Here is a 57086-nt window from a genome sequence, read left to right on the forward strand (position 1 = left end):
GAGTCATAGCAAAAACAGCAGAGAAACACCGACCTTCCTTTCATTCCAAAATCATTCCGCTTAAAACTGTCTCTAAAAAGTTGGATTTAGTAATTCATATATCCAACTTTTCACATAAGTATGCCGGTATCCATGGACTCATACGGTTAGGAAAACTTCAAAATATCATTCACATCTGGAACGTAAATTTTACTGTCTCTTGGATCATTATGATATTTCTGGCAATCTATCATGCGTTAGTTTATTTTATCAATCGTTCCGAACGGAATGCACTTCGAATGGCTTTTGTATACTTAGGAATTCTGATTTTATCTTCTACTCTCATCGAAACAAGAATTCTATTTAATCTATTTTCGGATGAATATTGTATCATGTTGTTTCGATTTTCTCGGATCGGATTTGTTTTGGTTATGTATTTTGGGGCTTATATTCTACTCAATATGACTCAAATACGTTTTTTTAAACGTATGTTGATTTTTTTAAAACTATATGCACTCACATTTTTACTTGTCGCAATGTTCACACCTATTTCTTACCTCGCAGATATATCTTTTTGTTTTGAGATTCTTTCTGGTGCTTTTGTATTTTTGGGACTACTTTCTGTTTCATTGGCATTGTACTTTCAAAGAAAGGAAAGTCGGTTGTATTTTTTCAGTTTGTTATTGGCAATCATCGGTGGGTTCATTGACATTTTTTTGATCGCCAATCCAAGTTTTGGATATAGACCCTTGGGTCTTGTTTCTTTATACTTATTTATTTTCCCACAGACTTTAGGTGTTACCTTGGGCCTTGTTCGTGTTTACAAACGCTCTGAATCTTTATCAAAAGAATTGTATAAAAGAAAAGAAGCATTAGAAAAAAAAGTCAAAGCCCGTACATTGGAATTAGAAAATGCAAACCGTTGGAAGGCGAACTTTGTGTCTCTCATTTCGCATGACTTACGTTCGCCGCTAAACAGTGTGAATCAAATTCTAGATGTAATCGATTTTAGTTTTAGCGAAACAACCGAGGAAGAAAAAAAGAAATTTTTAGAAATTTGTAAAACAGGAGTCACACAATCTCTGCGAATGTTAGAGCAGTTACTCGATGTAAGCCGATTTGATGCCTTTGGAACAAAACTCATTCAAACTCGTTTTTGTGTAAACGAACTGCTGAATGAAATCATAGAATCAGTAGAACCACTTGCGACACTCAAAGGAATTCGAATCCAAAAAGATACTCCCATTCAAGCAGATATCATTGCCGACCGAACTTTGATCGGAGAAGTGTTTAAAAATATTTTAACTAACTCCATCAAATATTCTTATCTCAATTCTGAAGTATGGATTGGTGTTTCTTACAAAGGAAAATGGCTTTCAGTGGAAATTCGCGATCGCGGTTTAGGGATGAGCGAAGAACAAATCCATAAACTAACCGGGGAAGAAAATATCAAAAGTATGCCGGGAACGGCTGGAGAAAGAGGAACGGGGCTTGGTTTACAACTCTGTACAAATATTCTCGAAGCTCATTTTGGAAAACTGCGAATCAAATCTGTGCTTGGGGTTGGCTCTTCCTTTGAAATTTCTCTATCGAAGAGTATTAAGTCAGTACTCCTTGTCGATGATTCCGGTAACTTTAGATCTGACCTTGCGGAAGTTATGCGAAGAAATCAGTGGATTGTGATCGAAGCCGGAAACGGGGAGGAAGCTCTCTCTCATTTATCTAGAATTACTCCATCGCTAATTATTACTGATTTACAAATGCCAGGAATGAATGGGATTTCTTTGATCCACGAGTGGGAAGGGCGTCGTCACCAAGACCAAAAAATTCCAATCATCCTGATTAGTTCGGATGCCCCTCTTTCTGGTGGTGATAAATTTTTGGAAGAAGAAGGACTAGAAACTATCGTTTCTGCTTATTTTTCGAAAATGTATAAGGCAGAGGATCTCTGCCAACAGATAGAATCTATTTTACATTAATATTCGTTCCATGTGATTTTTGATATGTAGGCTGTGAGCAACTTCGTATTCTTCTTTGGTGAGATCACCATAAGCAAAATGAGGTCTTAAAGAAGACTCTTTTGTTTTGGAAAAATCATCGATGGCTTGAATCAGTCTTTTAATTCCCACTTTTAGTTCCGTAACATTGGCTATGTCTTCAGCACCAGGAATGGGTTCTTCCAGTCCGTGATTCATTTTGTTTTTGAATGCAAAAATGGAAAAGGCAACTTTGCCAACAGAGCCTCGAAAGAGGGAAGACTTCATTTCTGGATACCCTTTCAATGAGTACTCGATGCTTTGCGCACAGTGGGCAAACACCTTGCCTGGACTCCAGTTACCAGCCAGTTGAATTCCTTTCGGATCGGATTGTAACCCGACAAGTAAAACACGGAAGTCGGAAAGATCATCTGCTTCTAACCAAGGAGATTCTTTAGCGGCTGTTTGTGGAATAGTTTCTTCTTCTGATTTGGATTCACTTTGTAAAGGAAGTTGAAGAATCGTATACAACAAAGCAGATCGTTTGATAAATTCTTTTCGTTTCATTAGAATTCTCCTTTAATGTTTTTTTTCAGGTTGGGAACGAAGTTTCATATTTAAGAACTCTACCATCACCGAAAAACACATTGCGAAGTAAATGTACCCTTTCGGAATGTGTAATTCCAATCCTTCTCCAAGAAGTGCCACACCAATCAAAATTAAGAAACTAAGCGCTAAAATTTTTATGGTTGGGTGCCTATCTACAAAATCGGAAATACTCCCACTCGATAATAACATAAACCCTACGGACAAAACAACGGCCGTAATCATCACACCTAATTGGTCTGTCATACCTACTGCTGTAATGACCGAATCTAATGAAAACACAATATCCAAAATCATAATTTGAATGATGGTTTTGGTAAAAGAAACTCGTTTTGCCGATTCTTCGCCTAACTCGGATTCTCCTTCCAGTTTGTGGTGGATTTCTGTGGTTGACTTTGCAATGAGAAAAAGTCCTCCCAAAATCAGAATGATGTCACGGCCACTGATGGAATGGTTTAGGATCGTAAAAACGGGAGCCGTGAGTTTCATAATTAGAGAAAGGGAAAATAATAAAAGGATACGAGTAAACATGGCTAACATCAGACCAATTTGGCGCGCAGACTTTTGTTTGGTTTTGGGTAACCGAGAAGATAAAATGGAGATAAAGATGATGTTGTCAATGCCCAGGACAATTTCCAAAGCAGTTAAAGTAAAAAGGGCAAGCCATACCGAGGGGTCGGAAAGAATTTCTATCATACGATCCTAAAGTCTTAAAAATAAAAAAGGAATCAATCCAAATCCTAAACTTTGGTGCACAAAGCTTGAAACTAGCGCCGGTAAAAATACCAACCTTCACATTCGCCCGCCAACCGAACTCCTTTCCAGAGATTTAGATTTTCTTTGGATTCTGTGATTCCCCAAGAAAATTCTCCAAAAGGTTTTTCTCCTAGTCCTTTGTCCCAAGTTCTGTTGGAGATCCAGGGATAATAGACGGCTTCTTTTGTGAAAGGAACCAAAGTCCAATCTCTATCGGAAAAAACATAAATGTATTTGATCGGCCAATAGGTCGCAGCACCCGGAACTTTTTCGTCAAACTCGGAAAGACATTCTAATTTATGAGCCCGTTTGGTTTCGCCTTCCTTGATTGCATTTGCCAAAAGGGGATATCTTTCATTATAGAGGAAAACAATCCCAATAAACAAAGCTAAGGTGGCGAACGATCGAATGAGAGGAATCATTGCCACTAACCGGAAGACAAGATAAAAAAAACAAAAAGGCAGAAAGTATAAATAACGAAAGTTAAGCTCTATTTGAAAAATAAAAAGAGCTACCACGGATAGAATGGGAGATAAAAGAAAGACAGAGTCTAGAAATCCTTTTTTCCATTCGGAACGAAAAATCAAAATCAGAATGTAAATTCCGAATAGGACAAAATACCAATAAAACCAATCGACGAATATCGGGTGTTTGGTGACAGATTCCACAAGTGCAGAAATCCAAGCATTCGGATCTTTAAAAAACCAAACTACGGCTGAATGGATTCGTTCCATTGTGGGCAGGTCTTTGGAGGTTATGATTCCAATCCCTAAATGACGTAAACCCCATTGCCAAACTTTTCCCAAACCAAAACCTAAAAGAACCAATCCAATGGGATAGATGGACCTCCTACCTAAACGGACCACTGCATATACCAACAGGAAGGGCGCAATGTTTACAAAGAACCAATACTCGGAAATCCAAACGAGAGAAATCACAAAGAAAAACCTTAGACTCTGGTTTCGATTTTGCGCATCCCAGCGATGGATTTCATACAGTGTGTAGGCTGCGAAGAAAAAGATCATTGCATGGAAGGCAGGTAAAAAAAACTGCCCAAGGTCGTTTGGCCAAATTCCAGAGAGAGCCAAAAACCCCAAAGAAAACAAATACGATTTTGTGTTTTTGATCCCTAAGGCCTTGGCCAAATAATAAGGCATCACAAAGGATAAAAATCCAAAGGCCCAATGAAAGGAATACACTGATTTCAAAACAGGGTAAAATAGGATCGCAAGTCCAATTTCTGGAAACAGATAGGAACAAGGGGGAAGGTTCCAACCGCGTACCCCCGCCCATCCACTCATCCAAATATCTTTGGCAAAAAGATAAGGGTACAAAACATCACTATCCGTTCCCACACCCAAATGGTTTTCATAAATGGCATCATAAAATAAATGAAAGGTGCCAAAGAGAATGAGAAGGATTAATAACTTGGACATTTCCTTTCAAACGTTTTGAATCTTTCTGGAAATTCCAACTCCACTAAGATCCGTTTGTCGGGTATGAAGGGATGCGGGAATTCTAATCGTTTGGCAAAAAGAAGGAGGCCATATTGGGTATAATCTTTTGCGGAGCGAGAGTACAAACTGTCCCCCACAACAGGGCAACCCAACTTTGCCATATGAACACGGATTTGGTGGGTACGGCCTGTTTCTAACCCAAGTTTCATCAGACTAAATTTACGACCCGTTTGTGTTTGGACAATTTTTTCTGTTTTATAATGAGTGATGGCCATTCGTCCATCTTCTCTGACACACATCTTCACTCGTTCCACGGGATGTCGTCCAATCGGTAAGTTCACTGTACCTTCCGCTTCCACAGGAGCTTGGAGCACCCAAGCGTAATAGGTTTTATCAACCAACCTTTCTTGGAAAAGTTTAGAAAGTGCTGCATGGGCCCGATCGGTTTTTGCAATGATAAGGACACCTTCTGTCGGTTTGTCTAACCGGTGCACAATTCCTGGACGACGTTCACCGCCTGTGGCTGATAGGTTTTTGAACTGGTGTAATAGTCCATTCACAAGCGAAGGTTGGTCGTCCCCCGGTCCACTGTGGCAAGCAATCCCAGCTTTCTTATGGATAACCATAAATTCGTCTTCGTCATAGAGGACAGGTATGTCCATAGCAATCGGTTCGAGTCGGGAAGGGGGTCTTGCGATCACATCCACGACGTACTCTTCACCAAGAGTCACCTTATATCCGTTTTTATGGGCGAGTTGTTCTTTGGTTTTGTTTGTCACAAATCCAGAATCAATCCACTTTTGAACGGTAGAACGGCTGAGATCGTCTCCAGCATTGTCTTTTAGAAAGACATCCAGGCGACTTTGGTCATAATCTTCGGAAACGGTTAGAAATATTTGCATTTTCGGTTGTTATCTAATGAAAAGAACTAAACTATGGAAACATTAAGGTAGGTCAACTGATGAAAAAAGGATTTTTTTTAAGCCTCATCCTCCTCGCAGGTCTTTCGCTTTCATTAACGAATTGTTCGTCTTCTGAAGAAAAAGAGACACCAAAAGAAACAACTTCCACAACAGGAACAACATCCAATGTTTCTTCCAGAGATCTCAATGCAGCTCTTTTGGACGAAATCAATGTAGCACTCAAAGACTACCGTTATCCAGACGGCGTTCGTCGCAGAGGTTTTAGCTACAAACAAGCGGACATCCAAGCAGAAGATTTCAAAACTTGGGCAAAAGACAATGTTTCTTACATCAAAGATGCTCTTGCAAAACTTCCTGAAGGTTACGCACTTGAAGTGACTGGTCATGCAGACGCTTCTGGTCCAGAAGAAGCAGAAGGTGCTAAAAAAGGAAACGGATACTACTCACAAATTCGTTCTGATGCTGTGAAAGACGCTCTTGTAAAACAAGGAATCCCTGCTGACAAATTGGTGACGAAAGCTGCTGGTTCTTCTAAACCAATTTCTGGTTTTGATGAAAAAGACGCGATCAACCGCCGAGTGACTTTTCAAGTTGTTTCTAAATAAGAAAGTTCACTTTTTAAACTAGAGATTTTTCTCTAAATGAAAACCCACCCCTTTGGTGGGTTTTTTTATACCCGATGAGGTTTTGTAAGCAATATAGATTGGTTGATTTAAAAGTTTGGGCGCCTCGGATTGGTTATGCGAATCAAAGTTTTTTTCTATACCGACCGCGCTATCCGCTACAATCTTTCCTGCGGAAAAGATTTCCGCTTCTATCGCTGGCGCGGGGATGGGAACCTGAAATCTATGATTCAACAAATCAGATCTGAGTTAGATTTTTCTACTGTATCCCTTCGGAAATCTGATAAACTCACACACCATGCCAAACACCATCGGAGAATCCTTCCAAGAAGTAAATGTAAGAATAGACGAAAAAAAGAATAACGATCCAAGATGTTAACTCAGCTATGTTATATCTTATAATAAAATATTTAGTCACGGCGGCCCTCATTGTCATCATATCGGAAATCGCAAGGAGGAATGATCGTATGGGGAGTCTCATCGCATCGCTTCCATTGGTCACCATTCTTACTTTGTTCTGGTTGAAATTTGAAAACACTAGTGCCGAAAAAATCTCCAACCATGCTTATTATACTTTTTGGTTTGTAATACCCACACTCCCTATGTTTTTACTATTTCCAAAACTGAATGCCAATTACGGTTTCTGGATTGCTATCTTAAGTAGCATTGTTTTTACGATTGTTTTGTTTTATCTGTATCAGTTGGTTTTGAATCGATTGGGAATTCGATTGTTTTAGAAACTAAATATATTTTTCCCCTGTTGCTAAAAACAAAGAAGCATCTTCATGCATAAAAATATTTTTACCATGGTGGATGGTTCTTATCTCAATATTTTTGAACCCAACTTCAGCAAATAAGGATCTAATTTCGGTATTTGTAAATCCATTGTGGACTTTGGGGTGGTTTATCTTTTCATTTTTATCAAAATCAACCACTATCAGCTTTCCGTTAGGGTTTAAGATTTCATAAAAATATTTTAGAATTCTTTTTGTATCAGGGATATGCAAAAGGACAAGAGAAACAAGTAAGAGATCAGCTTTTTTTGTTTTAGTATTTTGGAGAAAGTTGGAATGGATCACTTCTGCATTGGTAATATTTGTTTTTTTGATTTTCTCTCTGACTAGGTCCAACATAGGTTCAGAAGAATCGATAAAGACGATCCGACCGACTAAGGATACCAAACTAAGACCTACAAGTCCAGTGCCACAACCGTAATCAAATAAGGTTTTGGATTGGCTGTCCCTACATTCGTTTTGGACTGCATTGGTTATGACTTGGGCTAAGTCTTTCCGTTCGGTTGTATCATACTTATTGGCAATTTGGTCGAAAACATTTGGTTCCATATTGGCTAGGTATTAGACGGCGATGGGTCGCATTTAGACTTTCAAGAGGTTTTGTAAATACTTTCCCTTTAAGTTTTTATAAATCGAAAAATCTGAATCAATACTTAAAATCTTTTCGATTCCTAGTTTTTCCGAAATACACATTAAAGAAGCATCTGCTAAATCCATTGGTAAATCTGAATATTTTCTCATTCGATTTTTGATATATTTAAGATCTTCAATGCTTAAATCAAAAATTTGGATACTTCCTCTTTCAATCCATTCAAGAAAATCTGATTGAGCTTCCATGGAAAAAGATAGCAGGTAAACAACTTCGGTAACGACAGGCCAGGAAGATATTAATTCACCTGTATATGATTTAAGATATTTTAAAGTTGGTTTGTGAAATTTATCTTTTGAATTAAATAGGGCAATGATCGGACCAGAATCAATGAGAGCTACGTTTTTCATTTTTCTTTCCAAAGACTTCATGTAGGTATGTTTTTCTATTCTGAGCTAAATCGGTAATTTCGGAATTATGTTTTCCGAATAAATCCAACCCAAGTTCAAATGGAGTTTTACTTGTACCTCGATTTTTAATGTATTCTAGAATAGAATCTTTTACTATTTCTGTACGAGTTTTTCCTTCAGATTTTGCAAATGAATCTAATTTTCTTTCTAGTTCTGGCGGTAGACGTAAACTGATCATATTTCGAAATGTATCACATATTTGTATTACAGTCAAGTAGTGTTTATAACTTTTTCTGTTTATCGGGTTAAATTTCGCAACCTCGCGGATGCAAGCTAGTTACAGGAGGACAATTTGGTGCAGGCCGAGCGAGGGGAAGAAACTGTTAGGCGGAGATTTTCTGTTGCTGGCAAATAATTTAGTGTAATTTTGTCGATTCTTCATCATTTGAAGAAGAGCCTCCATTCGTTTTTCTTTGATAAGCAGATCTGCTCGTTCTTGACTAATTGCTTTGTGATCTACGTGGAGTAAATTTCTGAATCCACGATGTTCCATCGTATTTTTTTTCAGACTATCGATCCAGCCGAAGCAAATACCATTAGGATTGTTGCAAAAATACTTATGCAACAAAATTTATCGACGGTCAAGCGAGGGCAAAGTTTGGAAGAGAAGGGGACGGCGGAGTTATGCTACGTCCCAAAAACTATTTAGTGATGAAGATAATATCTGATAGAGATTTAAAAGAATTTGGTTTGCCAGGATAGTTATATTCCACTAATAAATTCGATAGATTAACATTTTTAAATTTATTTAGAAAGGAATGTATGGCAGGAGTAAGTAAATCTAGGTTTCGCTTTAATTTCCATGAACCTGAAAAATCATCATTATCTATCAAAACCAGGAAAATCCGATTTTCTGATCCAAATCGCATCTCACCCTGATTTTCGTATAACCATTTGATTAAATCTCGAGAGTTAGAAATAGTGTTAGTGATTATTTTCTTATTTTCTAATCTGATCCCCTCTAATACTTCAGATGCTTCTTTAGTTCCTTTGTCCTTCATTTTCTCAGCGATTTCATAATATATATCTGAATCTTTAGCATTTTTATCATAAGGAATGCTGAGTTCCTTTGCTTTTGCTTTTAGAAAGGTAAGTTCGACAGGAAGACCAGATTCTTTTCTTTTCTTCTTTAGATACTCAGAAGGGAAATATGTTACTTTTAAGTCAAAAGGGATGTTGTTTATAAAGAAGTCGACACCCTTTATCTGACCGACTGTAGGTAAAACTGTGCTATGTGATTTGAAAATATGTTCAATCAAGATGCTAGACCAGTGATTATACCAACTATTGAGAACATAACCCTGGACGACTGAATTTATTTCCGTCTCAAATTTGGATATTAGAACATCAAAATTTGTGATTTTTTTCACGTAATGACTTATAAGATATTTATCTAAAGAATTTTGGTAATCGCCTCCCCATTGAAAAACTTTCAATTTGTAGAGCTCGGAGACTAGTTTCTGTTGATCTAAACTACTTAGAATATTTTTATTCGACTCCTTTATAAAACTATCAAGAAGTCGATGCGATTTTTCCGGATTTGTTTTAAGAATGTCAAATAATTCTACAAATGATTTTGTTAAGGTGTTTTGAGAAAGTTTAATTGAATTTTTACTTAGGAAATCACTTAGAATATCTTTTCGTATTATCGATTTTACTTTAAGCCATAATTGGGCTTCAGAGTTTGTGTTAAATTCTTGCAAGTTCTCTGAATTATGAAGCTTGAGCCATTTAATGAATTCTTTAGACATCTTTTTACTCTTGTTTAACTTTCAATTTTCGGTAAGTATGAAATCCAACCAGGTAGCTTTTCAAGCTCATGATTTTCCATTATGATTGACTTATTTTTAACCATCACTAATACAAAATCAGTTTTCATTCCACCTTTTCGATTATCTTGAACTACGGAGTTCGCAGAATATTCCATCGGAAAGGCACCTATATAATTCAGATTGCTTGTGCTAGACAATAATTCCATAAATTTCCAACTTTGTTTATCACGAGCATTATAATATAACAAAAATAGACCATCATCCTTTAATACTCTGCTCGACTCAGAGATAAATAATGTCATATCATTGATATAGCTTGGCTTTTTCTTATTTCGTTCTTTTGCATTAGAAACTATTATTTCATCTTCAAAAATTACTTTCTTATTGAGAATTGAATTCCATAGTTCACTTAATTCTAGATATGGAATTCTGTCGCTATGGGGAGGATCAGTACAGATTAGTTTAATTGATTTATCTGGTATTTCTTTTAAACTTAGAAGACAATTGGCGTGTATAATAGCTGCTCCATTATTAACTTTTAGAAGTGAGTCTATTGAATCGTGCACAGTATATTTTTTGATTAAAGTGTCTTGTAAAGATTTATATAATTTTGTTGCTCTACTTTCAAAACAATTCCACACGTTGATTTCGAAATGTAGGTTAGGTTTCCAAAAGCCAATAACCCAGCTTCCGACTTCAATTTTTTCAGAAACTAGATTTTTTGTTTTTCCCCGGCCAGTTATTGCAAAAACCATAGATGACATTTGACCAGAGGATGATGTTAAAGTTAAATACAATGCTCTTTTAATTGGATCTGGGTATTTTTCTACTTCATCTATTATTAAATCTATGTTATATAGTGCTCTTCTCGTAAATAAATCAGTTATTGCCATTTCTGCTTTTGAATTAATTCGCGAATTTGTAAAGAATGTTGATTTCCTTATATTTCTCGGTTCATAGTCTGAATACTTGTTGATTTGATTCTGATCTATATCGCTTGGATCAGCCTCCAGTCTATTCCGACCAGTTTCAGGTCGCCGCCAGACGCTAACCAGTGAACCTTCTTTCCAAAGAAAATGGGATGCAATTTTTCCATTTTCAGTTTTGTACGTTGAATTAATTTTTTCTTTTATTGATTTTTCAATTTCATTGAATGCTTGAATATACTCGCTTGGGTTTGGTAAATCCAGAATAAACTTGGTATGCTCAATAGAAAACGGATTGATATCAACACCAATGAACCTTCTGTTTCTAAGTAAACATTCGCGACTTATCAGACCGGAACCTAAGAAAGGATCTAAGACAATATCGGTTTCATCTGTGTAATTCTGTATAAAATAAGCCAAGCTTTCCGTTGGCTTTTTTCCCCAATATTTATGAAAAGAGAATATTCCCTTGTAAGTCTCGGGGTTACTGATATCATCAACGGTTTTTTCATTTAGGTCAAAGAGTGTCTGTTGCATATTGCCTTGTGCAAGATTAAAAAAAATAGTTCTTATAGTCTAGCACACTAAACTCTATAATTTCACAGAATATTTGAAATTTAGTTGCGTTTATGGGACGGCTTAAAACCTGAATTTTTTTGCTCTGTTTTGCTACAAATGTGTTACGCATCCCGAGGTCTACATTTCAGGATGGCACCTAAGTCCATACGTCCGCCCCTCTCGCTCTATTTCAATCACAACCAAACTCAGGTTTGTAGAGGCTTTGGCTGGCTAAGGTCACTGGAATTTTATCTGCATTTTTTGTATCGATTTCTTCACATATCACTTGTTATTGTGGATTTGTCAAGTAAGGAAACAAAATCCCATTGACTTTAGAAAGTATCGAAAACCTAACCTTAATCCTTTAACGATCCCTCAAAAACTCACCACCATCCCTATATAAATCCCGCGTAAGCTATCAAAGTTTTCGGATTTTTTAGGTAGGTTCATTTCCCAGGCGCCAGTGACAGAAGGGTTGGTGGAACCCAAATTCTCTGTGCTTCGACTCAACTGAATTTCATTATAATGTAAATAAGAGAATTTGGAGACGATCATATTGTAACCCACAAAGAATTTCATGTTAGGATGAAATGAATAGGAAAGAGAACCATCAAATTCGTATCCCCGAAAGATTCCACCAGTTCCTGAAGTGGATAAAGAATACTGAAACCGATCTTCCATAAGATTAGGTTGTTTGAAAAACCGAGTGCCTTGTGTATAAAACACATCCATGGTTAGGTGGAATGCAAAGTCTCCGGTGAGCTGGTAAATACTTTGCACAGAGACTTGTGGGCCATAGGTAAAAAAGTATTCTTTGAAAGTTCCTTGTCCTAGATAATTTCCATACAGGTAGCGATTGATGTTTCGAATCCCACCCCCTAAATAAAGCTTCCAATCGCTTGTGGGAGTGAAGGTTTTATATGCGTTGAATTCAAACTCCGAACGAGCCATAGGGGAAAGGTAAAACCGAGAAATATTGGGTCCTTGTGCCGGATGTTGATATAGGAGAGTGTTTGCGTTAACAATTTCAATTTCATAGTATGAGAGGTCTAATTTAAAACCCTTCGCCAAATTTTCATAACTGAATACAAAGGGAATAAGAACCTTTCCATTTTCCTTCAAAGCCGAACTAGAACGAGTAGGTGTTATAGTTTCATTTTTATCAGTAAGAGATGTGTATTCATAAGGCAAATACTGGTAGGTCTGTCTTTTTAAAAGTAAGCTAAATTTTGAGTTTTTATTTTTTTCTTCTGACCCTTGTGCGACTGCCACCGACTCCTCTGCAAATAGCATAGAAGAGAAAAAAATAAGTAAAATGGAAATGAGGCTCTGTTTCATTTTTCCTTTGTTATAGACCGATTTTTAAAAAAGAGAAACGATTTTTCCCTTCTACTTTCTCCTATTGTTTGGGGTGTTTCCAGAACCCCCGGTAAAAATTCATTTACTGGAAAGAGAATTCCCCAAACATAGAAGGATAGTTTAGAGGTTTCCATGCCAGAATTCTTTTATTCCGATCCCTTTCCACTTGGGGAAGATACAACTCCTTACAAATTGTTAACCAAAGATTTTGTAAGCACTGTCCCATTCGGGGATAAAGAAATTTTAAAAATCGAACCAGAAGGTTTGACCTTCCTTGCGGAAAAAGCCATGGAAGACATTGCCTTCTACCTCCGGCCAGGCCACCTGGAAAAAGTTCGTAAGATTTTAGATGATCCCGAAGCCACTAAAAATGATCGTTTTGTGGCAATGGCCCTTCTCAAAAATGCAGTCATTGCCGCAGACAAACAACTGCCTTCTTGCCAAGACACAGGAACGGGAATTGTAATGGGAAAAAAAGGAGAGTATGTGATCACCGGTGGAGACGATGCCGAAGCCCTCTCCAAAGGAATTTATAATACATACGTACAGCGTAACTTGCGTTATTCGCAAGTGGTTCCTCTTTCTATGTATGAAGAAACCAATTCCGGTTCCAACTTACCGGCTCAGGTGGATATTTACGCAACGCCTGGTCAAAAATATAGTTTTTTATTTATGGCAAAGGGGGGTGGGTCAGCCAACAAAACCTATCTTTATCAAGAAACCAAAGCTCTACTCAATCCAACATCTCTTGAAAAATTCATTTCGGAAAAAGTAGCAAATCTTGGAACTTCTGCTTGTCCTCCTTACCACATAGCGGTAGTTATCGGGGGAACTTCTGCGGAAGCCAATTTGAAAACCGTCAAACTGGCGTCAGCGGGTTACTTGGATCATTTACCCACTAAAGGAACCAAAGAAGGAACTGCTTTTCGGGATATCGAACTTGAAGAGAAGATGTTATTGGCTGCGCAAAAATCTGGAATTGGAGCTCAGTTTGGTGGAAAGTATTTAGCTCATGATTTTCGAATCATTCGTTTGCCAAGACATGGTGCTTCTTGCCCTGTGGGACTTGGGGTCAGTTGCAGTGCCGATCGCAATATCAAAGCCAAAATCACAAAAGACGGAATTTACTTAGAACAACTTGAATATGATCCGGCTCGTTTTTTACCTACAGTCGACGAATCAGATGCGGGAAACGAAACCGTTCATATCAATTTAAACCAACCGATGAATGAGATTCTCGGAATCCTAAACAAATATCCTGTCAAAACGCGTGTTATGTTGTCAGGAAGGCTGGTTGTGGCTCGTGATATTGCCCACGCCAAACTCAAAGAAAAACTAGATAAAGGCGAACCTCTTCCTGATTATTTCAAAAACCATCCTGTTTACTATGCGGGGCCTGCGAAAACTCCAGAAGGAATGCCGTCTGGTTCCTTTGGCCCTACAACGGCAGGACGAATGGATAGTTATGTTCCTCTTTTCCAAGAAAAAGGTTATTCCATGATCTCTCTTGCGAAAGGGAATCGTTCCAAAGTAGTGACCGACAGTTGTAAAAAGAATGGCGGATTCTATCTCGGATCCATCGGTGGACCTGCGGCTTTACTTGCCAAAGAAAATATTAAAAAGGTGGAAGTCCTCGATTTTCCCGAATTAGGAATGGAAGCCATCTGGTCGATTGAAGTGGAAAACTTTCCTGCCTTCATCGTTGTGGACGACAAAGGAAACGATTTTTTCCAGATGTTGAATTGAAATTAAGTAGGGAAAACTTTTTCATTTATTTGTCTAATAACCTATGAATGAAAAAGAAAAAAAGTTCCATTGGGACTCAAAAATCCCAGATGGTCCATTGGAAGAAAAATGGAACTTCTTTAAAAGAAATTCCAAATTAATTTCACCTAACAATAGAAAGAAATTTAAAATCATTGTTGTGGGTACTGGGCTTTCAGGGTGTGCAGCGGCAGCTACACTCGCTGAACAAGGTTATCAAGTATCTTCTTTTTGTTTTCATGAATCTGCTAGGCGTGCCCATTCCATTGCTGCTCAAGGCGGAGTGAATGCAGCAAAAAATTATAAAAATGATGGCGACAGTGTCACCCGCATGTTTAGAGATACATTGAAGGGTGGTGACTTTCGTTCGAGAGAGGCAAATGTATATCGATTATCAGAGTGTTCCATTCCTTTTATCGATCTTGCAGTTTCTCAAGGAGTTCCTTTTAATCGAGAGTATGGTGGTTATTTAGAGAATCGTTCGTTTGGTGGAGTGCAAGTTAGTCGAACATTTTATTCTAAAGGTCAAACCGGTCAACAATTGTTACTTGGTGCTTACCAGGCACTTATGCGTCAAATTCACCTTGGTAATGTTAAATTGTATACGAATTCTGAACTCTTGGATTATATCATCATCGATGGACAGGCCAAGGGTATTATCGTTCGAAATTTGTTAAATGGACAATTGGAAAAATACTCTGCTCACGCAATAGTTGTTGCTTCCGGTGGATTTGGCAAAATTTACTATCTATCCACTTTGGCATTAGGATGTAATGCAACGGCAGTTTGGCGAGCACACAAAAAAGGTGCCTTGTTTGCAAATCCCAGTTGGACTCAAATCCATCCTACTTCACTTCCACAATCAAACGGTTACCAATCAAAACTAACCTTAATGTCTGAATCATTGAGAAATGATGGAAGAATTTGGGTTCCCAAGTCAAAAGAAGAACATAGATCCCCTGGTGATATTCCTGAGGAAGATAGGGATTATTATTTAGAAAGAAAATACCCTTCTTATGGTAATTTAGCGCCCAGGGACATTTCTTCTCGAGCGGCCAAAGAGAGGATTGATTTGGATTTTGGTGTTGGCCCCCTAAAAAATGCAGTGTATTTGGATTTTAAAGACGCAAAGAAAACATTGGGAGAAGAAGTATTACGTGCTCGGTATGGAAATCTCTTTGATATGTATAAAAAAATTACAGATGTTAATCCTTTAAGCGAGCCAATGTTAATCTCTCCATCTGCACATTTTTCTATGGGCGGATTGTGGGTGGATTATGAACTGATGACGAGTGTTCCTGGACTTTATGCAATAGGTGAAGCAAATTTTGCGGATCATGGTGCCAATCGATTGGGAGCAAATTCATTATTGCAAGCTTCGGTAGATGGTTACTTCATCCTTCCTGTTACACTTCCGAATTATCTTCATGATAAAGTAAACTTAGGCCTCGTTTCAACAGATCATCCTAGTTTTTTGGAATCTGAAGAAAAGATTAAAAACGAAATTCACTTTTTTACCAAAGCAAATGGACAAAAACTTGTAGATGATTACCACAAAGAATTAGGTAAAATTTTATATGATGCTTGTGGTTTAAAACGTTCAGAATCTGGCTTAAAATCTGCAATCGAGACGATTCAAAACCTAAGAGAAAATTTTTTATCAGGAAACATAAAAGTTCCTACAGACGCATTTTCTAAAAATGCAGAATTAGAAAAAGCAGGTAGAATGAAAGACTATCTTGAGTTAGCTGAGCTTATGTGTTTGGACGCACTTTTGCGAGAGGAATCTTGTGGGGCGCATTTTCGAATGGAACACCAAACAGCAGATGGAGAAGCTAAAAGAGATGACAAAAACTTTCAGTTTGTCTCATGTTTTGAATGGTCAGGAGATGTTTCTAAACCCATTTTGCACAAGGAAACATTGGAATTCGAATATTTTTTTCCAAAAGATCGGGACTATAAGTAACAAAAAAAGAATCAATTTACTTCAAAAAGACGGAGTGAACACACTATTGTAAGAGTTGAAAACATTTGTCATTCCGGCACCTGATCCAAAAGGAATGATGGCGCCTTCTACATTGGAAGATGAATAAACCGATGTAAAGACTTTTCCACAGACTAGGCATCCAGAAGTCATAATATTGCCTGGTCTTTGTTGGGATGCCATCTTTGCAAAGTTAGTTGAGTTCAACTTCACTAATTCTGCTGTCGAGCTAGCTCCATCTCCTTTTCCATTAAACGCAATTAATTCGTTTTCATTTTTTTTGGCTAGGTCATAAGTTTTTCCAACGTCTCCTTGTCCGAAAGTAAAACTCGAATAATTAAGAGCGCCACTCGAACTTACAGAATAGAATAAACTAGCATAATTTGTTGGAGTAGATTCTGGGTGGGGGAGTCCGAGAGTTGTGACACCAACATTGTAATTTTTGTTAAAGACTAGTGATGAATCGGAAAATGTTACCATTGGGTAGAAGGGTGTCTCCTCTGGATTTCCCGCGGCGGAACCAAAATATCGATGCCACTCATAATTTAAATTAGAAGTTAGTTTAACGATCAGAGAGTTTGTGCTAGATCCTGTATAGGAGTTTAAACCATTCGGATACAAACTGAAAGTGGCGGTAACAAAGGCTTGCAAAAAGTAACCTCCGTTATTTGGAATCGATACAAATCTTTTAGGTATAAAATTAGTCAAAGGAGTCGGGACTTCATAATATCTTGTTTGAATTGCCTCGCCTGAATAAGACATTTTCAAAAGGAACCAGTCATTATTGGTTGGGGCAGCTGAGAGTATGGTGCCAGGGGAAACAAGTGCTGAATCAGCACTTCCAAAAAGTAGAATACCCGATTGGTCTTCTGTTTCCATAAAATCAACGACATACAAGTTAGAGGTTGCTGTGCTTCCATTATTGATGTATGTAAACCATTCAAGGTTCCCATCCGCTGTTATTTTCCCAACAATTGTATTTTGATCTGTGTCTGGAGTTCCAACAAAAGATTGTTTTGCGTTTGGCAATGAAGTGTAAATATTTGCAAAAAAATATATTCCACCGTTTTTAGCGTGAAGGATACTGAGTGGTAGATTTACTTTGCGTCCCAGGTATTTAATCCACTCTTTTCCCCCTTGGCTATTCTTTTTGGAAATAATCAAATTTTGGGAATTCCCAAGAGATCCTTGAAAAGCCGTAATTCCATCAGCCCCTGAGAACGCTTGGTTGGTCTGGCCGATGACATAGGAGTTAGCATCTGAATCCAGTACTGCTTTGAAACTAACCATTATACCAGAATTGATCGATTCCAGAAAAGATACATAGTTAGAAACTCTCGCACATGGCTCACAGAATCCTTTACCTAAAGCACATAGTAAGAGAGCCTGAGATAAATAAGCGTCGGAAAAAGGATCACCTGGGTTGTTTAAATCTGCTGGTTTGCAAGAGAGAAACAAAACAAGTATGGAAATCAATAATTTCATGACAGGAAGAGTTTAACAGACTATTTGAGGTTGCCAATAATTTAATTTTCAGAAAATACCAGAAAACCGTATTGAAAGGGACGAATAGAATTAGGAAACTTATACAAGGCAATGTTAGATGTGCAAAACAATTCAGCAGAAAGTTAAATTCAAAGCTCCACCAGTAACGATCTACCAATTCATAGCAGATTCTAAGAAAGTGACTGCACTGACTGGTGAAACTGCAGTGATCAGCAAACAGATTGGTGGTTCTTTTTCTACCATGTCGGGAAAGGTTTCTGGAATCATCGTAGACCTTAAACCTTCAGCGCGAATTGTACAAGCCTGGAGAAGATACGATTTCCCCGAAGGTATTTTTTCGATGGCTTCCTTCACTTTCAAGGAAACCTCTGAAGGTGGAACTGAAGTTGTGTTAACACATCGTGGCGTGCCAAAAGAACTTATCCCTGGTATAGAAGAAGATTGGCGCCAAAACTATTGGGATAAGATTCGGAATGTTGTGAAAACTTTGTCTGTCTAATCTGTTGTTAATACATTTCTCCACTTTTTCTTTCAACATCACTCTTCCTTTTTAGGTGAGACCATCTCCTCTGGTTTCACCCATTCATCAAACTGCTCGGCTGTAAGTAGTCCTAACTTAATTCCTGCTTCTTTCAAAGTGGATTTTTCTTTGTGGGCTGTTTTTGCAATTTTTGCTGCGTTGTCATACCCAATGTAGGGGTTGAGTGCTGTCACAAGCATGAGCGAGTTTTTTAGGTTGTGTTCTATCGTCTCAATGTTTGGTTCAATTCCCCGAGCACAATGTTCTTCAAAAGAGAGGGTGGCATCCGCTAACAATCGTATGGAGTTTAATACATTAAAGATGATCAGTGGTTTGAATACATTCAATTCAAAATTTCCCGAGGCTCCTCCGACATTTACTGCCACATCATTCCCAATCACTTGAGCTGCCACCATAGTCATAGCTTCTGATTGTGTTGGGTTGACTTTTCCTGGCATGATCGAAGAGCCTGGTTCGTTTTCAGGAATAGAAATTTCTCCAATCCCGCAGCGTGGCCCAGAAGCCAACCAACGAATATCGTTTGCGATTTTCATCATAGAACAAGCGATGGTTTTAAGAACTCCACTTACTTCCACAAGAGAATCATGTGCAGCAAGTGCCTCAAATTTGTTTTCCGCCGTGACAAAGGGGAGTCCTGTTTCTTTGGCAATTGCAGTCGCAGCTTTGACTGCAAATTCGGGATGGGTGTTGAGACCCGTTCCCACAGCCGTTCCTCCCAGTGCCAATCGGTATACAGAAGGTAACACCCGTTCAATTCTCTCGATCGAATATTTGAGTTGTTGCACATACCCGGAAAATTCCTGACCCAGTGTGAGTGGGGTGGCATCTTGTAAATGAGTGCGGCCAATTTTAATAATGTTTTCAAACTCTTTTGATTTATTGCTAAAAGTGTCGTGCAGCTTTTGTAAGGCGGGAACCAGTTTCAGTACCAAACTTTCTGCACAGGCAATGTGCATGGCAGTGGGAAAAGTATCGTTGGAACTTTGGGCTTTGTTTACATCGTCATTCGGATGGATGGGTTTTTTCGAACCCAAAATACCGTCGGCCATTTCGATGGCTCTGTTAGAAATGACTTCATTTACATTCATATTGGTTTGGGTTCCCGATCCCGTTTGCCAAACCGCAAGGGGGAAGTGGTCATCTAAAGTTCCAACAATGACTTCTTCCGCTGCCTTCACAATCAGATTGGTTTTTTCTGTTGATAGGATCCCTAATTCTTCGTTGGTAAGGGCTGCTGATTTTTTTAAGATCCCTAGGGCACGAATCATTTCCCTTGGGAAACGGTCTGTGCCGATGTGGAAGTGGTGGAGAGAACGTTCGGTTTGGGCCCCCCAATAACGAGTGGCGTCCACTTCGATTTCACCCATAGAGTCGGTTTCGATTCGTGTTTTCATATTCCCTCGAGAAATTCCTGATCTTAGTCCTTACTGTAGACTGGGATGGGTTTCTGGAAAAGAAAAAGAAATGTGGATTAAGAATTCAAACTGCCCCCTCTTAACGAAGAGGGCAGACAATACTGATGAAAATTAGAAAGGTTGGTAGAAAGCGAGATACGCCGCAAACAAACCCAAAAGTGGAAATACAAACCAAAGGATCTTCGCAAATTTCTCTTTTTTGGAAGCTAGGGCCAAAAGTCCACCAAACGCAAGCCAGATGACGATTTTCAAAATGACCCATACTGGCATTGCCGAATGAGAGATTCCTCGAAATTTCATAAGGCCAAATCCCGCAACTAAGAGGAGAATTAGTGCCACACCGTGAGTGATCGCAGCCACAGTTTTAAATTTGTTTTCCGATTTTTTTCCACCATTGATGGTGTAGAGGGTAACTCCTCCCAGAGATAAAAATAACAAATACATTCCGAAAATATGGATGAGTTTATAAGCTTCGTATGACACAAAAGTCTCCTTGATTCTGCTCTATTCTTTCAAATAGAACCATTCCTTGCGAGATTTTTCTCTTTCCAGGTAAGGAAAAAGAATTAGGGTTTGGAGAATGGAATCTAAGAATTTGCAATCAGGGGAAACCAGTCCAAACTCTATTATTGCAAAAAAAACACTCCTTGCCTTAAGAGGAATTCCCGGATCGGGAAAAACTACCTTAGCAAAAACTCTATCTTTATCCAATGGCGCCCCCATTTTCTCCATTGATTCCTATTTTGAAAATGAACTGGGCGAATACACCTTCGAGTTTCAAAAAAATCATATAGCCTACAAAGAATGTGAATCAAAAACCAAAGAAGCACTGGAAGAAGGAATCCCTTTTGTCATAGTAGATAATACCTTTACTTTGGATTGGGAACTTAAACCTTACGAACGTTTAGCGAATGAATTTGGATATTTGTTTTTTGTGGTAACTGTGGAAAATAGGCATGGCGGAAAAAATATACATCAGATCCCGGAAGAACAGATAGAAAAGATGAAAGCGAAGTATCGTGTGATTTTGTAAGTCTGTAAGAAAAGGATTTTGGAACGGAATGATTTAAGGTAAGTAAAATACCCCGGCGAGGATCGCCGAGGTGTGGGGAGAGATTATCTCCAGTTGTTAGTTTTAGGTTTTGCGATGTTTACTTTCATCTCACGGTTAAGAATGTTTTTTCCGTTAAGATCTTTGATCGCGTTATCAGCTTCTTTTCCATCTTTCATTTCGATGAATCCGAAACCTTTAGAACGGCCAGAATACTGGTCAGTGATGATTTTTGCAGAAGTTACTGCTCCGTGTGCTCCGAAAAGCTCAGTGAGTTTACCTTCAGTCATATCGTAAGAGAGGTTGCCAACATAAATGTTTACTGACATAGTTTTTGTCCTGTTTGTTAAAGTTGACTCGGGAATTCTAGATTTACAATCGTCGGAACCCTTTACGGGATTTTGGGTAAGAACTCCAGAAAAATGCAGGGAAAAACTTGGGAAAGCTACCAGCGTGCAAGCTTGAAAGGACTACTTCGGCGGTGAAAATCAACAATACTCTGAATCTTCTGTCAGTCTAATTACCCTTTCTAAAAAAAGCAATCTGAAAGAAGATTCAGAGGAAAAATATCGAAAAAAGAAAACTCTTAGTGGTGGTGGTGTCCGCCTGGACCGTGCACGTGGCCATGTTGTAATTCTTCTTCTGTGGCTTCTCGAATGGACTTAATCGTTACCGCAAAGTGAAGGGTTTCTCCAGCTAACGGGTGATTGCCGTTCAGAATGACTTCGGCATCCCGAACTTCTTGAAGATATAGAACCATTCTACCTTCTGGGGTATCCGTTTGGAATTCCATTCCCACTTCTAACTCGGCTTCTGGTGGAAGTTCTGTTTTTGGAACTTGAAAAATAAGCGCTTCGTTATATGTCCCATAACCATCTTCAGGTGGTACAGTTACATTTTTCGAATCGCCGTTCACTAATCCTTCTAGTTCTTTTTCCAAACCGGGAATGATATTTTGCCAGCCGTGGAGGTATAATAACGGTTCGTCTGATTGGTCCAGAGTTTCTCCCTGGGCGTTCTTTAGGTGATAGGAAAATCCTACAACCATTCCTTTGCTGATGGTTTTTGACATATTGGTTACAAAGTACCAACGGAAAAAAATACTGCAACCGAATAAAAGGTTGGTACCAAATTGTAATCAAAGAAATTAAACCTTGGAAATATCACATCTATGAATTGGTCACTACTCATTCAAGTTTTAGGTGGACTCGGGATTTTCATCTACGGGATGAAATTACTAAGTGAGTCCTTACAACGTGTAGCGGGAGATCGGCTTCGTTCCTTTCTTTCTTCTATGACGCGAAATAGAGTTTCCGCTGTGTTCAGCGGGCTGTTTATTACATCTACAATACAATCTAGTTCGGCCACCACCGTTCTTGTGGTTGGATTTGTAAATGCTGGTTTAATTTCACTCGCCCAAGCCATCGGTGTCATCATGGGGGCCAACATTGGAACCACCATCACCGCATGGATTGTATCTTTTTTAGGTTTTAAGTTCAACATTGCATCATTCGCCTTACTGGCCGTTGCGGCAGGGGTGATCTTAAATTTTTCAAGGAAAGAAAGCAGATCCGGTTGGGGAAGTTTCCTTATCGGTTTTGGATTTTTGTTTTTAGGATTGGATTATTTAAAATCATCCGTTCCTGATAGCGCAAAGGATCCGGATAGTTTTCTATTTTTGCAACAATACACAAATATGGGATTCAACACCATATTGTTGTTTGTTCTCATTGGAGCCTTGTTAACCATTGTCATCCAATCTTCTTCTGCTTCCACAACCATTACCATTACACTCGCATTCTCCGGATATATACCGATTGATGCGGCTTATGGTATGATTCTCGGTGAAAACATAGGAACTACGATTACAGCAAACCTTGCGGCCATTCCGGGAAACCGAAATGCCAAAAAGGCTGCCCTTGCACATACGTTATTTAATGTGTTCGGGGTGATATGGGCCTTACTTTTCTTTAAGCTGTTTACCGGAATTGTAGATGATTTGATTCCTGGGGATCCACTCACAGATAAAGAATCTACTAGGTTCCATATCTCTCTTTTCCATACAATGTTTAACATCACAAACACACTCATCCTCATTTGGTTTGTGAATACAATCACCAAAGTAGTGAGTGCCATTGTGGATGGACTTGCTTCCAAAACAGGAAAAGATAAAGATTCCATTCGTCTTTTGCAAGCTGGGGCAGTCAAAACCACAGAACTTGCTATGGTGGAACTTGTTGAGTTCACTAAAAAAATCATTCGCGATACGTATGACTTCCTTCGTTTGACAGAACAAATTTTATTACAACCTTACGATGCTGCTCGTGTCCTACAGGTATTAAAAAAAGAAGAAGAGTTAGACCAAGTTCGAACCGAAGTCCTTACCTATCTAAACCAAATCCAAGAGACCGGTATTACTGGTAACTATGCGAAAGATGTTTTAGGTATTATGGAAAGGGTGAAGGCTGTGGAAGAGATGGGAGATAATTTCGCATCGATTGCAAGAAAGATGAGAAAATCACATCGCCAAAAGGTATCACTGGACAAAACGTTCGGTAATTCCGTAAAAGAACAAATGGATTTACTCAAACACCATTACGACATTTTGCTAGTGAACTTGGAACAAAGTGAGACTTTTGATATCCTTGGCAACCCACAGATTCGTAACCAAAGTCGTGAATATCGTTTTCAAATGATTCGTTCTGTCAAAAAGAACGATTCTAAAGTGAAGAAGAAAAAGTATCAGAAAAAAGACAATTTGATGCCAGCGCTCCTTTACTGCGATATTTCTCGTAACTTGGACAATATTTCCAGACTATTGAATGCAGCAATTTATGCGGATGTTTAGTCCGCATTTTCTGTTACGTAATTTCAAATAGAATAAAAGTTATATCATCGTCTGCGGGACCTTCATTGTTCCGTAGGCGAATGTGTTCATCAATCCCACCATACAGAGATTCCACCGATTCTGCTTTCCTAACTAGTAACCAGTTCAGTAACTCTTCTTCCCCAGAGTCTCCATTTTCCCACAAATCCCAAATTCCATCTGTAAATAGTAAAATTTTATCACCAGGAGATAGTTTGTGAACTTCTTCTGGGTAATGTACTTCTTTGGAGTAGCCGATGAGTTTCCCTTTGGGCCGGATGACTTCGATGGAAGTGGAATTTTCATTGAACTTGTATAAGGCGGGGTGACCTGCGTTTGCCACTTTCAGTTGTTTGAGTTCCAAATCAATAAAGATAGCACTAGCTGTCAAAAATTGATTTTTATAATTTCCGGCAAGGGACACGTTGATACTTTCTAACACCTTACCTGGTTTGTTGGCAAAAGCTAACGTCTGCATGTAAGCAATCTTTAACATGGCAGCTTCAATGGCAGCAGGTACTCCGTGTCCAGTCACATCAGCAATCAAACAACAAATCTGGTGTTTCCCAAAAACGGTAATATCGTAAAAATCACCGCCGACCAAAGAGGCAGGGAAATATCCTGTTTTGATGATGAGTCCAGGAAATTTGGGAAGGACTTGGGGAAGAGTGGATTCCTGGAGTTTTTGAGCTAATTTTAGTTCTTTGCCATAAGCAATTAACTTCTGTTTGTTGATTTCTGCTTTGAATTGAATTTTTTCTTTTTCTTTGCGGACCACAGAGATCCGATCTCCCAAACCAAATGCCATGAGTAACACTTCGATTGCCATTCCTACTTGGAATGAATTTTCAGTGAAAGCATTCACTGGAAAAAAACCCATATATCTGAGAACGGTGGCAAGTCCTCCAACAATCACCATCAAGTATCCGGAAAAATAGAATCGTGCTGGCGGAAATTTTTTTACGAATGCGATGTAATAGGAAACAAACAGAGCAAAGAAAGCGAGTAAAAATGAAAAAATATCTCCCGCTTGGTTCATGAGTCGGTAAGGTAAAAAAGGAAGAAGGCAAATACTAATGATAGGAATGGTTGCAAGAGCCAAAAACCATTTGTAGATGAGTGGCGCGTTTTCCTTAAGGTTCATAAAGGTGATGCTCATCGGAAAACAAGTGAATAAAAATAGAAAGTAGAGAAGGTTATGTACATCGTACACAAATTCGGGAGAGTTCGGAAGAAATAATACGGGTAACAAACCTTGGAGAGAAAACTGGAATAAAATTGCTGAGATAAGCAAATACAATACATAAAAAATATATGCTTTGTCTCGAACCATAAAGTAGACAAAAAGATTGTAAATACTCATTACACCCACAATCCCAAAAAAAATACCTTGGAGGAGAGTGTCGAAAGATACAAATGTATAAAAATTCTTTTCTTCTGCCACCATGAGGGGGACCGACATGGAACTATCTGTTTTAACTCCTACAAAATAGGTTACTGATTCGCTTGGCAATATATCCGTTGCAAAACTAAACCCACGATAATCTATATCTCTGTTTTTAAAAGGATAACGTCTTCCTTGTTGGTTCTCTAAAATGTCACCTGATTCTCGTATGGCGATAAACTTAACATCGTCCAAAAGTGGATATTTGATGTAAGTGATAATTTGTTTATTGAGATTTTCATCATTATGAATGACAAAACAAAACCAATATTGTTTGTCGGTGTTTCCGAAATTGGGAATGACTCCATTTGATTTTAGTAGAGCAGCCGTTTGGAATTGTTTCGAAACTTCGGCCATTGAATGGAGGGAGGGACTTGCCGTGAAGTAAACTAGATGGTCGGAAAGGTCATAAGTATTTCCATTCGTGACGGAAAGCGGAACTGGATTTGTATTTGGGCAGTCTTTTGGGTTAGCAAATAGGTTGGTATGAAAGAGACATAACAGAATGAAGGTGAAGGTCTGTTTCATACAGGAAGGTCACAAGTATAAGACGAAGACCTTCCGTTGTAAATCTGTTTGTAGCGGAAAAAAAGGAATTAAGCGGTGACTGCAGGGATTCCTGCAAGGATACGAAGAGAGTCGTAAGCCTTTTCTTTTTGTTCCACTTTCGTTTTGTTCACAGCCTTGCGTATGATAACGTCCCATTGTTTTTCTGGGTGTTCCATTTTCATGTTTTCCAGAATTTCCAGAATGTTTTCATCATCGGAGGCATTAAAAATCTCATCCGAATCATAACGAAACATTCCAAAAAGGGCATCGATATAATCACCCACGCTCATGGCTTCTTTTTCACCAGGTTGGATCTTTTTCTTTTCTGCTTTTCGCAGTTCTCGTTCCCTGCGTTCTAGTTCCGTGCGTTTCATCTGATGGCCTCTAGCTCGTTTGCATTGGTTCCAAGACCATGTTTTCAAAGGGCAGGAGGGGCGACACCAAATTTGTCCAAAAATTGGCTCGATTTTTGGGTTGGGTGGGCTAGCATGGGGTAGATGTTCTGCAAACGGTGGATTGCCGGTAGTTTGGCCTTATTCCTTTGCACCCAATTCCTATTTTTAGGGAGTGGGTTACTTGGGTATTGCCTCGAGTCCAACTCCAAAATCTGTCACTGTAACCACGGATCCAAAAAAGAAAAACATGCGAATGCAGAAGATGAACTCTTTTCCGAAGGGAACGGGACCTCTGTTACTTCAGCCGACTCGAATGACCACCAAACTACAAAAGAACTCGCTCTCAAACCGAGTTGTCATGATGCTAAAGATGGCGAGGTTCACCTTTGTTCTTGTAAAAAGAAAAAAAAGATGCCCTTTCTTTGAGATCCCACCACCAAACTATGGATAGACCCAATTTAGCATTTGGTTTTGCTGCTCCTTCTGTAATTTTTTATACAATCAATGAGTCTCCCTCCACTCTTGAGGATGGAAGAATCCTCACTTTACTTAGACCACCACGTATCTAAATTTTTTAATTACAATCAAGTATATTGGTAGATGATTCTTTTATCTGCTGATTTAAACAACAATCGTATTTTAGAATATTAGGTATTTATGAATTTATTTAAAACAATTATTATCTCCATTTCGATCATTGGATTAGTTTCCTGTACTCCGAAATCCCAATCCGATGACACAGAAACATTAACACTTTTGGCTTTGGCATGGCCCCAACCTGTCAATTTAGAATTTGAAGCATTGGCTAATGGGCAAAAGTTAGTTACTGGTACGAATATTGATGCCGATGGTCGAACAGTCCGGTTTCGTGATTTTCGTCTGTATATTTCAGATGTAAGGTTGATACGGGCGGATGGTTCTGCTGCTGATGTATCTTTAGCTGCTGACAACGTTTGGCAATCCAATGGTGTGGCTCTTGTAGATTTGGAAACAACTCAAACATCAGAAACAAATACAAAAGTTACTGGTGGTGTAGCACCTGGGACATATACTGGAGTTCAATTTTCTGTAGGTGTTCCGGAAGCTTTGAATCACATGGATAGCACAACTCAAAAATCTCCTTTGAATATAGGTTCTATGTATTGGTCTTGGACTGGTGGGTACAAACATGCTAATATTGAATTTAGCGCTAACTCGGGTACTAATTTTACAAAATTACACCTAGGGTCGACAGGTTGTACTGGTGCTCCTAACTACGGTAATTGTACTGCTAAGTATAGAGCTTCCATTCAACTAACGGGACAATACAATCCAGTTGGTCAAAAGATTTCCTTTAACGTGGACAAATTGATTCAAGGTCATAACCCTGGGGCGGATGCAAATTGTATGCCTGTTCCTATGATGGGTGGGCCAGTGCCATGTGATACGTTAGTGCAAGCATTTGGTTTGTCGAATGGTGGAGCAGTAGATAGTTCCATCACACAACGAGTGTTTAGTCTCAAATAATTTTATATCACTAGGTTGGTAATTTTTTTTGCCAACCTAACTTTTAATAGGATACATTTATGAAGTTTATTCATTTCTCTATGTTAGTTTTATTCAGTTTTCTTTCGGGCTGTATCATCCTCCCGTTCCAGAAGAAGGAAAAAAACGATGATATGCTGTTATTAGCACTGGGAATTTTAGCCAATGCTTCGGACTGGGTTTGGGATTTACCGCCAGGTTTTCCTGTGCCAAATGTTCCCGCAGACAACCCCATGTCAAAAGCTAAGGTCGAACTCGGCAGACATTTGTTTTACGAAAAAAAATTGTCAGGGAATGGGACGATGGCTTGTAGCGGTTGCCATTTTCAATCACTGGCATTTGCCGATGGAAAAGATTTTCCCGCTGGGATCACAAACCAACCCCATCCTAGAAATGCCCAACATCTATCCAATGTTGCCTATATGCCTAGACTCACTTGGAGTAATCCTAAAATGACGAGTTTGGAAATTCAGGCTCGTGCCCCTATGTTTGGTGAATCTCCGGTAGAACTAGGATTACAGAATAATAATTTTTTAGGTGCATTGGCCTCTAATTCGATCTATCAGCCTATGTTTGAACGTGCATTTGGTGGCTCTGGAATTACAGAACAAAATGTGCGTTATGCTCTCGCGAGTTTTCAGAGAACTATGATTTCGGGGAATTCCAGATATGACCAATACACATTTAGAAATAACAAATCAGCATTAAATGCTTCCGAAATTAGCGGACTTAATTTATTTAATGGAGAAAAAGCCGAATGCTTTCACTGTCATGGAGGATTTAACTTTACTGACACTTCCTTTCATGGAGGGGCAAAAGAGGAATTTTTTTACCATAGCAATGGGATTCATGATGATACCTATTATGCAGTTTTACCGAGCAACAAACAAGGATTATTTGACCTAACAGGTGTCGACTCTGATAAGGGAAAATTTCGAGCCCCATCTTTACGTAATATTGGTGTTACCTATCCTTATATGCATGATGGATCTTTTATGTGTGATGATGCAAACAATCCTGATAAACCAGCAGGAGCTGGAAAAACAAAAGTGGATTGTGCACGGGATGCATTGACAAAAGTCATTCAACATTATGAGTCAGGTGGTCAGAACCATAGCGGAAAAGATTCAAGTCTTATTCGTATTTTCACACTTACACCTGCAGAAAGAGCAAATATGGTAAACTTCCTTCTCGCACTTACCGATGAAGAGTTTTTAAAAAATCCGAAGTTTGCGAGTCCTTTTTGATGAAGCACTTGGTTAGTCGACTTATCTTTATTTCCAGTTTTTTAGTTTTCTTGGCACACTGTACTTTTGGTTCGGTGGGTGATAGTAATAAAGACAAACTTGCGATCTTGCAGAATTTGATCTTTTTTAACAACAACCAAACGGTCGCCGTGGGAACAAACCTTCGATCTTATGATGACCAAGCGGATGATAATCTAAATCAGTTTAGTTTGACGAGTCCTGCACCTACAACTTATAATGTCACCATCCAAAGTAGTACTTATATCAATTGGGAAACGGGAACCTACCGAATCAACCCACCCAATCAGACGTTAGGTGTATCGGCCACTAGTTCTGAAAAAAGTTCCACAGCCAAGACCCATACCCCATATACGGTCCCTTTGGATTTGCCAGCAGATGATTTGTATGGTAAATCGTATTCGTTTTTATCAGCGGGAACTGTGTCCAATATCACACAATACAATAGCACTGTGGAAACAGGAGCTAGTTTCCTTTATCCCAATACTAGACTTTCGAACATGCCACTGGGGGTGGTGGCGGTGGCAAATGTGAGTTGGGAAGAGATTTATATTCGGATGGATGTTACTGGTGGAACCACAAAATCAGTGACCATTCTACTGCCTCAAGGAAATAAACTGATTACACCTAAGTGTAAAATTCCGATAAAAAATGGTCGTAGCGGCAATATAGAAATATTATTTTCTTTATCCTCTTTATACCAAGATCGGAGTGTTTCGGGAACGCCCATTAGATTTTTAAAAGACTTATTTGACCTTCCAGACACAACCGTTGTTATATCCAAAGTCTCCAATATTCCCTTATACAATATTCTTCAACAAAATCTCCAAGCGGAAGATATTGTTTTTAGTTTCCCTGGATGTTTTCCTGGAGTAGAAAGATGAAACAGATTTGTATTGTCTTAATTTTTTTACTCTTAAGCATTCAATCTCTATATTCGCATCACACGGGTTCGTCGGATAGTCCCAATGCAACGGCCAGGTTTGTGGATCCCTTTACTGGAAAACGAGAGAAACCAACTAACTATTTGGTAATGACCCAAGATTATTACCAATCGACTCGGGAGAATAGTCACCTCTTCACAACCACTGCCTTTGCTGAGATGAATTTTTTTGATGGACGGTTTGCTCTCAATGCTTCGGTTCCTTGGAATTATTACCAACAGAGAGGGAGAGAGGATGCGGCAAGGATTGGAAAAACCTACCTTGGTTTTAAATACCAACCCTTCTTTGATTTGGATAAACCTTACTTTTTTGTGATTGAGGGTTCGGTTGGTTTCCCCAGTGGTCCCGACACGGATCGATTTACTGGTGGAAATTATTATACGGGCACAGGGTTTATCAAACTTGGCTATTTGTATGAGAAGTGGTCCTTTGTTACAAAAATCGGCGGATTAAGTCCCCTTTCTAGACCACAACCAAACAACTTACAAGACAACGACGGTGTTCCTTATTATTTTAGGAAGGCTTCTGCCTCACCACCAGAGCCGGAATATGAATTTAAAAAAACCGCACTTGTGTCGGCTTATGTGACGTATTATTTGATGCCAGAGATTTCTCTTTTTACCGGGCTCTTGTATCGCAATCCCTATAACGGTGTTGATTATTCCAAAGAAAAAGATAAAGCCAATCCCTCTTATTTTACGGAAGGCAGTGCAGGGTTTTCTTGGAATTTTTCGGAGAAGTATAACATGAGTCTCGCCTATCGATACCCGTTACAAAGAGATCGCGAGTACAGGCTCTACCAATCTGCGTGGACATTTGCCTTTTCTATGGAGTGGGGAAGCGATTGACAACTGATGCCTTTTTTAAAACGTTCTAAGAAACTCTATAAATTTTATTCGTAAAAGGTAATCTATGAGCAACGTAGAAATCGTACCAGTAGGGGAACTTCCTCCTATTGGAGTTGTGCCCAAAAAAATGCACGCGCAGGTCATTCGCCCGGAACGTTACGGCGAACCGAAAACTTCTTTCCAAGCAGAAGTCATTGATGTTCCGGAGATCGGTCCGAACGAAGTTCTCGTGGCCACAATGGCTGCTGGGGTCAACTATAACAACGTTTGGGCTGCCCTTGGGTATCCAGTGGATGTGATCGCCGCTCGTAACAAAAAAGGCGAACCAGAAAAATTCCACATCGGTGGATCTGATGCGTCCGGTATTGTCTATAAAGTTGGATCCGAAGTTAAGAATGTGAAAGTGGGTGACGAAGTTGTTGTCCATTGTGCGATGTGGGATCCAAAAGATCCTTGGGTTCTTGCTGGAAAAGATCCAATGTATGCACCTTCTCAAATCATTTGGGGATATGAATCCAATTGGGGATCCTTTGCACAGTTTTGCAAAGTGCAAGACCACCAGTGTCTTCCTCGCCCACAACATCTAACTTGGGAAGCATCCGCAGCTTATATGTTAGTTGCTGCTACCGCCTACAGAATGTTACACCATTGGAAACCAAACGATGTAAAACCGGGAGATGTTGCACTGATTTGGGGTGGAGCTGGTGGACTTGGTGCCATGGCGATCCAAATTGTAAAAGCAGCCGGCGGGGTTCCTATCGCTGTCGTTTCTTCTGATGACAAAATTGATTTTTGTAAAAACTTAGGTGCTGCTGGTGTGATCAACCGTAACAAGTTCAAACATTGGGGAGCCCTTACTTCCGATATCAACAAACCAGAAGCATTTGTTGAGTGGACCAAACAAGCACGTGAATTTGGAAAAGCGATTTGGGACATTGCCGGTAAAGGTAAAAACCCTCAAATCGTTTTTGAACATCCAGGGGAAAGTACACTTCCTACATCCGTATTTGTTTGTGAAACAGGTGGTATGGTTGTGATTTGTGCGGGAACTTCTGGTTTCAATGCAACAGCTGACCTTCGTTATTTGTGGATGAGACAAAAACGTCTACAAGGTTCTCACTTCGCAAACGACGACAACTGCCGTGATTTGAACCAACTCGTGATCGATAAAAAAGTGGATCCAGTTTTGGCAGAAACATACCGTTTTGAACAAACTGGTGAATGCCATCAGTTGATGCGCGAAAATAAACACCCTGCAGGAAACATGTCAATCCTGGTTGGTGCAAAAACTACAGGTCTTGGGAAGAAGTAATTCTTTCCAGGTGAGTATTTAGGTACATGTCCCCGCCCTATTTAGACTGGGTGGGGTTAACCACCCGCCACCCAATGGCTCCATCTACCATGAAACGTCCGTTTTGTGAAGTCTGTTTCTGTTTTCTTATTTTTTATTTTTAGAAAGTTCATGTTTTGACAAGGGAGAATTGTGTATGTTTCCACGAATCAATTTAATCACTCTAGGGGTGTCCGATTTGAAACGCTCCATCGATTTCTATGAAACTGGACTTGGTTGGAAACGATCAGAAGAAAGTAATGATAGTGTCGCTTTTTTTCAAATTGGGGCAGTTGTCTTTGGTTTGTTCGGTGAAGAAGATTTAGCAAAAGACATAGGAATCCCATTTCAAAAACGCCAAGAGTTTTCGGGCATTACTTTGGCTCAAAATCTCGCTAGTGAAGCTGAAGTAGACACGGTGATAGACAAAGTAAGAAAGTTAGGTGCAAAGATTCTCAAAGAACCTCAAAAAGTTTTTTGGGGTGGATATAGTGCTTATTTTCAAGACCCGGACGGCCATATATTTGAACTAGCATACAACCCATTTTTTCCGTTAAACGAAAAGGGTGAAATTGTTCTTAGTAAGTAATCACATCTAGACGTTTTATTTTGTAGTTTAAGATCAATTAGAGGAATAGATGAAACAGGCACAGATCCTTCGTTTTGGTTTGGATCATTTAGAAATTATTGATGTTCCTGAACCTACAAGTCCAGGCCCCAGCGAAGTTTTGGTTCGTTTGCGAGCCGCATCTTTAAATTACCGAGACTCTTTAGTTGTCGAAGGAAAGTACAATCCTAAATTTCCACTTCCTTTAGTTCCTTGCAGTGATGGTGCAGGCGAAGTGATTGCGATAGGTTCCCAAGTGACTGAGTGGGCCGTGGGGGATCGTGTTCTTTTAACATTTGCTCCCAAGTGGATCGCAAAAGAAGCAACACATGCAGAAATGCGTCATACGATTGGTGGCCCACTTCCGGGAACCTTGCGGGAGTTAGCTTTAGTTCCAGAGACAGGCCTTGTGCGAATTCCTTCCCATTTATCTTATGAGGAAGCAGCAACTTTACCTTGCGCAGCACTCACGGCATGGTCTGGTCTTTTTCAATTCAGCAATGTAAAGCCGGGTGAATTTGTCGTTGTACAGGGAACAGGTGGGGTTTCGATCTTTGCCTTGCAATTCGCTAAACTTGTTGGTGCCAAAGTGATTCTCACATCATCCAGTGGTGAAAAATTGGAACGAGGAAAAGAATTAGGTGCTGATTATTTAGTTAATTATAAGGAAACACCGGAATGGGGAAAGGAAGTCCGACGGATTACCAATAAAGTGGGTGCCGATCATATCATTGAAGTGGGTGGAGCCGGAACTTTAGAACAGTCCATTGCCGCCTGTCGTCCGTTTGGTGTCATTCATTTGATTGGAATCCTTGCTGGTAAATCGGGAGAATTAAATTTACTGCCGGCAGTGATGAACAATTTGAAAATCCAAGGCCTGGTTGTCGGGGGGAGAAAAGCCTTTATTGAAATGAACCAAGCGATCGAAGTTTCTGGTTTAAGGCCGGTTGTTGATAGAGTTTTTACATTAGAAGAATCGGCAGAGGCGATAAGATATTTACGATCGGGGTCTCATTTTGGAAAGATAGTCATTCGAATCTAGGACTGCGATTACTATGATGTTTCATAGTTAGCACAGATAATATTTTTTTAGGTATAAGTTCTTATTTTGATACAGAATTCAATATTGAATTTCTTTCTATGTCTAAGGCAATTACTGATAAATGGATTTCAATTAGTGCAAGTATAAGTGAGATTACCATAAACAAAAGTGACGTAGCAAATAAAACCCAAGCTACTATGTTATAAAATGGTATCATACCCATGGAGCAGGTACATAAAATCAAACTAAAGATTCCGGCACTTTGAGCGTACAAAATCAAAGAAATTCGAAACCGTAGGTTGTGGATTTGTTTTTCTAGGATTTCTGATTTAGATTTTTCGTATTCTGATAAAAGTTGTCTCGATAGTTTGGCGAGTCCAAAAAATCGGTTGGTATAAGCAAGCATCAGTAAGGAGATCGCTGGGAAAAGAAGTCCTGGTATACTATAAGTTAGGTTGTCCAATGAATTTAGCCTTGTTTCACTTGAAGAACTTGTTCTCCTAAGTCCATCTTTCCATCCGCAGTGCGAATCGTTGCTTGGATCAAATCCCCTGGTTGCAAATACTCAGTTCGTTGTTTTTGTCCTTTGATAAAAAGTTCCCATTTTTTATGTTCAGGGAAAAAACTTGCAAAGATTTGTTTTAGTTTTCCCGGAGCTTTGAGAGCACATCCTGCGGGTGTCCCAGTTAACAAAACATCACCGACTCGAATTTGTGTAAATAATGAGAGTTCTGCGATCGATTCCTTCGGTGGAAAAACCATTTGGTTTGCCTTTGCTGATTGTCTTAACTGTCCATTGACCTTTAGATTCAGCTCCAAAGAATGGATTCGTTCATAATCACCAGGTTCGAGTACAAGAAGTATGGGACCTGCAGGGAAAAAGGTTCTATAGGATTTTCCTTTATACCATTGTAATTGTGGAAGTTGGATGTCCCTTGCTGAAATGTCATTGGCAATGAAGAGGGCAGCAATGTACTCACTCGGATGATAAGATTGAACATCTAACGGAAAATCGATATCTTTCCCAAATACAATTCCCAATTCAATTTCATAATCTAAAAGTTCTACATGATTTGGGCGGATCACATCACCGATGGCAGCGGTGAGCGAAACATCAGACTTGGTAAAAAACAAATTGTATGTTTTGGATTTGGGATCGAGTCCCGATTCCAAAGTATGTTTATGATAATTAGCCCCTTGGCAAATGACTTGGCAAGGTGCAGTGATCGGAGAGAGGAGTGTAACATCCTTTCTAGGAATCAGTTTTTTAGATTTAGAATTTAGTTTGATTCTTTTTTTTTGAAGATCGACTAGCAAATCTTTGGTGGGTTTGTCTCCCGTTTGTAGAGGGAGGATGTTTTCCTCAGTGACGAACCCCCAATCAATTTTGTTCTTATATTGGAAACGTACAAACTGTTTTGCCATCGTAAACCTATGGAATCATTACTGGGGTGGAAAAAATACGAGGGCCGCAATTCGGGCCCGGTTTGAGTTGAGAATTAAGTCTATTCTTCAGAGAAAAGGTTGTTCAGTGAATCGATGAGAGTGTCTACTTCTACACCGTAACCCATACAAACTTGTTCAATGGTTTCTACTTCATTGATGGAGCAGTGTGAACATCCACCTAAATGGTAGCTGGAGAAAACTAGACCTGCTTCTGGGTGGATTGCGATTGCCTCGCCCACAGTCATTTCTTTAAAAAAGCGCGGTTTTGTTGTTTCAGTCATCTTAAGAACCCTCGAAAGGAAATTACTATACAAATATTGGACTATGCTCTATTCGTCAATGGAATGTTTACCCAGGAAAACGGGAAATTTTATGTCCGGATTGAAGGTCGGTTTGAGTCGGCCCATTTCCTCTACCAGTACTTTGCCGATGGCTCCGATGAGCCAATCCATGGCCATTCCTGGAAGGTAGAAGTATTTTTGGAAGGAAATACGAACATTCGGCCAGACGGCATTTCTTACGATTTTCTAACTGCACGGACCAAACTCATGGAACTTGTGCATTCCATTGACCACATCCTTATCAATGACCATCCAGATTTTAAGGGCATCAACCCGACTTCGGAGAATGTGGCTCGCTGGTTTTACTTTGGTTTGAAGGAAGATGTAAAATCCTCTGAAGGAAGGATCCGACGGATCGTGATTCATGAAGGGCCAGAAAATCTTGCTTTCTTTGAACCCTGACCTAGATTCTCACTCTATCCAATTGATAACATTAGTTAGGTACTACCCCTGAGTTTTTAGCCTTTCTTTGAGCAATCACTCATTAAACGATTTGTTTCGCACCAACGCCTTCGCTTGTTTGTGGGAAGATTAAACGAATTTGCGTCTAACCAATTTAAGTATCTGAAAAAAGAACATCTGGTAGAAAAAACGATCCGTAGTTCGGATCCTTACGTAATATTTATGTCAACAAACATTCGTTTGTGCTTAAAAATCGACATAATCCTCGACCCCTGAACTTTTTAGTAATTAAGAACTGACATTCGTTCAACATTTGCCTAAAAATTTTATTGCAGATGATTTAGATTTTTTTCATTAAATTTTATCGTCTTAATCGATTGCTTTTCTATCGGCTAATTATGAAGATCGATAGAACACTCCATGCCACTTACGGAACTCAAACATAGTTTAGGTCATATTCTACTTGTGGAAGATGAAGCCATATTGGCAATCTCACAATCGGAGTTTTTAAAAAACAAAGGGTATTCAGTGCAGTATGTATCAAATACAAATGATGCTTACGACTATATAACATCAGGTGAGAAAGTAGATTTAATACTCATGGATATCAATCTTTCTGATGGTATGGATGGAATCCAACTTGCAGAAAAGATTCTCTCATTTCGTGAGATTCCCATCCTTTTTGTCAGTGGTTATTCTGATAATAAAATATTGGATAGAGTTTGTAAAATAAAACACTACGGTTATGTTCCCAAAATTTCGAGTCCAGAAATAGTAGAATGTATGATTAGATCTGCACTTCAACTTTATAGGGCAGAACAAACGTTAGCTGTTAGGGAAAAAGAACTTCGTATCACTTTTGAGGCAATGGGTGACGGAGTGATTGTTCTTTCACCGGAAGGTTTGATTCGAGAAATCAATCATAAGGCTTTGGATATGTTTGGTTACCAAAAAGCCGAAGTATTAGAAAAGGATCTTAACTCTTTCTTATATTTAGTTCAAGCAGATGCAAGGACCAGGGTATCCTATCCTTTTTTTAACTCATCCAATGAATTGCTTCAGACAGAACGTAGAAATGATTTGATTATCGTCTCTCGTACTGGTCGCGAAACACATGTTACAGAAACTATATCTCCCATTTTGGATACTGAAAAAAATCTAAACGGAATTGTTATTGTTTTTCGAGAAACTCCAAATGCGTCTGTGATGGTTCCCCCAAAGGATGGGGAAAGTCTGTATGCAAAGGTTTTCCAACTGAGCCCCATTGCTATGGCCATTTCTACAGTCAAAGATGGAACGTATCTAGATGTAAACTCTTCCATGGAGACTATCTTCCAACTGGAAAAATCCAAGGTTGTCGGCAAAAAAACAGAAGAGTTTAAAGCCTGGAGTAATCCAGATCAAATAGAACAACTAAATAAAATCTATCAGGCAAACGGAAGGTTGTCTGGGGAAAGGATGTCTGTCGAACACACCGATGGAACCAAATTTGAAGTTCTCGTCTTTAGCCAAGCCTTTGAAATTGCTGGGGAAAATTTCAATTTATGGATTAACTTAGATGTCACAAAAATTTTGGATATGGAAGGTCGCCTCGCAAAATCTTTAGAAGAAAAAGATGTTCTCCTAAAGGAACTGCAACACCGAGTTAAGAATACTCTCGCTATCATTTCTGGTCTTTTGAATTTAGAATCCTTTAAGGTTGAAAATGAAGTCGCCAAACAGTCGTTTTTGAATGCACAATCTAGAATCATGTCTATGTCCAAGGTTTATGAAAACCTTTACCAATCGGAAGATTTAGAATCTGTCGATCTACGTAAGTACATTGAAGATTTGGTTTTTAGTCTTCATGATATCTTTGTACTCAATCCTACAAAAATAAGATTTGATGTGAAGTTAGAAGAGATTCGATTGGATCTAAAAAGAACATTACCACTGGGTTTGATTCTCAATGAACTTTTAACCAATGCCTTGAAGTATGCTTATCCTAATGACAAAGGTGGGGACATCCGCATTCATTTGTCTCGTTCGAATGAAAATATTATTTTATCCGTAGGGGATGATGGAGAGGGATTACCTGATTCAGTGAATATCGAAAAGGGAAATCATTTCGGATATGAGTTGATTCGAAGTTTGACCTCCCAATTAAAAGGAGTTTTCTCTTCTGTTTCTAAAAAAGGAGAGGGACTAAATATAATGATTTCTTTTCCAGGGCAAACCAAAGACAAAAACACTTAAATCGTTTTTGTTTCCTAAATTTTCTTTACCTTCGTTTTCTCCCCCGAATCGTTCCAATAAAAACCAACCTAACTTGTTTGATTGTTTGTAGTTTTAGTTTTCTCATTTCCGAATGGGCATCGGTCGCAAGATCTAAAAAATCAGAGGCCATTTGAAAACAAATACTAACAATCAACTCGGAAGCAAATTGGATATCGGCATCAGGAATCATTTTTGGCATTCGCATATCTTTGGCCAGTTCGGTGGCAATGGCCTTCATGGATTCCCGAATTTTTTCTCGGATCTTCTGGTTGCCTCCTGTCCGTTCTCTGGCAATGAAACGAAACAGGGACCTGTTGTTTGTCACGTAGTCGAAGAAAAACCCAATCGTCAATCGCAGAGCTGACTTATAGGCACCCTTGTTTCTGGCATCACCCACAATGGCTTGGATTCGCCCCCCACAGTCATCCACTAAGGACAAACCCAATTCCTCCATATTTTTGAAATGCCGATAGAAAGCGGCAGGAACGATTCCAGCACTTCTCGTAGGCTTAGGTCTCCAAGCCCCTTTTCCTCACCCATAAGCCGTAATGCGCCCTCCAACAGATTGCTGTGGGTGCGAAGTTTCTGGGCATATCGTTTGTTGAGTTTCATGAGTTGAATTCAGTAAACGATTGTTCACTTTTTTTGAAAATGCAAGGATTAAAACCCCGTTTTAGGGTTGACGTACCTAACGATGTAAATTAACACTATTAGATATATCCGTGAACGAGTGTTCACTTAAATGCGAAATACGAGGCGAAAATGAAAACATTTCCTTTTATCTTTAATGAGCCCAAGCAGTTCCTGAATTTCCTCCAACCCAAAGAATGGGCGGATTTTCTACTTGGTGAAATCAATCCGAGGTTCTCGGTAACAGCCATCAAAGCAAAGGTTGTTGCTGTCAGAGAAGAAACTGCGGACGCAAAAACTTTGGTTTTGAAGCCCAATTGGCTTTGGAAGGGATTTTCCGCAGGCCAACATATTCCTGTAACTGTCGAAATTGCAGGAAGGCGAGTGACAAGGTTTTATTCTTTGTCTTCAACTCCAGGAGAAAAGTATTTATCGATCACCGTGAAACGTCAGTCAGGTGGTCTTGTATCCAATTTTATCAATCAAAATATCAAAAAAGGTGATTTGTTGGAATTGGGTGAGGCATCAGGAGAGTTTGTCCTTCCCAAAATTTTACCTTCAAAGTTTTTATTTTTGGCGGGGGGAAGTGGAATCACTCCTATCCATTCCATTCTTAAACAACTGCAATCGTTGAAATACAATGGCAAAGCCACTCTTCTATATTTTGTTAGGTCTTTTGAAAATATCATTTTACGTTCTTCCTTAGAAGAGATCGCAAAAACCACAGGTTGGTTAGAAATTCGTTATGTTTTTTCAGATGTTGCTAAAGACGGTTACGATTCAGGTTTTTTAACCAAAGAAATTTTACAGAAGTATACAGATGATTTGAAATCTTATTCTGTTTATGTTTGTGGCCCGGCACCAATGCAAACCAAAGCTCTCTCGCTTTTAGAAGGCAACGAAGTAAAGTCAGAGTTATTTATGTTGCCTGGACAATCTTCCTTGAAGGTAAAAAAAACTGGAACCGTGGATGTTTTTTTATCTCTCAGTCACAAAACCATTCAGGTGAAAGGGGAACGTTCCTTATTAGAGGAATTAGAAGACCAGGGAATTTATCCTCAAAGTGGATGTCGAATGGGAATTTGCCATACTTGTGTTTGTAAAAAAGCGGCAGGTTCTGTAACGGATTTATCGAAAGGCGAAGTATCTGAGTTAGGTGAAGAGAACATTCAGATCTGTATCTCACGTGCTGAATCAAATTTGGAATTAGAGCTCTAGAGATTTGAAATCTAAAAATTAGAGAATCAAAATTTAAAGAAATAATCATAGGAATAAAAAATGAGAACAATTAGCAAAAAATTAAATAAAGAAGAAATTGAATCTTTTGGAAAAGAAGTGGATGCCCTTCGGGAAGAGGTGATGTCCAAAGTAGGAAAGGAAGATGCAGACCATATCCGGTTCATGTATAAAACCTATCGATATACTGAAATTTTTGGTCGTGGACTCATTCACTTTAGTTTTGAACCAATTTCTTTTGTAGCAGGTACATTGTTACTCTCCATATCAAAAATCATAAACAATATGGAACTTGGTCATAATGTTCTGCATGGACAATATGATTGGATGAATGATCCTCGTTTTAATTCTAGAACCTTTGAATGGGATATCGTAAGTGATGCTCACCAATGGAAGTTTTATCACAACTATATGCACCATACATATACAAATGTATTAAACAAAGACCATGACTATGGTTATAATTTTACTCGTTTGACCGAAGGACAAAAATGGAAGCCGGTTCATCTTACACAACCATTCACCAATTTATTCCTAGCGATGAACTTTCAGTGGGGAATTGGTGCACATGGATTCCGTGTAGAACACTTGGAAATTCCAAAAAAACAGAGAAATAAAAGAACTTTAAAAGATTTTAAGGCTGTTTTCTTTAAGAAGGTTGAATTGCAACTTGTAAAAGATTATGTTTTGTTTCCACTTCTTGCCGGTTTGAATTTTCCGAAAATCATTCTTGGGAATATGATCGCAAATTTAATCAGAAACCTTTGGACTTATGCAGTGATCTTTTGTGGTCATTTTACAGAGAATGCAGAATCCTTTTCTGTAGAAGAAATTGTTGGTGAATCGAAAGCGCAGTGGTATTTGAGACAACTCAAAGGTTCCTCTAACTTAGATGGTAGTAAGTTGTTTTATACAATGACAGGACATTTGAGTCATCAAATCGAACATCACATGTTTCCTGGTATGCCAGCAAAACGTTACCGTGAAGTGGCTCCTCGTTTGAAAGAAATTTGCGCTAAGTATGGCCAACACTACAATACAGGAAGTTTTGTGAAACAGTTCGCTTCTGTGTGGAAACGTATTATTGCTTATTCTTTTCCTGATTCGATTGCGGGGAAATTAATGGGGAACCGTAAAGTGTATTTGGAACCAAAAGGTATCATTACTCAACCCAGTTTTCAAGTTTCCCTTCCTACCGGAGAGAAATCAGTCACCCTCACTTAACCTGAATAACTTTAGATTTTCCATTGGCGCATCTTGGAAAATCTATCCCTTTCCATGCTTAGGGTCCTCAATTGCGAGGACCCTTTTTTTTTACTTCACGTAAGTCTGATTTTGTTTGCAGATAGGATCGCCAAACTATCGTTATGGAATCCTTTACACCACTGGGTGCGCAAATCCTTTCTTTTAGTGGATTTGTTTTTTGCTCTTTCCATCAGATAACCAACAACAACTCGTGCTGCTGATTCTACCACTTCGAAACTATATGTTTCCTTAGTTTGTTGGTCTTCTATGGACTTGTATGTTTCTACAATGGATTCAAAGAGGTTTCTGATTTCTTGTAGTTTGGGATTGACTTCGGACCCTTTTGCCAAATGGTCTAGGTAAGCACGGAAAGTACCTGTAGGACTCATTCCAGAAGTGACTCCCCCTATGGCCGCATTGACTTGGATTTGTGTGGTTCCATCATAGATGTTGGTAATCCTTGCATCTCGGTAAAGTCTGGAAAGATCATAATCTTCTGTATAACCTGCACCACCTAATACTTGTAATCCATCGTAAGCCAGGTCATTACACATTTCTGAGTTGTAGTATTTGGATATGGGTGTAAGTGTGTTTGCTACCTTTTCCCAAAATTTTCCGATTTTGGATTCTTCTGGACTTACTGTTCTGCCGTCTTCATACCAATAGTATTTGTCGACCGAATAAGCGGCTTCAACCATAAGACAACGCATTGCAGCAAGTTCCCTTTCCATACGATCCAAGATACGACGGACTGCAGGAATTTCATAAATGGGTTTTCCAAATTGGATTCTTTCTTTTGCATATTTGAGTGCCTCTTCATAAGCAGCAGTCACAATTCCTGTGCCTTGGGAGGATACACTGAGGCGGGCACCATTAAGCATTCCCATCACATACTTCACAAGCCCGAAACCTTCTTTGCCAACTAAGTGGCCTTCGCTATTTTCAAACACAGTTTCACATGTAGCAGATGCTTTGATTCCCAGTTTCTTTTCAATTCCTTGGACTGCATAATTTTTGTTCTCAACGATAAAGAAGGAAAGACCCCTCGCTCCACTTTCTTGTGTTCCTGTTCTTGCTAACGTGAGCGTAATGCCTGGACTTCCATTGATTCCACAAGCTACTGTTTGGAATCTTTTGGTTCCATTGAGAAACCATTTGTCATCCTTCTTTGTTGCCTTAGTTGTTACATTCGGCAAATCAGATCCAAAGTCTGGTTCTGAAAGTCCCATAGTGACTGTGTAATTTCCCGAAATTAATTTTGGGATCCATTCTTCTTTCATTTCGTCGGAAGCACAGACTTCTAAGATAGAGGCAAGCCCCATACTTCCCACAGCAATGGTGATGGAACTATCGGACCTGTACATTAACTCTGCAATCATCGCTTTGATGATACTAGGTGTTCCTAGCCCACCATACTTTCTTTTAAATGCAGCGGGGCCAAGACCTGCGTCATGGTACATCTTGATTACATCCACCATTTCTTGAGGGTGGATTACATTTCCATTATCAAATTTAAGTCCTTTGGAATCGACAATGGCCGCAACTTGCGATACATACATCCCGCTGATTTCTCCACAGGATTTAAGAATTTCTTCGTAAAAGGATTTCGCCTCATCAACATTAGATGGTGCATACTCTAATCTAGGATTATGGTTTTCCGAATAAAGTTTGGAATCTGAGAATTGATTTTCGTAGATGGGAACAATTTCGTTCCAATCGATCAACTCGTAAAAATGTTCCTTTAAATCTTCGTTGGTTTGAAAGTAGTTGCTTTGGATCATATAATTTCCTTTTGGATTAGAAGATAAATTTTATAGATGTGAGGCGATTAAAAAATAATCGTATAACAAAAAAAATTGGATTTGGTATTAGTAGGTGAACTGATCGGTATACGCTTGCTGTGTGAATGTTATCAAAAACAAAAGAGAACGTAGTAACAAATTATTAGATTGGTGAAAATCTTGCAAATTTGCTGAGAAATTAAGGTTTCTTTTTTACAATTCCATTTTAGAATTCTAAATCTATCTCCGTCGAAGGAACTAAAATTTCGATTTTCGGCGGAACAGGAGCCGTATGAAACAACTCATTTCCATTCTTACCCTCGTTTTTGGCATACAATGCGCAAGCGTACCCACTTCACAACTCCCCGTAAAATCATCAATTTCGGGAACTCCAGTGGAATATAAATTGGACGGGAAAACTTATGAAGGTTATCTCGCTACTGATTCCTCCATTAAAGGAAAACGTCCCGGCATTCTAGTGATTCATGAATGGTGGGGATTAAATGAGTATCCGAAACAACGTGCAAGACAATTAGCAGATTTAGGTTATGTTGCTTTTGTTATGGACGTTTATGGAAAAGGAATTCTTGCGAAAGACCATGTAGAAGCAGGAAAACTATCCGGTGCTAATGGAGATCCAAAAATTATACTTAAAAAAATCAATAAGGCTCTCGATATCTTAAAATCAAATCCCAATGTGGATTCAAGTAAAATCGGTGCTATTGGTTATTGTTTTGGTGGCGGTGGAGTCATCGAACTAGCATTAGATGGTGCTGATTTAAAAGGTGGTGTGGTTTCCTTTCATGGTTTTTTAGGGAGTAAAAACCTCGCTACGGGCGCGAAAAAAATCAAAAGCAAAGTTTTAGTACATCATGGTGCTGATGATCCTTTTGTTTCGAAAGCTTCAGTAGATACTTTTATCAAAACTGTAACGGATGCGAAGGCTCCTGTGACTTTTGTTTCGCACCCAGGAGCCGTTCACGGATTTACAAGACCTGGTTCTGAAAAACACGGTCTACCTGGGTTGGCATACAACGAAAAAGCAGACTATGCGTCTTTTGAAAGTATGAAGACTTTCTTTGCAGCAAACTTCAAGTAGACGAGAGGAAGTACAAAGAGGGTAAGTGCACTTGCAGAGACTAACCCTCCTATCACTACGGTGGCAAGGGGTCTTTGGACTTCTGCACCGGGTGAAGTGCTAATCGCCATTGGTATAAATCCAATCGAAGCCAAAAGTGCTGTTGTGAGAACGGGGCGAAGTCTCGAAATAGCTGCTTCTTTTACTGCCTCTTCTTTTGTGGTCCCCGAATGTTCTAAACTTCTGATAAAACTAATCAACACAAGACCGTTGAGTACGGCAATACCAAAGAGTGCGATAAAACCCACTCCAGCAGAAATACTAAATGGTAAACTCCTAAGATACAATGCAAAAATTCCTCCCGTGATGGCAAAAGGAACATTCAGAAAAATGATGATGGCCGCCGACACCTCATTAAATGCAAAGTAGAGAATCAAAAAAATAATGAGGAGTGTGATAGGAACAACAACATAAAGAGTTTTTGTTGCTGATTCAAATTTTTCAAATTCACCACCAGTTGTATAATGGTAACCTACAGGAAACTTGATTTCTTTTTGAAGAACATTCTGCACTAAACCCACCGTGCTTACCATGTCCTTTCCTCGTATATTAAATTGAACGAGCGCATATCTATTTTGATTTTGATGGTAAATTTGTACTGGTCCATCTTCGATTTGTATTTCTGATAACTCGTGTAAGGGGGCAAATGTACTTTTCCCTACTTTCACAGGAATATTTTTAATTTGTTCTGGGTTGGAACCAACATCTGTTTTTACAACAATTTCAAATCGTTTCATACCTTCATAAACTATGCCCGCAGGGACTCCCGAGGAAACGGATTCCGTGACGCGGTTGACATCCAAAATCGATTGGTCATACCTTGCCAACTTTTCTCTGTTAGGTTTAATTCTGAGATATTCCAATCCGTACAATTGTTCGATACGTAAGTCCACTACACCAGGGATATGTTTAATTTTTGCTGAGATTTCTTCAGCAATCAATTTTAACTGAATCAAATCATCACCAAATACTTTGATTCCCACATCGGCTCGAATACCGGCCATAATTTCATTGTTTCGCATTTCAATTGGTTGCGACAATCCATAGGCCACTTGAGGAGCAACTCTTTCAATAATCTCTTGTAACTTGGATTCGATTTCTTGCTTTGTTAGGTTCCACTCTGAGCGTGGTTTCATATCCATATACATATCTGTTTTTTCTACACCCATAGGTTCGATGGCTAATTCAGGAGATCCAGTTCTTGAAACCACTTCCGTGATTTCAGGTATTTCTTTAAGAATGGCTTTTTCTATTTTCATAGAAGATTGTAAGGATTCGGTTAAAGTAGTGGATGGATACCGGCTAATTTCGATTAACATATTCCCTTCATCCAATTTGGGAAGGAACTCTCCACCTAACTGAAAGAACAAAATTATAGAGAGAACGAGGATACCGATTGTAGAATAGGTTACTTTTTTGGGTTCATTCAGGCAATAATCTAGTTTAGGAGTATACCAGTTATGTATTTTTTGGAAAAACTTTGTTTCTCCTTCGGCGATATGTCCTCCTTTTAATAAATAAGATGCTAATACAGGGATGAGTGTAAGTGTCAAGAAAAATGCACCGATTAATGCAAACAATACGGTCGTCGCCATAGGGATAAACATTTTCCCTTCAGTTCCGCTTAAGGTAAGAATGGGAATGTAAACAATTCCAATAATAATTTCACCATAGATGGTGGCCTTACGAACTTCAATCGTCGCAGTTAAAATGGTTTCTCTCTGTTCTCTGTCGGTGAGATCTCGTTTTAATTCTTTTCGTTTTAACCCTAGTCGCCTATGTGAGTTTTCAATTAGGATGACTGCACCATCCACAATAAGTCCAAAATCAATTGCTCCCATAGACATAAGATTTGCAGGGAGGTCACGCATAAACATAAGAGTAATTGCAAATAACATTGCCAGGGGAATGACTGATGCAATCACAAGGCCTGACCGGAAATCACCAATCATCAGGAATAAAATAATGATCACTAGGATCGCCCCTTCTGATAAATTCCATACAATCGTGTTTAAAGTACTTTTTACCATAATCGAACGATCATAGTAAGGTTTGATTTTCATACCAGTAGGTAGGGTTTTTTCGATCTGGGTAATTTTTTCTTTGACCGCCGTTGTTACTTCAAGTGAATTTTCACCAAGTAACATCAATGTTACGGCACCCACCACCTCTGATTTTCCCGAGGCAGTGGCAGCACCTTTTCGTAACCTTGGGCCTTCGACAATTTTTGCAATACTACTTAAATAGATAGGAAATCCGTCTCCCATTTTTCCCACTTGAATTTTTTCGAAATCAGAAATTGTTTTTAGTAACCCATCACTTCCAACAATCAACTGTTCGCCGGACCTTTCGATATAGCCACTTCCTGTAGAGAGGTTATTGGATTGTACTGCATTCACTATTTGGTTTAAAGAAACACCGAGAGAAGCTGCTTTGAATGAATCCACAATGACTTGGTATTGTTTTGTTTTTCCTCCGAAACTATTGACTTCCACAATTCCAGGAACTGTTTTGAGTGTTGGGTTTATGTACCAATTCAAATAAGTTGTTAGTTCCATTTGGTTATGAAATTCACTTTCTAAAGTGAATTGAAACACTTCACCAAGCCCCGTGGTAATAGGACCGATTACTGGTTTTCCGAAAATTGCAGGAATGTTTTCTGAAGCTTCCGTTAATTTTTCGCTAACCAACTGTCTACTTTTCCATAGATCGGTTCCATCGGCAAATACAGCAGTTACAAGAGAAAATCCATATCTTGAAACCGATCTGACTTCAATTAAGTTAGGAATACCAGTGATGGCTCTCTCGACAGGTAAGGTAATGTACTGCTCAATTTCTAAAGTCGATAGAGCTGGTGATGTTGTGATCACCTGGACTTGGACATTGGTAATATCAGGAACAGCATCTACTTTTAAATGGTTGAGTGAATAAAATCCACCGAACACGAGTAATACTGTAAGTATGATAACTAACAATCGGTTTTGTAAGGATACTTGGACAATTTTTGTTAAAAATTCCATGGTTATTCTCCGCCAAAAGTAGATTTGAAGAGAATGGCCTTGAGTTCAAAGGCCCCTTTGGTGACTATGCGATCTCCTTCTGCGATTCCAGAAAGTACTTCAGTTTTTCCATCGGTGGTACTTCCGGTTGTGATTTCTATCCATTTGAATTCGTTGGTTTGCGATTCTATAAAAACAAATTTTCGATTCTGGTAAGATTGAATGGCAACTTCCAGGATTTGAATTCCGGATCTACCGTTGACACTTAAAGATGCCTTTCCAAACAAACCAATCTTTGCTTTACGATTTTTATTTTTAAAAACAAGTCTTGCATGCACTGTTCTTGATTCGGGATCTACTTTTTCACCAATGTGTTCTAAAATTCCTTCAAATTCTGAATCTGGGTATGCGTTCAAAATGATTTTTCCAGAAATTCCTTCCGAGAGGTATTTCAAATCATTTTCGAATATCTTTGCCTGAAACCAGAGGTGAGAGAGTTCTGCAATCGTTGTTAGAATTTGATTTCCTAAAACAATGGATCCAGGAATCGCATTTCTTGACAATGCAAGACCCGACCTAGGAGCAAAAACTGTATACACTCCTGATGCGGAGTTATCAATCGCAAGTCCGTTTGCCCGTAAATTTTCCTCTGCCGAAATTTTTTCTGATTCGATAACTTTCAGATTTGCTTCTGCGTCAATAAGCTCCTGTTTGGCGGCTAAATTCATTTTTACTAATGAATTGATTCTGTTTGAATTCTGTTCCGCGGCAGTGTATTTTGATTTTGCTACTAAATAGGAAGATCTGAGTTTTGCAAGTTCCGGGGAATCAATGTTTGCTAATTTTTGTCCCTTCTTTATGGAATCACCTTCCACAAAGAAAACAGAGGTAATACGTCCAGAGATTCTTGCTGGTACATCAATGATTGCATCGGGAACTGCTTCTGTTTCTCCAATCAGTTCAATTTTAGTTTGAATGGGTTCTATTCGAATAACTTCCGTTTCTAAGGAGAGGTTCTTTCGATTCTCTCCCAATAATTTTACGATGTCTTTCGGTTCTTCGGAATTTTCTAAATTAACATTTGTTCCACGAAATTTCCATAAATAAATAGAGAAGGCGATGAGAAGAAGGGAGCTTATAAGTAGTATTGTTTGTTTTTTCATGGTTTGACCCCTAATGAGTCGCTAGGTAGGCCGAGAACACGAACCAGTTCAATTTGTGATAATTCAAATTCAGATTTTGTGTTCAGGTAATTCAGTTTCGTTTGTAAAAGGATTCGTTGGTGATTGATGGCATCTATGATTTTTATTTTTCCAAATCGAATTGCTTCTTGCAGATTCTTTAAATCAGATTCGGCCCGATCCATTGTTTGTGTATCATAGAGTTTGATTTCTTCAGAAAGAGTCAAATAGTTGGTTAGTGCAAATAGAACTTCTTGTTTGATATTTCTCGAAACGGATTCTTTCAGTTCTTTGGAACTATCAATTTTTGATGAAGCTATGATGGTTTCCCCTTCGTAATCTCTCCACACAGTCATAGGGAAACTTAACATTCCGCCAACTACTCTCTCATTAAATCCATCATTTTGTGCAAAAGCCCCAAGAGTAACATTGGGGATTTTCTGACGTCTAACTTCGTTTTGGCGTAATATTGATAACTCTATTTCTTTTTCAGACAAAGAAAGTTCGGGGCGCATTTGCATTGCCATTTGGATCAAATCGACTCTCTCTTTTGGTAATTCTTTCGGTAAAACTAAATGATGGATTTGGATTGAATCCATTTCTAAAGGGATACCGAGTAAAACCTCAAGTTCCGATTTTGCATTTTCAGACAGCCTATGGGTTTGGTTCCAAATTTTAAATATCCGAATTTCTTCTGATTCAGATAACGACTCATCAATACCGGGGGATAAACCTTCATTCACTCTTGCTTTTGATACTTTTTTTAGTTCCTTAACAAGATTTAAACTGTTGAGACTATTTTCTTCTTCCAAATGAAGATAATGAAATCTTGTTATTTTTTTTATAGCATTAAACTCTAAAATTCGCCTTACAGATTCTAGACGAAACACTTGGGCCTTAAATTCTTCATCTGCGATTTGAACTGCAATTTCTCGTTTCCCATTGGTAAAAACTTCTTGGTTGACCATGACCTGAAAGTTATTAGCTCCGGTGGGTCCTGATAAAAAAGCGGGACCAGAAGAATCGCCTTTTCTTGTTGCCACATAACTATTGAAAACGGGATTTGATGGAAAGTAATAAGAAGCAATTTTTTTCCTTCCAGAAATTTCCCTGAGTTTGATTTCTTCGATTCGAAAGTCAGGATGTTTGTTAACAATACAATGACTGAGCTCCATTATGGAATTGTATTTTTGACAATTAAGGCCAAAGGAATCATTTGATTCCGCCTGAAGTGGGCCAAAGGTAACGTAGATATAAACCAAACAACTTAAATGTATTATAAGTCGTTTGGGGAAATGATAAAAATTCATGGAACCTCCCAAGTGTTCACGCAATGTAATTGCGAATTAACTATGTGAGGTTATGTTTTGGAGGTCGGAAAAAACTATTCAAAGTAACAAGTTTTGGTATGAGAAGATCAGGTTGGTGGACATAAACTTTGTGAAGTTGGATGAGGACGTGAGAGAGATATAAATCCCAAGAAGAAGACATAATCAAATTGCAAGGGCAAGAAAAACAAACATGGTCAGTATGTTCGCCATCTTCCTGTAAATCGTGGCCTGGATTCACACCCAAAGCATGATCTAAAAAGGCATAAGGGCATCCACTTTCTGGCGAACCAATGAGTCCGCAGTTGATTTCATTATCAACAATACGTTGGTACATGAAATTAGCGGAAAATAAGAATAGAAAGCTAAATAGAAAAAATTTTCTCCAGAAATTGAGATTTTTTAGATTTAACTTCATAACTTTACTTAAAGTTTGGAATCTCCTTTGCGATTTGCAATAACTTATCTGCAATTTCCGGAACACAAATGGGTGAAACATGGCTACTATCCACAAAAGTTTTACAATTTGTATTTCCTTTGTTCAAGGATATGAGACGAATATTTTTTGAATTTGGATTCACTAAAGGCCTACCCAAAGTCTCCAATAAATTTCCCCCTGTGATCGATTTTCTCAGTTGGTTGTAATAGGGGTGGACCTGCGGTTCCCAAAGGACGGTTGGGATATTATGTTCCTCTGCATGTTGGATGATTTTTTTTAGAAATCCATATTCTGTTTCGGAAAAAGTATATTTTGTAAGTAAAAGTTCACGTTGAGATTCGCTATAATCTATGATGCGATCTTTGTATTCTTTTGGTGTAAAATTATCTAATTCGATTCCAACGTTTTTGGTATCTAAAGGTCTCTTCTTGTTTAAATAGGAAGCAAGGGCAATGAAGTAGGTGTCATCATTCGCTGTTTTCCCTTTGATCCAGTTGGAAACTCCTTGTGTGGGACTAAAATGGTAGTTATAAGAAACAAAGAATAATTTTGCTAATATCTCTCGCTGATACTTAAAATTAAAAGTAGGATAGATGTCGATTAACTCATCTTCATGCAACATTAGCTCTTGCCATTTTGATTTATAAGAAAATACATTATTTTCATTTAACATTTCTTCAGAAAATTCCAAAAACAGGACATCCGGTTTAAAACCTGCCTTTGTCATGGATTGAATCATTAAATAAAATAAAAAATATTCGGATGCTTTGATGGAAGATCTGGTTTCGAAATAAATTGGTCCTGTATATGTAGATGGGTTTACAGGGATTTTTTCCCATTCGTGAAAAATATCGGAGCGAGAAGTTCCCGTAACAACAACAACTTTCGTATTTTCTGATTGGAGTTTTTTATCTTCTTCCCAAACTTTTGGCAATCCAATGAGTACGTTTTGTCCAGATTTATAGGCTCGTCTACCAGCTTCTCTTAACTCAGGTATACAAACCAGTTTATCAATCAGAAATACAATTAAGATGATGAAAAATGGGTATAAATAAATACGTTTTTGGTTCATGGGTTCTCTCAGAATTGGAAATAGATAAACGTTTCCACAGGGTTCTCAATTTTCACTAATGCAAAGAAAACCAATACAGTAAATATGGGAACTAACCAATGTGTATACGGTTGGAGTTTTTCTTTAAAATAGTTTTTATATTCAACAAATTGGAAGAGGTAACAAGCAAAGATCAGTAACCAAAAGTCAGGTTTATAAATAAAATTTTTAGCAGTCGAAGTAGAAGCAGACCAAAACTTATAAATTCCTTGTAAAGAATCTAATCGAAAAAAAGGACTAACCAAATTGAACCCAATGAACACATAAATAAATCCAATGATCTTCTGTTTGGTGTTCATATCTTTCCGATTCAATTTACCAAAAGTAAACCGTTCTATTGCTAGGAAAATTCCATGCAAAAATCCCCAGATAAAAAATGTGTAGGTGTTCCCATGCCATAAACCAGCGAGCGCCATTACCGTTATCGTATTGAACATAAACCTAGATTCAGATACTCGGTTTCCACCTAACGGAATGTATAGATAGTCTCTGATCCAGGTTGACAATGTGATATGCCATCTTGACCAAAACTCGGAAAAACTAACGGACAAAAATGGGGAACGAAAGTTTTCAGGGATTTCATATCCGAGTAAAAATGCCGAACCTCGGGCAAGATCCGTATATCCAGAAAAATCACCGTAGACTTGTAAGGAAAAAGCCATGGTAGAAATGAAGATACTCAGTCCATCATATCCAGCGGGATCTGCAAAAACAGGATTGATCGATTTTGCAATTTGATCGGCAATCAAAACCTTTTTGATGATACCAGAAAGTATATGCAAAATTCCACGATGGACAAAATCCCAATTGAGTTTGGCATGATCGATTTGTTCATAAAAATCGTCATGACGCATAATAGGGCCCGCAATGAGTTGTGGGAAAAATAAAATAAAAAGTAGGAAGTTTAAAAATGGTGATTCGCTAAACTTTCCATGCCAAGCATCAACAAGGTAAGCAATCATCTGAAAAGTATAGAAACTAATGGCCAATGGAAGCGCAAACTCACTCAAAGATTGGATGAATGGAATGGAGATTTCTCCTTCCTTACTTAAAAATTGCAGATAAGTGAGTATGTACTTAAAAAAACAAAGATTTAATAAGTTAATGACCACACCTAAAATTAAAAAGATTTTCTTTCTGGTTTTGAGGATTCCTAAAACAAAAAAATGTGTGATGAGAATAAAGAGTAAAAAATGAGTTAGAAAAGAAAGACTCCAATACCCGTAAAATACTAAGGAAAAGAAAATGAGGATGTATTTTCTGAACCTTCCGGGAGCCATCCAATAGATAGTATAACAACCTACAAAAAAAAGAAAATAGTCAATGGAATTGAACAGCATTTTCCCTAGAATTTCTGCGATATTTTTTTCTACCAGTCATTTTACACAATCATACTTGCCTCAAAAATCAAATCCAGGAAGATCAGTCTTCATGGCGACTCAAAATATACTTTGGACACCTCATTCAAAAAATACGAACCTTTCCCGTTTCCAAGGCCATTTGGAAACAAAGTTTGCAAAATCATTTTCTGATTATGTTTCTTTACATAAGTTTTCAATAGATGAATACGAATTGTTTTGGAAAGAATGGTTGTCTTATTCAGGTTTTAAGTTACACAAAGAACCGGAAAAAACGATAGAACAAAGTAATCATTTTTCAAAGTCGATTTGGTTTCCAGGTGCTTTGTATAATTTTGCTGAGAATTTATTAGAAGTAGGGAATCCTAATGAGTTGGCTTTGGTTTTTTATTCGGAAGATGGCCAAATACAAAAGTTAACTTATGCGGAACTCAAACACGAAGTTCTAAAATTACAAAAACATTTTATTTCCCTTGGAGTCAAAAAAGGGGATCGTGTAGTAGGTCTTGTACCAAATGCACCTATTTCCACTATCGGCATGTTGGCAACGACATCGTTAGGTGCTATATGGTCTAGCGCCTCACCTGACTTTGGTGTTCGAGGAATTCTTGATCGATTTGAACAAATAAATCCCAAAGTACTAATTTCGGTGGAATCTTACTTGTTTAAAGGTAAAAGAATTTCCATTGAAGATAAATTGGAGGAAGTATCCATTCAATTAGCCAATGCCAATCATTCTGAATTTAAACAGACTTTGGTATATGATTTTGTTGAGCCAATCAAAGACTTTGGTAAGATCCAATTTCCATTCCGATACAGTGAGATTGGTTCAAGGAATGTTTCTGAAGCGTTGGTTTATACATCCGTTTCATTTTCAGATCCAGTGTATATCATGTTTTCGTCCGGTACTACTGGCCTTCCGAAATGCATCGTTCAGGGAGGAGGTGTTTTGTTAAATCACACCAAGGAACTGTCGTTACATTGTAATCTATCCAAACAAGATCGATTTTTTTATTATACAACTTGCGGTTGGATGATGTGGAATTGGTCCCAATCTGTGTTGGCCTTGGGAGCCACGCTTTATCAATTTGATGGGAATCCATTCCATCCGTCTTGGGAAACTTTATGGTCCATGGCCGAAAAGGAATCCATCCAAGTTTTCGGAACCAGCGCCAAATACTTATCTGTTTTGGAAGAAGAAAAAATATCGGTTCAATCTAAGTATACGTTGTCTGCACTCAAGGTGATTCTTTCCACGGGTTCTCCTTTACCTAACTCTGGATTTCGTTATGTTTATGAAAATATAAAAAAAGATATACAACTTTCCTCCATCTCTGGTGGAACCGACTTAAATGGATGTTTTGCTTTGGGTAATCCCAACTTACCTGTGTTTGAAGGCCAAATTCAGTGTAAGGGTTTAGGGATGGATGTACAAGTGTTTGACGATATGGGAAAATCTGTGGAAAACCAAAAAGGGGAATTGGTATGTCCTACACCTTTTCCTTCGATGCCACTTTCTTTTTGGAATGATGATTCTGGTGCAAAATACAAATCAGCATACTTTGAAACTTATGATAATATTTGGTGCCATGGCGATTTCGCCTCGATCACACTTGAGAATGGTTTGGTGATCTATGGTCGCTCCGATGCCACTTTAAATCCAGGTGGTGTAAGAATTGGTACTGCTGATATCTATTCAGTAGTTTCTACCATTCCAGAAGTAAAAGACAGTGTTATCATAGGACAAGAGTATAAAGATGATGTCCGTGTGATTCTTTTTGTTGTACCAGCGGATGGTGTTATTTTGGATGAAAGTTTGATCAAAAAAATAAAGGAACGTATAAAAGTAGAAACTTCCCCTAGACATGTTCCTGCCTTAGTAATTTCTGTTCCCGAAATTCCTTATACGGTGAATGGCAAAAAAGTAGAAATTGCCGTAAAACAAACTGTAGCTGGTCTAGAAGTGAAAAATAAAAATGCTCTCGCTAATCCGCATTCTCTAGATTATTTTAAAAATCGAAAGGAACTTGGAGTATGAAATTTTTTCAAATTTTCATTGGGTTTCTATTTTTTTGTTTTTTGACATCTGTAAATTTGAAAGCCGATGTAATTCATTGGCGTTCTTGTTTTCAGGCAAATTGTATCTCGTTTGATCTTCCAGCGAAGTGGTATCTTACGGAACGTAGGTCCAATGGATTAACAACAAAGTTTGATCATTTCAAAACATCACCACTCAAAGAAGAGTCTGGTAGAGAAATTATTCCAGCTCTTGTTATCCTTTTTAAAGAATCAGAAAACAAACTTCCGTTACATCCAATTCTTTTCCATGCAGAATCCAAAAGATTTAGTTTAATCACCAATATTCGTAAATCCTTCGCCTTACAAAAAAATGCGAATTCTGATAACGGGTATAAGTTTTTAGGAATGTCTGGAAGTTTTAAAGATAAAGAAGATACCATCGTGCAACATTATATCACTGCGACTGAAGACAGATTGGGGTTTACGATTTTAATTACTTGTTACGAATCGGTCTATCCTCAAATCGAAAAGGATATTAATTTGTTTTTGGATAGTTTATTCTGGGGAACAAGGTCTATTCCTTGGAAGTTCCAAGGTCCAGAAGATCAAGTTGCTAAAGCAAAGGAATTGGAAGCCAGTGCCCTAAATCGATTGAAAACTAAAAAATCGGAAGAGATTGCTTTGGCATTAGAAGAGATGAGTGACTCTTGTGAGTTAGGTTCTGTAACCGCCTGTGAAATGTTTACTACGTTGATGAATTTAGGAAGATAAATTAACGGAAGTAAGGTTATCTTTGCATTTTCTGAACGTAATCGGCAATAGCATCAATTTCCCCTTTTCGCATGTGTGAATAAGCTTTCATATACGTTCCTGGAATCCCGTTTTTGATTGTTTTTGCAATGGCTTCTTTGGTTGATCCGTAGATATACGTGGACTTATCTTGAAAATTAGGGATCCGCGAGTTCGCTAACAATGCCGTTCTTGTGCCACGTCCATTACCTACTGGGCCATGACAAGATACGCATCCGTTTTGTACATACATAGCTTCTGGAAAAGGAACGGTCACTGCTGGTGGGGGGGGAGGTTCTTTTTTGGGAGATTCATTTTCCGAAGAACAATCTATCAAGATTGGGAAAAGAATGACCAAAAGAAACAAATTGAAAATTTGAGAAAAATTTTTAAGGAATGATTGTATCCAAATCATAGGCTGATTACTAAAATATAGGATCATTCCGTTAATTAATCACACACGATTCCTGTTCCAACCAAACTAATGTTATACTTTTGAGACAAATAACAAAAAACAATAGTCCTGCCGGGACCTGATAGACTGGTTTTGTAATAAAGAACTTCTGCGATATGACCGGAGAAGAAACTAGAGGTAGTTTCATTCGTTCCTAAATAAAGATTGTATGGAGTAAATACCTTAGTTATGTCTGTGGAGGTTCCACCGCTACCACCATTTGAATAAAAACCTAAGGAAGTTCCTGAATTGTATTCTGCGGCAACCAAATAAGGGATTAGTGTCCCTCCAAATATCCCGGTACTACTTCCAATGAGGCCTTCTGATGGTTTTGCCATTCGAATGATATTGGAATCTAAATAGTAGGAAACTCCATCGGTGGCTGATTCAAATAAAGTTCCATTGGTAAGTGTTGTACGGCTAAAAGCTAAGAAGAAGGTTGAGTTATTGAAAGGAATGTCTAAAGCAGAACCTCGGAAAAGATATTCAGAGTTTGACGCATTAAAAGATACAGATGGTTTTCCAATGAACCCAGCGTTATTGTATGTCGGAGCCATCGGTCCATTAAAAAAAGAGGCGGCATTACCACTTCTATCATGCCAAGTAGTCACCGCTGTTCCATTTCCTTGGTTTGATAAACTATCGGCACTTAGGTGGAGGCGTAAGCTACTCATTGCAAGTGTTGGAGACCAAGTAACTACCTGTCTTGGATCAAAACCTGCGAGGGATTGAATCTCGTTGGGACCAAGAGCTCGGTTATAAACCAAAACATCATCAATCAATCCGGAAAAACTAGTTAATAGATCGGTTCGTGTCCCGATAGTAAATGCAACAGGATTAGTATCCCAAGTATTTTTGGTTTCTGTCTTTAGTTTAACGCCATTATGGTATAAATTTGCAGCATAACCACCGTCAGGTCCTTCGTAGACACCGCAGAGTTGATGCCAAACATTTTCATGGTTGAAGTAAGATTCTTCCACATCATTTCCGAATCCTGCAAAGTAATACTTACCTCCACCAGAACCTGCTCCAAGTGCCACCAAACGGTCGGTAGCCGTCTGTCCAAAACT

Annotated in this window: 55 protein-coding genes (2 of these 55 cut by a window edge); 25 read left to right on the forward strand and 30 right to left on the reverse strand. The window is 38.6% G+C overall.

Annotated features, from left to right (window positions below):
• A protein-coding gene (locus LEP1GSC195_RS15850; protein WP_015681044.1) for a hybrid sensor histidine kinase/response regulator crosses the window boundary here: on the forward strand, positions 1–1958 show its 3' portion. 466 nt of this gene lie to the left of the window's left edge; only the last 1958 of its 2424 coding nucleotides appear in the window; its start codon lies beyond the left edge, outside the window; its stop codon occupies positions 1956–1958.
• On the opposite strand, the gene LEP1GSC195_RS15855 is transcribed toward LEP1GSC195_RS15850, so the two are convergent.
• From LEP1GSC195_RS15855 to LEP1GSC195_RS15870, 4 genes are all read right to left on the reverse strand, one after another.
• Positions 1950–2522: a DUF1569 domain-containing protein gene (locus LEP1GSC195_RS15855; RefSeq protein WP_015681685.1), complete on the reverse strand. Its 573-nt coding sequence runs from the start codon at positions 2520–2522 to the stop codon at positions 1950–1952. The genes LEP1GSC195_RS15850 and LEP1GSC195_RS15855 overlap by 9 nt on opposite strands.
• 12 nt (positions 2523–2534) lie before the next feature.
• Positions 2535–3254, reverse strand: coding sequence for a TerC family protein (locus LEP1GSC195_RS15860; RefSeq protein ID WP_198012812.1), 720 nt, complete (start codon positions 3252–3254; stop codon positions 2535–2537).
• A gap of 74 nt (positions 3255–3328) precedes the next feature.
• Positions 3329–4753: a hypothetical protein gene (locus LEP1GSC195_RS15865; protein WP_015681142.1), complete on the reverse strand. Its 1425-nt coding sequence runs from the start codon at positions 4751–4753 to the stop codon at positions 3329–3331.
• A complete protein-coding gene (locus LEP1GSC195_RS15870) occupies positions 4738–5676 on the reverse strand; it encodes an RluA family pseudouridine synthase (protein ID WP_015682588.1) in 939 nt (312 codons plus the stop codon). The genes LEP1GSC195_RS15865 and LEP1GSC195_RS15870 overlap by 16 nt, the downstream gene beginning before the upstream one ends.
• A gap of 56 nt (positions 5677–5732) precedes the next feature.
• Between LEP1GSC195_RS15870 and loa22 the strand changes: the two genes are divergently transcribed.
• The 3 genes from loa22 (at position 5733) to LEP1GSC195_RS15885 (ending at position 7057) form a co-directional block, all read left to right on the forward strand.
• Positions 5733–6302 carry an OmpA family outer membrane lipoprotein Loa22 gene (gene loa22, locus LEP1GSC195_RS15875; RefSeq protein WP_198012813.1) on the forward strand — a complete coding sequence of 190 codons (570 nt, stop codon included), beginning with the start codon at positions 5733–5735 and terminating at the stop codon, positions 6300–6302.
• A gap of 243 nt (positions 6303–6545) precedes the next feature.
• Complete coding sequence (locus tag LEP1GSC195_RS19755) at positions 6546–6683, forward strand: hypothetical protein (protein ID WP_015681005.1); 138 nt, start codon at positions 6546–6548, stop codon at positions 6681–6683.
• A gap of 23 nt (positions 6684–6706) precedes the next feature.
• Positions 6707–7057, forward strand: coding sequence for a DUF3147 family protein (locus tag LEP1GSC195_RS15885; protein ID WP_040506847.1), 351 nt, complete (start codon positions 6707–6709; stop codon positions 7055–7057).
• Positions 7058–7060: 3 nt separating this feature from the next.
• On the opposite strand, the gene LEP1GSC195_RS15890 is transcribed toward LEP1GSC195_RS15885, so the two are convergent.
• The 6 genes from LEP1GSC195_RS15890 to LEP1GSC195_RS15920 form a co-directional block, all read right to left on the reverse strand.
• Positions 7061–7663 carry a class I SAM-dependent methyltransferase gene (locus LEP1GSC195_RS15890; RefSeq protein ID WP_015682694.1) on the reverse strand — a complete coding sequence of 201 codons (603 nt, stop codon included), beginning with the start codon at positions 7661–7663 and terminating at the stop codon, positions 7061–7063.
• Positions 7664–7696: 33 nt separating this feature from the next.
• On the reverse strand, positions 7697–8113 hold the full coding sequence (locus LEP1GSC195_RS15895) for a type II toxin-antitoxin system VapC family toxin (protein WP_015681283.1): 417 nt from the start codon (positions 8111–8113) through the stop codon (positions 7697–7699).
• Complete coding sequence (locus LEP1GSC195_RS15900; protein WP_015680729.1) at positions 8091–8351, reverse strand: ribbon-helix-helix protein, CopG family; 261 nt, start codon at positions 8349–8351, stop codon at positions 8091–8093. The genes LEP1GSC195_RS15895 and LEP1GSC195_RS15900 overlap by 23 nt, the downstream gene beginning before the upstream one ends.
• Before the next feature lie 463 nt (positions 8352–8814).
• Positions 8815–9924: a hypothetical protein gene (locus LEP1GSC195_RS15910; protein ID WP_015681143.1), complete on the reverse strand. Its 1110-nt coding sequence runs from the start codon at positions 9922–9924 to the stop codon at positions 8815–8817.
• A 14-nt stretch (positions 9925–9938) separates the two neighbouring features.
• Entirely contained in the window at positions 9939–11408 is a 1470-nt protein-coding gene (locus LEP1GSC195_RS15915; protein WP_015682136.1) for a DNA methyltransferase, read from the reverse strand.
• 396 nt (positions 11409–11804) lie between these two features.
• Positions 11805–12767: an LA_2444/LA_4059 family outer membrane protein gene (locus LEP1GSC195_RS15920; protein ID WP_015682762.1), complete on the reverse strand. Its 963-nt coding sequence runs from the start codon at positions 12765–12767 to the stop codon at positions 11805–11807.
• Positions 12768–12920: 153 nt separating this feature from the next.
• Between LEP1GSC195_RS15920 and LEP1GSC195_RS15925 the strand changes: the two genes are divergently transcribed.
• Both LEP1GSC195_RS15925 and LEP1GSC195_RS15930 read left to right on the forward strand, forming a co-directional pair.
• Positions 12921–14534: a fumarate hydratase gene (locus LEP1GSC195_RS15925; RefSeq protein WP_015681436.1), complete on the forward strand. Its 1614-nt coding sequence runs from the start codon at positions 12921–12923 to the stop codon at positions 14532–14534.
• 43 nt (positions 14535–14577) lie between these two features.
• Positions 14578–16518 carry a fumarate reductase/succinate dehydrogenase flavoprotein subunit gene (locus LEP1GSC195_RS15930; protein WP_015681332.1) on the forward strand — a complete coding sequence of 647 codons (1941 nt, stop codon included), beginning with the start codon at positions 14578–14580 and terminating at the stop codon, positions 16516–16518.
• A 21-nt stretch (positions 16519–16539) separates the two neighbouring features.
• Here LEP1GSC195_RS15930 and LEP1GSC195_RS15935 read toward each other — a convergent pair whose 3' ends face one another.
• Positions 16540–18021: a hypothetical protein gene (locus LEP1GSC195_RS15935; protein WP_015681712.1), complete on the reverse strand. Its 1482-nt coding sequence runs from the start codon at positions 18019–18021 to the stop codon at positions 16540–16542.
• Between the two features lie 118 nt (positions 18022–18139).
• On the opposite strand from LEP1GSC195_RS15935, the gene LEP1GSC195_RS15940 reads away from it, so the two are divergent.
• The gene (locus tag LEP1GSC195_RS15940) at positions 18140–18541 is read left to right on the forward strand and encodes an SRPBCC domain-containing protein (protein WP_040506852.1); all 402 of its coding nucleotides are present in this window, start codon (positions 18140–18142) and stop codon (positions 18539–18541) included.
• A 38-nt stretch (positions 18542–18579) separates the two neighbouring features.
• Here the strand turns inward: LEP1GSC195_RS15940 and fumC are convergent, their stop codons facing one another.
• Both fumC and LEP1GSC195_RS15950 read right to left on the reverse strand, forming a co-directional pair.
• Positions 18580–19977, reverse strand: coding sequence for a class II fumarate hydratase (gene fumC / locus LEP1GSC195_RS15945; protein ID WP_015680578.1), 1398 nt, complete (start codon positions 19975–19977; stop codon positions 18580–18582).
• Positions 19978–20109: 132 nt separating this feature from the next.
• Positions 20110–20442 (reverse strand): hypothetical protein, encoded by a 333-nt coding sequence (locus tag LEP1GSC195_RS15950; protein ID WP_051122394.1) that lies wholly within the window; start codon positions 20440–20442, stop codon positions 20110–20112.
• 136 nt (positions 20443–20578) lie between these two features.
• Here LEP1GSC195_RS15950 and LEP1GSC195_RS15955 point away from each other — a divergent pair, with 136 nt between their 5' ends.
• Positions 20579–21031 carry an ATP-binding protein gene (locus LEP1GSC195_RS15955; protein WP_156827661.1) on the forward strand — a complete coding sequence of 151 codons (453 nt, stop codon included), beginning with the start codon at positions 20579–20581 and terminating at the stop codon, positions 21029–21031.
• Positions 21032–21114: 83 nt separating this feature from the next.
• On the opposite strand, the gene LEP1GSC195_RS15960 is transcribed toward LEP1GSC195_RS15955, so the two are convergent.
• Both LEP1GSC195_RS15960 and LEP1GSC195_RS15965 read right to left on the reverse strand, forming a co-directional pair.
• The gene (locus tag LEP1GSC195_RS15960) at positions 21115–21378 is read right to left on the reverse strand and encodes an RNA recognition motif domain-containing protein (protein WP_002988662.1); all 264 of its coding nucleotides are present in this window, start codon (positions 21376–21378) and stop codon (positions 21115–21117) included.
• Positions 21379–21635: 257 nt separating this feature from the next.
• The gene (locus tag LEP1GSC195_RS15965; RefSeq protein ID WP_015682163.1) at positions 21636–22121 is read right to left on the reverse strand and encodes an FKBP-type peptidyl-prolyl cis-trans isomerase; all 486 of its coding nucleotides are present in this window, start codon (positions 22119–22121) and stop codon (positions 21636–21638) included.
• Positions 22122–22220: 99 nt separating this feature from the next.
• Between LEP1GSC195_RS15965 and LEP1GSC195_RS15970 the strand changes: the two genes are divergently transcribed.
• A complete protein-coding gene (locus LEP1GSC195_RS15970) occupies positions 22221–23897 on the forward strand; it encodes a Na/Pi cotransporter family protein (protein ID WP_015682707.1) in 1677 nt (558 codons plus the stop codon).
• Positions 23898–23910: 13 nt separating this feature from the next.
• Here LEP1GSC195_RS15970 and LEP1GSC195_RS15975 read toward each other — a convergent pair whose 3' ends face one another.
• Together LEP1GSC195_RS15975 and LEP1GSC195_RS15980 are read right to left on the reverse strand one after the other, a co-directional pair.
• Positions 23911–25887, reverse strand: a complete 1977-nt coding sequence (locus LEP1GSC195_RS15975; protein ID WP_015681207.1) for a 7TM diverse intracellular signaling domain-containing protein — start codon at positions 25885–25887, stop codon at positions 23911–23913.
• Positions 25888–25955: 68 nt separating this feature from the next.
• Entirely contained in the window at positions 25956–26282 is a 327-nt protein-coding gene (locus LEP1GSC195_RS15980) for an LB_289 family protein (protein ID WP_015681871.1), read from the reverse strand.
• Positions 26283–26405: 123 nt separating this feature from the next.
• Here LEP1GSC195_RS15980 and LEP1GSC195_RS19765 point away from each other — a divergent pair, with 123 nt between their 5' ends.
• The 9 genes from LEP1GSC195_RS19765 (at position 26406) to LEP1GSC195_RS16020 (ending at position 33863) form a co-directional block, all read left to right on the forward strand.
• Complete coding sequence (locus LEP1GSC195_RS19765; protein ID WP_232227816.1) at positions 26406–26729, forward strand: LIC_11090 family protein; 324 nt, start codon at positions 26406–26408, stop codon at positions 26727–26729.
• Positions 26726–26872 carry a hypothetical protein gene (locus tag LEP1GSC195_RS20060; RefSeq protein ID WP_232227817.1) on the forward strand — a complete coding sequence of 49 codons (147 nt, stop codon included), beginning with the start codon at positions 26726–26728 and terminating at the stop codon, positions 26870–26872. Before LEP1GSC195_RS19765 ends, LEP1GSC195_RS20060 begins: the two co-directional genes overlap by 4 nt.
• An 88-nt stretch (positions 26873–26960) precedes the next feature.
• Positions 26961–27809: an MbnP family copper-binding protein gene (locus LEP1GSC195_RS15990; RefSeq protein ID WP_015681151.1), complete on the forward strand. Its 849-nt coding sequence runs from the start codon at positions 26961–26963 to the stop codon at positions 27807–27809.
• 59 nt (positions 27810–27868) lie between these two features.
• Positions 27869–29074: an MbnH family di-heme enzyme gene (locus tag LEP1GSC195_RS15995; RefSeq protein ID WP_015682086.1), complete on the forward strand. Its 1206-nt coding sequence runs from the start codon at positions 27869–27871 to the stop codon at positions 29072–29074.
• The gene (locus tag LEP1GSC195_RS16000) at positions 29074–29976 is read left to right on the forward strand and encodes a hypothetical protein (protein ID WP_015682436.1); all 903 of its coding nucleotides are present in this window, start codon (positions 29074–29076) and stop codon (positions 29974–29976) included. Before LEP1GSC195_RS15995 ends, LEP1GSC195_RS16000 begins: the two co-directional genes overlap by 1 nt.
• Entirely contained in the window at positions 29973–30884 is a 912-nt protein-coding gene (locus tag LEP1GSC195_RS16005; protein WP_015680645.1) for an LIC11086 family outer membrane transporter, read from the forward strand. The genes LEP1GSC195_RS16000 and LEP1GSC195_RS16005 overlap by 4 nt, the downstream gene beginning before the upstream one ends.
• A gap of 64 nt (positions 30885–30948) precedes the next feature.
• Positions 30949–32196 carry a crotonyl-CoA carboxylase/reductase gene (gene ccrA, locus LEP1GSC195_RS16010; protein ID WP_015681933.1) on the forward strand — a complete coding sequence of 416 codons (1248 nt, stop codon included), beginning with the start codon at positions 30949–30951 and terminating at the stop codon, positions 32194–32196.
• A gap of 175 nt (positions 32197–32371) precedes the next feature.
• Complete coding sequence (locus tag LEP1GSC195_RS16015; protein WP_015682452.1) at positions 32372–32803, forward strand: VOC family protein; 432 nt, start codon at positions 32372–32374, stop codon at positions 32801–32803.
• A 49-nt stretch (positions 32804–32852) separates the two neighbouring features.
• A complete protein-coding gene (locus LEP1GSC195_RS16020; RefSeq protein ID WP_015682669.1) occupies positions 32853–33863 on the forward strand; it encodes a zinc-dependent alcohol dehydrogenase family protein in 1011 nt (336 codons plus the stop codon).
• Positions 33864–33924: 61 nt separating this feature from the next.
• Here LEP1GSC195_RS16020 and LEP1GSC195_RS16025 read toward each other — a convergent pair whose 3' ends face one another.
• The 3 genes from LEP1GSC195_RS16025 to LEP1GSC195_RS16035 all read right to left on the reverse strand — a co-directional run bounded on the left by LEP1GSC195_RS16025 (position 33925) and on the right by LEP1GSC195_RS16035 (position 35590).
• Positions 33925–34326, reverse strand: coding sequence for a DUF2721 domain-containing protein (locus tag LEP1GSC195_RS16025; RefSeq protein WP_015682352.1), 402 nt, complete (start codon positions 34324–34326; stop codon positions 33925–33927).
• A gap of 5 nt (positions 34327–34331) precedes the next feature.
• The gene (locus tag LEP1GSC195_RS16030) at positions 34332–35288 is read right to left on the reverse strand and encodes a fumarylacetoacetate hydrolase family protein (RefSeq protein WP_015681376.1); all 957 of its coding nucleotides are present in this window, start codon (positions 35286–35288) and stop codon (positions 34332–34334) included.
• Positions 35289–35368: 80 nt separating this feature from the next.
• Complete coding sequence (locus LEP1GSC195_RS16035; RefSeq protein WP_002973441.1) at positions 35369–35590, reverse strand: DUF1858 domain-containing protein; 222 nt, start codon at positions 35588–35590, stop codon at positions 35369–35371.
• 63 nt (positions 35591–35653) lie between these two features.
• Here LEP1GSC195_RS16035 and LEP1GSC195_RS16040 point away from each other — a divergent pair, with 63 nt between their 5' ends.
• The gene (locus LEP1GSC195_RS16040; protein ID WP_040507199.1) at positions 35654–36052 is read left to right on the forward strand and encodes a 6-carboxytetrahydropterin synthase; all 399 of its coding nucleotides are present in this window, start codon (positions 35654–35656) and stop codon (positions 36050–36052) included.
• A 420-nt stretch (positions 36053–36472) separates the two neighbouring features.
• Positions 36473–38287 (forward strand): histidine kinase dimerization/phosphoacceptor domain -containing protein, encoded by a 1815-nt coding sequence (locus tag LEP1GSC195_RS16045; RefSeq protein WP_015680819.1) that lies wholly within the window; start codon positions 36473–36475, stop codon positions 38285–38287.
• A gap of 25 nt (positions 38288–38312) precedes the next feature.
• Here LEP1GSC195_RS16045 and LEP1GSC195_RS16050 read toward each other — a convergent pair whose 3' ends face one another.
• On the reverse strand, positions 38313–38738 hold the full coding sequence (locus tag LEP1GSC195_RS16050; protein ID WP_408605945.1) for an AcrR family transcriptional regulator: 426 nt from the start codon (positions 38736–38738) through the stop codon (positions 38313–38315).
• Between the two features lie 332 nt (positions 38739–39070).
• Here LEP1GSC195_RS16050 and LEP1GSC195_RS16055 point away from each other — a divergent pair, with 332 nt between their 5' ends.
• Both LEP1GSC195_RS16055 and LEP1GSC195_RS16060 read left to right on the forward strand, forming a co-directional pair.
• The gene (locus tag LEP1GSC195_RS16055; protein WP_015681857.1) at positions 39071–40156 is read left to right on the forward strand and encodes a flavin reductase family protein; all 1086 of its coding nucleotides are present in this window, start codon (positions 39071–39073) and stop codon (positions 40154–40156) included.
• Between the two features lie 60 nt (positions 40157–40216).
• Positions 40217–41398: a fatty acid desaturase family protein gene (locus tag LEP1GSC195_RS16060; protein ID WP_015681040.1), complete on the forward strand. Its 1182-nt coding sequence runs from the start codon at positions 40217–40219 to the stop codon at positions 41396–41398.
• A gap of 95 nt (positions 41399–41493) precedes the next feature.
• Here LEP1GSC195_RS16060 and LEP1GSC195_RS16065 read toward each other — a convergent pair whose 3' ends face one another.
• A complete protein-coding gene (locus tag LEP1GSC195_RS16065; RefSeq protein WP_015681462.1) occupies positions 41494–43200 on the reverse strand; it encodes an acyl-CoA dehydrogenase family protein in 1707 nt (568 codons plus the stop codon).
• Between the two features lie 292 nt (positions 43201–43492).
• Between LEP1GSC195_RS16065 and LEP1GSC195_RS16070 the strand changes: the two genes are divergently transcribed.
• The gene (locus tag LEP1GSC195_RS16070; protein WP_040506857.1) at positions 43493–44299 is read left to right on the forward strand and encodes a dienelactone hydrolase family protein; all 807 of its coding nucleotides are present in this window, start codon (positions 43493–43495) and stop codon (positions 44297–44299) included.
• Here LEP1GSC195_RS16070 and LEP1GSC195_RS16075 read toward each other — a convergent pair.
• The 6 genes from LEP1GSC195_RS16075 to LEP1GSC195_RS16100 all read right to left on the reverse strand — a co-directional run bounded on the left by LEP1GSC195_RS16075 (position 44248) and on the right by LEP1GSC195_RS16100 (position 52736).
• Positions 44248–47358, reverse strand: a complete 3111-nt coding sequence (locus tag LEP1GSC195_RS16075) for an efflux RND transporter permease subunit (RefSeq protein ID WP_015681156.1) — start codon at positions 47356–47358, stop codon at positions 44248–44250. The genes LEP1GSC195_RS16070 and LEP1GSC195_RS16075 overlap by 52 nt on opposite strands.
• 2 nt (positions 47359–47360) lie before the next feature.
• Positions 47361–48500: an efflux RND transporter periplasmic adaptor subunit gene (locus tag LEP1GSC195_RS16080; protein WP_015680888.1), complete on the reverse strand. Its 1140-nt coding sequence runs from the start codon at positions 48498–48500 to the stop codon at positions 47361–47363.
• Entirely contained in the window at positions 48497–49828 is a 1332-nt protein-coding gene (locus tag LEP1GSC195_RS16085; RefSeq protein ID WP_015682714.1) for a TolC family protein, read from the reverse strand. Before LEP1GSC195_RS16085 ends, LEP1GSC195_RS16080 begins: the two co-directional genes overlap by 4 nt.
• A gap of 40 nt (positions 49829–49868) precedes the next feature.
• Complete coding sequence (locus LEP1GSC195_RS16090; RefSeq protein WP_015682115.1) at positions 49869–50183, reverse strand: hypothetical protein; 315 nt, start codon at positions 50181–50183, stop codon at positions 49869–49871.
• An 85-nt stretch (positions 50184–50268) separates the two neighbouring features.
• Positions 50269–51357: a DUF1574 family protein gene (locus LEP1GSC195_RS16095; RefSeq protein WP_015682116.1), complete on the reverse strand. Its 1089-nt coding sequence runs from the start codon at positions 51355–51357 to the stop codon at positions 50269–50271.
• An 8-nt stretch (positions 51358–51365) separates the two neighbouring features.
• The gene (locus tag LEP1GSC195_RS16100) at positions 51366–52736 is read right to left on the reverse strand and encodes an MBOAT family O-acyltransferase (RefSeq protein ID WP_015681159.1); all 1371 of its coding nucleotides are present in this window, start codon (positions 52734–52736) and stop codon (positions 51366–51368) included.
• 91 nt (positions 52737–52827) lie between these two features.
• Between LEP1GSC195_RS16100 and LEP1GSC195_RS16105 the strand changes: the two genes are divergently transcribed.
• Positions 52828–54792 carry an acetoacetate--CoA ligase gene (locus LEP1GSC195_RS16105; protein WP_015680703.1) on the forward strand — a complete coding sequence of 655 codons (1965 nt, stop codon included), beginning with the start codon at positions 52828–52830 and terminating at the stop codon, positions 54790–54792.
• Positions 54789–55544, forward strand: a complete 756-nt coding sequence (locus LEP1GSC195_RS16110; protein WP_015682353.1) for a hypothetical protein — start codon at positions 54789–54791, stop codon at positions 55542–55544. Before LEP1GSC195_RS16105 ends, LEP1GSC195_RS16110 begins: the two co-directional genes overlap by 4 nt.
• 16 nt (positions 55545–55560) lie before the next feature.
• Here LEP1GSC195_RS16110 and LEP1GSC195_RS16115 read toward each other — a convergent pair whose 3' ends face one another.
• Both LEP1GSC195_RS16115 and LEP1GSC195_RS16120 read right to left on the reverse strand, forming a co-directional pair.
• Positions 55561–55977: a c-type cytochrome gene (locus LEP1GSC195_RS16115; protein ID WP_015682398.1), complete on the reverse strand. Its 417-nt coding sequence runs from the start codon at positions 55975–55977 to the stop codon at positions 55561–55563.
• 35 nt (positions 55978–56012) lie between these two features.
• Positions 56013–57086, reverse strand: partial view of a LamG-like jellyroll fold domain-containing protein gene (locus tag LEP1GSC195_RS16120; protein ID WP_015681887.1) — the final stretch only. Its footprint extends 4806 nt past the window's final position; only the last 1074 of its 5880 coding nucleotides appear in the window; the start codon falls outside the window, past its right edge; its stop codon occupies positions 56013–56015.

Source organism: Leptospira wolbachii serovar Codice str. CDC, from assembly GCF_000332515.2.
Taxonomy (GTDB): domain Bacteria; phylum Spirochaetota; class Leptospiria; order Leptospirales; family Leptospiraceae; genus Leptospira_A; species Leptospira_A wolbachii.

Excerpts from the sequence above, each read along its gene's own strand:
- LEP1GSC195_RS15855 (WP_015681685.1), bottom strand. The coding sequence starts at position 2,522 with ATGAAACGAAAAGAATTTATCAAACGATCTGCTTTGTTGTATACGATT.
- LEP1GSC195_RS15865 (WP_015681142.1), bottom strand. The coding sequence starts at position 4,753 with ATGTCCAAGTTATTAATCCTTCTCATTCTCTTTGGCACCTTTCATTTA.
- LEP1GSC195_RS15870 (WP_015682588.1), bottom strand. The coding sequence starts at position 5,676 with ATGCAAATATTTCTAACCGTTTCCGAAGATTATGACCAAAGTCGCCTG.
- LEP1GSC195_RS19755 (WP_015681005.1), top strand. The coding sequence starts at position 6,546 with ATGATTCAACAAATCAGATCTGAGTTAGATTTTTCTACTGTATCCCTT.
- LEP1GSC195_RS15885 (WP_040506847.1), top strand. The coding sequence starts at position 6,707 with ATGTTATATCTTATAATAAAATATTTAGTCACGGCGGCCCTCATTGTC.
- LEP1GSC195_RS15890 (WP_015682694.1), bottom strand. The coding sequence starts at position 7,663 with ATGGAACCAAATGTTTTCGACCAAATTGCCAATAAGTATGATACAACC.
- LEP1GSC195_RS15895 (WP_015681283.1), bottom strand. The coding sequence starts at position 8,113 with ATGAAAAACGTAGCTCTCATTGATTCTGGTCCGATCATTGCCCTATTT.
- LEP1GSC195_RS15900 (WP_015680729.1), bottom strand. The coding sequence starts at position 8,351 with ATGATCAGTTTACGTCTACCGCCAGAACTAGAAAGAAAATTAGATTCA.
- LEP1GSC195_RS15910 (WP_015681143.1), bottom strand. The coding sequence starts at position 9,924 with ATGTCTAAAGAATTCATTAAATGGCTCAAGCTTCATAATTCAGAGAAC.
- LEP1GSC195_RS15915 (WP_015682136.1), bottom strand. The coding sequence starts at position 11,408 with ATGCAACAGACACTCTTTGACCTAAATGAAAAAACCGTTGATGATATC.
- LEP1GSC195_RS15920 (WP_015682762.1), bottom strand. The coding sequence starts at position 12,767 with ATGAAACAGAGCCTCATTTCCATTTTACTTATTTTTTTCTCTTCTATG.
- LEP1GSC195_RS15925 (WP_015681436.1), top strand. The coding sequence starts at position 12,921 with ATGCCAGAATTCTTTTATTCCGATCCCTTTCCACTTGGGGAAGATACA.
- LEP1GSC195_RS15930 (WP_015681332.1), top strand. The coding sequence starts at position 14,578 with ATGAATGAAAAAGAAAAAAAGTTCCATTGGGACTCAAAAATCCCAGAT.
- LEP1GSC195_RS15935 (WP_015681712.1), bottom strand. The coding sequence starts at position 18,021 with ATGAAATTATTGATTTCCATACTTGTTTTGTTTCTCTCTTGCAAACCA.
- LEP1GSC195_RS15940 (WP_040506852.1), top strand. The coding sequence starts at position 18,140 with ATGTGCAAAACAATTCAGCAGAAAGTTAAATTCAAAGCTCCACCAGTA.
- fumC (WP_015680578.1), bottom strand. The coding sequence starts at position 19,977 with ATGAAAACACGAATCGAAACCGACTCTATGGGTGAAATCGAAGTGGAC.
- LEP1GSC195_RS15950 (WP_051122394.1), bottom strand. The coding sequence starts at position 20,442 with ATGTATTTGTTATTTTTATCTCTGGGAGGAGTTACCCTCTACACCATC.
- LEP1GSC195_RS15955 (WP_156827661.1), top strand. The coding sequence starts at position 20,579 with ATGGAATCTAAGAATTTGCAATCAGGGGAAACCAGTCCAAACTCTATT.
- LEP1GSC195_RS15960 (WP_002988662.1), bottom strand. The coding sequence starts at position 21,378 with ATGTCAGTAAACATTTATGTTGGCAACCTCTCTTACGATATGACTGAA.
- LEP1GSC195_RS15965 (WP_015682163.1), bottom strand. The coding sequence starts at position 22,121 with ATGTCAAAAACCATCAGCAAAGGAATGGTTGTAGGATTTTCCTATCAC.
- LEP1GSC195_RS15970 (WP_015682707.1), top strand. The coding sequence starts at position 22,221 with ATGAATTGGTCACTACTCATTCAAGTTTTAGGTGGACTCGGGATTTTC.
- LEP1GSC195_RS15975 (WP_015681207.1), bottom strand. The coding sequence starts at position 25,887 with ATGAAACAGACCTTCACCTTCATTCTGTTATGTCTCTTTCATACCAAC.
- LEP1GSC195_RS15980 (WP_015681871.1), bottom strand. The coding sequence starts at position 26,282 with ATGAAACGCACGGAACTAGAACGCAGGGAACGAGAACTGCGAAAAGCA.
- LEP1GSC195_RS19765 (WP_232227816.1), top strand. The coding sequence starts at position 26,406 with ATGTTCTGCAAACGGTGGATTGCCGGTAGTTTGGCCTTATTCCTTTGC.
- LEP1GSC195_RS15990 (WP_015681151.1), top strand. The coding sequence starts at position 26,961 with ATGAATTTATTTAAAACAATTATTATCTCCATTTCGATCATTGGATTA.
- LEP1GSC195_RS15995 (WP_015682086.1), top strand. The coding sequence starts at position 27,869 with ATGAAGTTTATTCATTTCTCTATGTTAGTTTTATTCAGTTTTCTTTCG.
- LEP1GSC195_RS16000 (WP_015682436.1), top strand. The coding sequence starts at position 29,074 with ATGAAGCACTTGGTTAGTCGACTTATCTTTATTTCCAGTTTTTTAGTT.
- LEP1GSC195_RS16005 (WP_015680645.1), top strand. The coding sequence starts at position 29,973 with ATGAAACAGATTTGTATTGTCTTAATTTTTTTACTCTTAAGCATTCAA.
- ccrA (WP_015681933.1), top strand. The coding sequence starts at position 30,949 with ATGAGCAACGTAGAAATCGTACCAGTAGGGGAACTTCCTCCTATTGGA.
- LEP1GSC195_RS16015 (WP_015682452.1), top strand. The coding sequence starts at position 32,372 with ATGTTTCCACGAATCAATTTAATCACTCTAGGGGTGTCCGATTTGAAA.
- LEP1GSC195_RS16020 (WP_015682669.1), top strand. The coding sequence starts at position 32,853 with ATGAAACAGGCACAGATCCTTCGTTTTGGTTTGGATCATTTAGAAATT.
- LEP1GSC195_RS16030 (WP_015681376.1), bottom strand. The coding sequence starts at position 35,288 with ATGGCAAAACAGTTTGTACGTTTCCAATATAAGAACAAAATTGATTGG.
- LEP1GSC195_RS16035 (WP_002973441.1), bottom strand. The coding sequence starts at position 35,590 with ATGACTGAAACAACAAAACCGCGCTTTTTTAAAGAAATGACTGTGGGC.
- LEP1GSC195_RS16040 (WP_040507199.1), top strand. The coding sequence starts at position 35,654 with ATGTTTACCCAGGAAAACGGGAAATTTTATGTCCGGATTGAAGGTCGG.
- LEP1GSC195_RS16045 (WP_015680819.1), top strand. The coding sequence starts at position 36,473 with ATGCCACTTACGGAACTCAAACATAGTTTAGGTCATATTCTACTTGTG.
- LEP1GSC195_RS16055 (WP_015681857.1), top strand. The coding sequence starts at position 39,071 with ATGAAAACATTTCCTTTTATCTTTAATGAGCCCAAGCAGTTCCTGAAT.
- LEP1GSC195_RS16060 (WP_015681040.1), top strand. The coding sequence starts at position 40,217 with ATGAGAACAATTAGCAAAAAATTAAATAAAGAAGAAATTGAATCTTTT.
- LEP1GSC195_RS16065 (WP_015681462.1), bottom strand. The coding sequence starts at position 43,200 with ATGATCCAAAGCAACTACTTTCAAACCAACGAAGATTTAAAGGAACAT.
- LEP1GSC195_RS16070 (WP_040506857.1), top strand. The coding sequence starts at position 43,493 with ATGAAACAACTCATTTCCATTCTTACCCTCGTTTTTGGCATACAATGC.
- LEP1GSC195_RS16075 (WP_015681156.1), bottom strand. The coding sequence starts at position 47,358 with ATGGAATTTTTAACAAAAATTGTCCAAGTATCCTTACAAAACCGATTG.
- LEP1GSC195_RS16080 (WP_015680888.1), bottom strand. The coding sequence starts at position 48,500 with ATGAAAAAACAAACAATACTACTTATAAGCTCCCTTCTTCTCATCGCC.
- LEP1GSC195_RS16085 (WP_015682714.1), bottom strand. The coding sequence starts at position 49,828 with ATGAATTTTTATCATTTCCCCAAACGACTTATAATACATTTAAGTTGT.
- LEP1GSC195_RS16090 (WP_015682115.1), bottom strand. The coding sequence starts at position 50,183 with ATGTACCAACGTATTGTTGATAATGAAATCAACTGCGGACTCATTGGT.
- LEP1GSC195_RS16095 (WP_015682116.1), bottom strand. The coding sequence starts at position 51,357 with ATGAACCAAAAACGTATTTATTTATACCCATTTTTCATCATCTTAATT.
- LEP1GSC195_RS16100 (WP_015681159.1), bottom strand. The coding sequence starts at position 52,736 with ATGCTGTTCAATTCCATTGACTATTTTCTTTTTTTTGTAGGTTGTTAT.
- LEP1GSC195_RS16105 (WP_015680703.1), top strand. The coding sequence starts at position 52,828 with ATGGCGACTCAAAATATACTTTGGACACCTCATTCAAAAAATACGAAC.
- LEP1GSC195_RS16110 (WP_015682353.1), top strand. The coding sequence starts at position 54,789 with ATGAAATTTTTTCAAATTTTCATTGGGTTTCTATTTTTTTGTTTTTTG.
- LEP1GSC195_RS16115 (WP_015682398.1), bottom strand. The coding sequence starts at position 55,977 with ATGATTTGGATACAATCATTCCTTAAAAATTTTTCTCAAATTTTCAAT.